Source organism: Streptomyces sp. NBC_00670 (assembly GCF_036226765.1).
Lineage (GTDB): Bacteria > Actinomycetota > Actinomycetes > Streptomycetales > Streptomycetaceae > Streptomyces.
In genome coordinates this window covers 513,570-571,240 of record NZ_CP109017.1, presented here as the reverse complement: position 1 = coordinate 571,240, position 57,671 = coordinate 513,570, and the positions used below count along the sequence as shown (strand labels likewise).

General features: G+C 73.3%; 47 protein-coding genes and 1 pseudogene (2 of these 48 cut by a window edge). 31 read left to right on the top strand and 17 right to left on the bottom strand.

Annotated elements, in window-relative coordinates; translation table 11 throughout:
- Both OIE12_RS02410 and OIE12_RS02405 read left to right on the top strand, forming a co-directional pair.
- On the top strand, positions 1–250 hold the final stretch of the coding sequence (locus OIE12_RS02410; RefSeq protein ID WP_329141704.1) for an alpha/beta hydrolase. The gene continues 554 nt to the left of window position 1, outside the view; 250 of the gene's 804 nt are visible here — the last part of the coding sequence; the start codon falls outside the window, past its left edge; its stop codon occupies positions 248–250.
- 76 nt (positions 251–326) lie between these two features.
- Positions 327–1,211, top strand: a complete 885-nt coding sequence (locus OIE12_RS02405) for a DsbA family protein (protein WP_329131170.1) — start codon at positions 327–329, stop codon at positions 1,209–1,211.
- A gap of 12 nt (positions 1,212–1,223) precedes the next feature.
- On the opposite strand, the gene OIE12_RS02400 is transcribed toward OIE12_RS02405, so the two are convergent.
- Entirely contained in the window at positions 1,224–1,826 is a 603-nt protein-coding gene (locus OIE12_RS02400) for a TetR/AcrR family transcriptional regulator (protein WP_329131168.1), read from the bottom strand.
- Between the two features lie 82 nt (positions 1,827–1,908).
- Between OIE12_RS02400 and OIE12_RS02395 the strand changes: the two genes are divergently transcribed.
- The 5 genes from OIE12_RS02395 to OIE12_RS02375 all read left to right on the top strand — a co-directional run bounded on the left by OIE12_RS02395 (position 1,909) and on the right by OIE12_RS02375 (position 5,532).
- On the top strand, positions 1,909–3,048 hold the full coding sequence (locus OIE12_RS02395) for an acyl-CoA dehydrogenase family protein (protein WP_329131166.1): 1,140 nt from the start codon (positions 1,909–1,911) through the stop codon (positions 3,046–3,048).
- Positions 3,049–3,112: 64 nt separating this feature from the next.
- Positions 3,113–3,874: an SDR family NAD(P)-dependent oxidoreductase gene (locus OIE12_RS02390; protein ID WP_329131164.1), complete on the top strand. Its 762-nt coding sequence runs from the start codon at positions 3,113–3,115 to the stop codon at positions 3,872–3,874.
- A gap of 228 nt (positions 3,875–4,102) precedes the next feature.
- Positions 4,103–4,267 (top strand): 50S ribosomal protein L33, encoded by a 165-nt coding sequence (gene rpmG / locus OIE12_RS02385; protein WP_329131162.1) that lies wholly within the window; start codon positions 4,103–4,105, stop codon positions 4,265–4,267.
- 115 nt (positions 4,268–4,382) lie between these two features.
- Complete coding sequence (locus tag OIE12_RS02380) at positions 4,383–4,634, top strand: type B 50S ribosomal protein L31 (protein WP_329131161.1); 252 nt, start codon at positions 4,383–4,385, stop codon at positions 4,632–4,634.
- A gap of 157 nt (positions 4,635–4,791) precedes the next feature.
- Entirely contained in the window at positions 4,792–5,532 is a 741-nt protein-coding gene (locus tag OIE12_RS02375) for an SOS response-associated peptidase (RefSeq protein ID WP_329131159.1), read from the top strand.
- 13 nt (positions 5,533–5,545) lie between these two features.
- Here the strand turns inward: OIE12_RS02375 and OIE12_RS02370 are convergent, their stop codons facing one another.
- A complete protein-coding gene (locus OIE12_RS02370; RefSeq protein WP_329131156.1) occupies positions 5,546–5,785 on the bottom strand; it encodes a hypothetical protein in 240 nt (79 codons plus the stop codon).
- A 200-nt stretch (positions 5,786–5,985) separates the two neighbouring features.
- On the opposite strand from OIE12_RS02370, the gene OIE12_RS02365 reads away from it, so the two are divergent.
- Entirely contained in the window at positions 5,986–6,279 is a 294-nt protein-coding gene (locus OIE12_RS02365; RefSeq protein WP_329131154.1) for a hypothetical protein, read from the top strand.
- Positions 6,280–6,302: 23 nt separating this feature from the next.
- Here the strand turns inward: OIE12_RS02365 and OIE12_RS02360 are convergent, their stop codons facing one another.
- Positions 6,303–7,175, bottom strand: a complete 873-nt coding sequence (locus tag OIE12_RS02360; RefSeq protein WP_329131152.1) for a helix-turn-helix transcriptional regulator — start codon at positions 7,173–7,175, stop codon at positions 6,303–6,305.
- 78 nt (positions 7,176–7,253) lie between these two features.
- Here OIE12_RS02360 and OIE12_RS02355 point away from each other — a divergent pair, with 78 nt between their 5' ends.
- The gene (locus tag OIE12_RS02355; protein ID WP_329131150.1) at positions 7,254–7,973 is read left to right on the top strand and encodes an SDR family NAD(P)-dependent oxidoreductase; all 720 of its coding nucleotides are present in this window, start codon (positions 7,254–7,256) and stop codon (positions 7,971–7,973) included.
- 118 nt (positions 7,974–8,091) lie between these two features.
- Positions 8,092–8,715: a hypothetical protein gene (locus OIE12_RS02350; protein WP_329131148.1), complete on the top strand. Its 624-nt coding sequence runs from the start codon at positions 8,092–8,094 to the stop codon at positions 8,713–8,715.
- Here OIE12_RS02350 and OIE12_RS02345 read toward each other — a convergent pair.
- The 3 genes from OIE12_RS02345 to OIE12_RS02335 all read right to left on the bottom strand — a co-directional run bounded on the left by OIE12_RS02345 (position 8,709) and on the right by OIE12_RS02335 (position 11,391).
- A complete protein-coding gene (locus OIE12_RS02345) occupies positions 8,709–8,987 on the bottom strand; it encodes a hypothetical protein (protein ID WP_329131146.1) in 279 nt (92 codons plus the stop codon). The two genes, OIE12_RS02350 and OIE12_RS02345, sit on opposite strands and share 7 nt — an antisense overlap.
- A 200-nt stretch (positions 8,988–9,187) precedes the next feature.
- A complete protein-coding gene (locus tag OIE12_RS02340) occupies positions 9,188–10,759 on the bottom strand; it encodes a glycerol-3-phosphate dehydrogenase/oxidase (RefSeq protein ID WP_329131143.1) in 1,572 nt (523 codons plus the stop codon).
- Positions 10,756–11,391 carry a TetR/AcrR family transcriptional regulator gene (locus OIE12_RS02335; protein WP_329131140.1) on the bottom strand — a complete coding sequence of 212 codons (636 nt, stop codon included), beginning with the start codon at positions 11,389–11,391 and terminating at the stop codon, positions 10,756–10,758. Before OIE12_RS02335 ends, OIE12_RS02340 begins: the two co-directional genes overlap by 4 nt.
- A 103-nt stretch (positions 11,392–11,494) precedes the next feature.
- Between OIE12_RS02335 and OIE12_RS02330 the strand changes: the two genes are divergently transcribed.
- Genes OIE12_RS02330 through OIE12_RS02320 form a run of 3 tightly spaced genes read left to right on the top strand, consistent with a single transcriptional unit; the run spans position 11,495 to position 14,557 of the window.
- Positions 11,495–13,129 (top strand): FAD-binding oxidoreductase, encoded by a 1,635-nt coding sequence (locus OIE12_RS02330; RefSeq protein WP_329141703.1) that lies wholly within the window; start codon positions 11,495–11,497, stop codon positions 13,127–13,129.
- A gap of 12 nt (positions 13,130–13,141) precedes the next feature.
- Complete coding sequence (locus OIE12_RS02325; RefSeq protein WP_329131138.1) at positions 13,142–14,035, top strand: diacylglycerol kinase family protein; 894 nt, start codon at positions 13,142–13,144, stop codon at positions 14,033–14,035.
- A gap of 54 nt (positions 14,036–14,089) precedes the next feature.
- Complete coding sequence (locus OIE12_RS02320; protein WP_329131136.1) at positions 14,090–14,557, top strand: hypothetical protein; 468 nt, start codon at positions 14,090–14,092, stop codon at positions 14,555–14,557.
- A 34-nt stretch (positions 14,558–14,591) separates the two neighbouring features.
- Here OIE12_RS02320 and OIE12_RS02315 read toward each other — a convergent pair whose 3' ends face one another.
- Together OIE12_RS02315 and asnB are read right to left on the bottom strand one after the other, a co-directional pair.
- The gene (locus OIE12_RS02315) at positions 14,592–15,740 is read right to left on the bottom strand and encodes a serine hydrolase domain-containing protein (protein WP_329131134.1); all 1,149 of its coding nucleotides are present in this window, start codon (positions 15,738–15,740) and stop codon (positions 14,592–14,594) included.
- 136 nt (positions 15,741–15,876) lie between these two features.
- Complete coding sequence (gene asnB / locus OIE12_RS02310; protein WP_329131132.1) at positions 15,877–17,721, bottom strand: asparagine synthase (glutamine-hydrolyzing); 1,845 nt, start codon at positions 17,719–17,721, stop codon at positions 15,877–15,879.
- Positions 17,722–18,052: 331 nt separating this feature from the next.
- Between asnB and OIE12_RS02305 the strand changes: the two genes are divergently transcribed.
- Positions 18,053–18,514, top strand: a complete 462-nt coding sequence (locus tag OIE12_RS02305) for a hypothetical protein (protein ID WP_329131130.1) — start codon at positions 18,053–18,055, stop codon at positions 18,512–18,514.
- 55 nt (positions 18,515–18,569) lie between these two features.
- On the opposite strand, the gene OIE12_RS02300 is transcribed toward OIE12_RS02305, so the two are convergent.
- The 3 genes from OIE12_RS02300 to OIE12_RS02290 all read right to left on the bottom strand — a co-directional run bounded on the left by OIE12_RS02300 (position 18,570) and on the right by OIE12_RS02290 (position 20,814).
- Positions 18,570–19,493, bottom strand: coding sequence for a LysR family transcriptional regulator (locus tag OIE12_RS02300; protein WP_329131127.1), 924 nt, complete (start codon positions 19,491–19,493; stop codon positions 18,570–18,572).
- Positions 19,494–19,689: 196 nt separating this feature from the next.
- On the bottom strand, positions 19,690–20,061 hold the full coding sequence (locus tag OIE12_RS02295; protein WP_329131125.1) for a transglycosylase family protein: 372 nt from the start codon (positions 20,059–20,061) through the stop codon (positions 19,690–19,692).
- A 72-nt stretch (positions 20,062–20,133) separates the two neighbouring features.
- Positions 20,134–20,814 (bottom strand): hypothetical protein, encoded by a 681-nt coding sequence (locus OIE12_RS02290; RefSeq protein ID WP_329131122.1) that lies wholly within the window; start codon positions 20,812–20,814, stop codon positions 20,134–20,136.
- Positions 20,815–21,381: 567 nt separating this feature from the next.
- Between OIE12_RS02290 and OIE12_RS02285 the strand changes: the two genes are divergently transcribed.
- The 3 genes from OIE12_RS02285 to OIE12_RS02275 all read left to right on the top strand — a co-directional run bounded on the left by OIE12_RS02285 (position 21,382) and on the right by OIE12_RS02275 (position 30,792).
- Positions 21,382–23,991 (top strand): glycoside hydrolase family 127 protein, encoded by a 2,610-nt coding sequence (locus OIE12_RS02285; protein WP_329131120.1) that lies wholly within the window; start codon positions 21,382–21,384, stop codon positions 23,989–23,991.
- Between the two features lie 63 nt (positions 23,992–24,054).
- Positions 24,055–27,492 (top strand): glycosyl hydrolase, encoded by a 3,438-nt coding sequence (locus OIE12_RS02280; protein ID WP_329131118.1) that lies wholly within the window; start codon positions 24,055–24,057, stop codon positions 27,490–27,492.
- Between the two features lie 51 nt (positions 27,493–27,543).
- Positions 27,544–30,792 (top strand): family 78 glycoside hydrolase catalytic domain, encoded by a 3,249-nt coding sequence (locus OIE12_RS02275; protein ID WP_329131116.1) that lies wholly within the window; start codon positions 27,544–27,546, stop codon positions 30,790–30,792.
- 84 nt (positions 30,793–30,876) lie between these two features.
- Here the strand turns inward: OIE12_RS02275 and OIE12_RS02270 are convergent, their stop codons facing one another.
- Both OIE12_RS02270 and OIE12_RS02265 read right to left on the bottom strand, forming a co-directional pair.
- Positions 30,877–31,668: an SAM-dependent methyltransferase gene (locus OIE12_RS02270; protein WP_329131114.1), complete on the bottom strand. Its 792-nt coding sequence runs from the start codon at positions 31,666–31,668 to the stop codon at positions 30,877–30,879.
- 139 nt (positions 31,669–31,807) lie between these two features.
- A complete protein-coding gene (locus OIE12_RS02265) occupies positions 31,808–32,569 on the bottom strand; it encodes an isocitrate lyase/PEP mutase family protein (protein ID WP_329131112.1) in 762 nt (253 codons plus the stop codon).
- Between the two features lie 231 nt (positions 32,570–32,800).
- Here OIE12_RS02265 and OIE12_RS02260 point away from each other — a divergent pair, with 231 nt between their 5' ends.
- The 12 genes and pseudogenes from OIE12_RS02260 (at position 32,801) to OIE12_RS02205 (ending at position 48,908) form a co-directional block, all read left to right on the top strand.
- Entirely contained in the window at positions 32,801–33,790 is a 990-nt protein-coding gene (locus tag OIE12_RS02260) for an SDR family NAD(P)-dependent oxidoreductase (protein WP_329131110.1), read from the top strand.
- Between the two features lie 49 nt (positions 33,791–33,839).
- Complete coding sequence (locus OIE12_RS02255) at positions 33,840–34,892, top strand: terpene synthase family protein (RefSeq protein WP_329131108.1); 1,053 nt, start codon at positions 33,840–33,842, stop codon at positions 34,890–34,892.
- 133 nt (positions 34,893–35,025) lie between these two features.
- Positions 35,026–36,834, top strand: coding sequence for a chitinase (locus OIE12_RS02250; protein ID WP_329131106.1), 1,809 nt, complete (start codon positions 35,026–35,028; stop codon positions 36,832–36,834).
- A 132-nt stretch (positions 36,835–36,966) separates the two neighbouring features.
- Positions 36,967–38,031, top strand: coding sequence for a lipoate--protein ligase family protein (locus OIE12_RS02245; RefSeq protein WP_329141702.1), 1,065 nt, complete (start codon positions 36,967–36,969; stop codon positions 38,029–38,031).
- 801 nt (positions 38,032–38,832) lie between these two features.
- Positions 38,833–41,163 (top strand): heavy metal translocating P-type ATPase, encoded by a 2,331-nt coding sequence (locus tag OIE12_RS02240; protein WP_329131105.1) that lies wholly within the window; start codon positions 38,833–38,835, stop codon positions 41,161–41,163.
- Between the two features lie 255 nt (positions 41,164–41,418).
- The gene (locus tag OIE12_RS02235) at positions 41,419–42,111 is read left to right on the top strand and encodes a response regulator transcription factor (protein ID WP_329131103.1); all 693 of its coding nucleotides are present in this window, start codon (positions 41,419–41,421) and stop codon (positions 42,109–42,111) included.
- Positions 42,112–42,260: 149 nt separating this feature from the next.
- A complete protein-coding gene (gap, locus tag OIE12_RS02230; RefSeq protein ID WP_329131101.1) occupies positions 42,261–43,289 on the top strand; it encodes a type I glyceraldehyde-3-phosphate dehydrogenase in 1,029 nt (342 codons plus the stop codon).
- Between the two features lie 159 nt (positions 43,290–43,448).
- Positions 43,449–44,366, top strand: a complete 918-nt coding sequence (locus tag OIE12_RS02225) for a universal stress protein (RefSeq protein WP_329131099.1) — start codon at positions 43,449–43,451, stop codon at positions 44,364–44,366.
- 831 nt (positions 44,367–45,197) lie between these two features.
- Positions 45,198–45,827 carry a hypothetical protein gene (locus tag OIE12_RS02220; RefSeq protein ID WP_329131097.1) on the top strand — a complete coding sequence of 210 codons (630 nt, stop codon included), beginning with the start codon at positions 45,198–45,200 and terminating at the stop codon, positions 45,825–45,827.
- 213 nt (positions 45,828–46,040) lie between these two features.
- On the top strand, positions 46,041–46,946 hold the full coding sequence (locus OIE12_RS02215; protein ID WP_329131095.1) for a universal stress protein: 906 nt from the start codon (positions 46,041–46,043) through the stop codon (positions 46,944–46,946).
- Positions 46,947–47,015: 69 nt separating this feature from the next.
- Positions 47,016–48,038 (top strand): zinc-dependent alcohol dehydrogenase, encoded by a 1,023-nt coding sequence (locus tag OIE12_RS02210; RefSeq protein WP_329131093.1) that lies wholly within the window; start codon positions 47,016–47,018, stop codon positions 48,036–48,038.
- Positions 48,039–48,043: 5 nt separating this feature from the next.
- A pseudogene (locus OIE12_RS02205) lies at positions 48,044–48,908 on the top strand (universal stress protein).
- A 153-nt stretch (positions 48,909–49,061) separates the two neighbouring features.
- On the opposite strand, the gene adhE reads toward OIE12_RS02205, so the two are convergent.
- The 4 genes from adhE to ppdK form a co-directional block, all read right to left on the bottom strand.
- Positions 49,062–51,719: a bifunctional acetaldehyde-CoA/alcohol dehydrogenase gene (gene adhE / locus OIE12_RS02200; protein ID WP_329131091.1), complete on the bottom strand. Its 2,658-nt coding sequence runs from the start codon at positions 51,717–51,719 to the stop codon at positions 49,062–49,064.
- Between the two features lie 95 nt (positions 51,720–51,814).
- Entirely contained in the window at positions 51,815–52,573 is a 759-nt protein-coding gene (locus OIE12_RS02195) for a CBS domain-containing protein (RefSeq protein WP_329131089.1), read from the bottom strand.
- An 88-nt stretch (positions 52,574–52,661) separates the two neighbouring features.
- Entirely contained in the window at positions 52,662–53,045 is a 384-nt protein-coding gene (locus tag OIE12_RS02190; protein WP_329131087.1) for a hypothetical protein, read from the bottom strand.
- Between the two features lie 105 nt (positions 53,046–53,150).
- Positions 53,151–55,847, bottom strand: coding sequence for a pyruvate, phosphate dikinase (gene ppdK / locus OIE12_RS02185; protein ID WP_329131085.1), 2,697 nt, complete (start codon positions 55,845–55,847; stop codon positions 53,151–53,153).
- Between the two features lie 267 nt (positions 55,848–56,114).
- Between ppdK and OIE12_RS02180 the strand changes: the two genes are divergently transcribed.
- Positions 56,115–57,065 (top strand): universal stress protein, encoded by a 951-nt coding sequence (locus OIE12_RS02180; RefSeq protein ID WP_329131083.1) that lies wholly within the window; start codon positions 56,115–56,117, stop codon positions 57,063–57,065.
- 248 nt (positions 57,066–57,313) lie between these two features.
- Positions 57,314–57,671, top strand: partial view of a formate C-acetyltransferase gene (gene pflB, locus OIE12_RS02175; RefSeq protein ID WP_329131081.1) — the 5' portion only. The gene runs 1,901 nt beyond the window's last position; only the first 358 of its 2,259 coding nucleotides appear in the window; the start codon lies at positions 57,314–57,316; its stop codon lies beyond the right edge, outside the window.

Here is a 57,671-nt window from a genome sequence, read left to right as displayed (position 1 = left end):
GGTCCTGATCCTGCACGGCGACCGCGACCGGGTCACCGACCCGCAGGGCGCGGCCGACCTCGCCCGCCGCGCCGGCGAGGCGGGCGCCCGCGCCCGGCTGGCGCTGATCGACGGCGGCGAGCACGCGATGCTGCGCCGGGCCGCGACCTGGCACCGTCTGGCGGCGACGGCGGTCACCGCGCTCCTCGACCCGGACCCCGGGCACCGGCTGCCCCCGCCCTTCGACAGCGAGCGGCCGACCCGCGTCTGAGCAGGCCCGACGCCCTGTGCGCGGGGGGCCGGAGATCGCATAGGGTCTCCTCCGCACACAGGGGAGGGAAAGATCCATGACTGCGAACGAAAAGCTGTCCGGGCGAAGCGGTGCCGCACGGAGAGACCCCGCACGCGGCGGCGCGGGGCGCGCCGGTGTCCGCCGCCTTCGCGCGCGCGGCGCCGCCGTCTCCGCCGGGGTCCTCGCCGCCGTCCTGCTGGCGGCCGGCTGCGACACGGGCGGTGGTACGGACGGCGGCAGGGACCGGGGGAGCGGCGACGGCAAGGCGCACGCGGAGGCGTCGCCCGGCGGCAAGGCCGTCGCCGACTCCTTCGCCGACTCCGGGCATCTGCCCGAACGCCTCGCCGCGGACGGCACGACCATCGTCGTCGGCTCGCCGAAGGCCCGCACCGCGGTGCGCGTCTACGAGGACCTGCGCTGCCCGGTCTGCGCCGAGTTCGAGAACTCCGGCGCCGACGAGCTGCGGGACATGACGGTGTCCGGCGAGGTCAGGACCGAGTACACGCTCGCCTCGTTCCTGGACGACAACCTCGGCGGCGAGGGCTCGCGGAAGGCGGCCAACGCGCTGCGGGCCGCACTGGAGAAGGGCCTGTTCCTCGAATACCACGACGTCCTGTTCGACCATCAGCCCGAGGAGGCCGTCGACGGCTACACCGACGCCTTCCTGCTGCGCATGGCCGCACGGGTGGACGGCCTGCGCGACGCCGGCTTCGACGCCGCCGTCAAGGGCATGAAGTACCGCTCGTTCGTCACCGCCTCCGAGAAGGCGTTCGACGACGACGGCGTGAACGGCACACCCGGCTTCGCGGTGGACGGCCGGCTGGTCGACGCGACCGTGCGCAACGACTTCTTCGACCCCGGCACCCTGCCCTCGGCGGTCCGCCGGGGCGCCCTGCGGGCCGCGGCCGCCCCGCCGTCCGGGGACAGCGCCGAGAGCTGACCGGAGCCGGGCTCAGCGGGCTAGGCCGTGCAGCAGCAGTTCCGCCAGGTGGGCGTAGGCCTGCGCGTCGGTCAGACCGGTGGTGGCGGCCACCTGGCGGCGCTGGATCCGCACCATCACCGAACTGATCACGTCCGCCGCGAAGGCCACATGCACCTCGCGGAACGCGCCCGAGGCCATGCCCTCGTCGATGAGCTGCTGGATGCGCTGCGCGGCGGCCCGGGTGTTGCGGTCGTAGACCTCCGCGGCCGGCTCGAACGCGGCCACGTCGTCGAAGAACCGCGGCGAGGCCGGTGCCAGCTCCGCCGACACCGCGCCCAGATAGGCGGCGAGCCGCCCGGCGGGCTCGGCCTCGGCGGCGAGCGCCCCCTCCACGTGCGCCGTCGCCCGCCGGAAGAAATGCACCACCGCCGTCCGGACGAGCTGCTCCTTGCTGCCGGCCAGGCCGTACAGGGTGCGCTTGGAGCAGTGCAGCCGGGCGGCGAGGTCGTCCAGGGTCAGATGGGCGAAGCCCTCGGTGACCAGAAGGTCCACCAGCTCGTCGAACAGCTCGGAGCGGCGGGCGGCGCCCCGCCCGGTCGGTTTCGGGCCGTCGGCGGCAGAGGTGTCGATCACCCGGCCCAGTATTCCAATACCTGTGGCGGGCGCTACGTAAAGCGGTACTCTAGTACCACAAGGAGTACCGCTAGGAGTCGCCATGGACGTCGACCGACTGCTTCCCACCCCCGAAGCCGCGGATCTCATCGCCCTCACCAGGGAGATCGCCGACAAGGAACTCGCCCCGCGCGTCGAGGAGCACGAACGGGCCGAGAGCTACCCCGAGGGCCTGTTCGCCACCCTCGGCCGGGCCGGGCTGCTCGGCCTGGTCTATCCCGAGGAGTACGGCGGCGGAGGCCAGCCCTACGAGGTCTACCTCCAGGTGCTGGAGGAGCTCGCCGCCCGCTGGGCGTCCGTCGCGGTGGCCACCAGCGTCCACACCCTGGCCTGCCACCCGCTGCACGCCTTCGGCACCGAGGAGCAGAAGAAGCGCTGGCTGCCCGCCATGCTCGCGGGCGAGTGGATCGGCGGGTACAGCCTCTCCGAGCCGGGCGCCGGCTCGGACGCGGCCGCGCTGACCTGCAAGGCCGAGCCCGTGGTCGACGGCTACCGGATCACCGGCACCAAGGCGTGGGTCACGCACGGCGGCAAGGCGGACTTCTACTCCCTCTTCGCCCGCACCGCGCCAGGCCCGCACGGCGTGTCCTGCTTCCTCGCCCCCGGCGCCGTCGACGGGCTGGGCTTCGACCCGCCCGAGCGCAAGATGGGGCTGCACGCCGTGCCCACCGCCGCCGCCCACTGGGACGGCGCGCTGCTCGACGCCGACCGGCTGATCGGCACGGAGGGCCAGGGGCTCGCGATCGCCTTCAGCGCGCTGGACTGCGGCCGGCTCGGCATCGCCGCCTGCGCCACCGGGCTCGCCCAGGCCGCGCTCGACGTCGCCGTCGACTACGCCAACGAGCGCACCACCTTCGGCCGGCGCCTCGTCGACCACCAGGGGCTCGGCTTCCTCCTCGCCGACATGACCGCCGCCGTCGACTCCGCCCGCGCCACGTACCTCGACGCGGCCCGCCGCCGCGACCTCGGGCACACGTTCGGCCGCCAGGCCAGCGTGGCCAAGCTGGTCGCCACCGACGCGGCCATGAAGGTCACCACCGACGCCGTCCAGGTGCTCGGCGGGTACGGCTACACGCGTGACTTCCCCGTCGAGCGGTACATGCGGGAGGCGAAGATCATGCAGATCTTCGAGGGCACCAACCAGATCCAGCGGCTGGTCATCAGCCGTGGTCTGGCAGCCTGAACGCGCCCGCGCGGCGCGCGTGACCGCCGCTTCGTCCGTACACCTCCAGGAGTGGGAAGACCTCATGAACCTCGCAGGATCCGCCGCCCTCGTCACCGGTGCCGCCTCCGGGCTCGGTGCCGCCACCGCGGCCGCCCTCGCCGCCCGCGGCGCCACCGTCTACGGCCTCGACCTCGACAAGGCGGTGGCGGGCGCCGGCACCCTCCCCCACGGCGTCACCCTCCTCGCCGCCGACGTCACCCAGGAGGCGCCGGTACGCGAGGCCCTGGACCGCGTCGAGGCCGACGGGGCGCCGCTGCGGCTCGCCGTCAACTGCGCCGGCATCGCGCCGTCCGCCCGCGTCTTCGGCCGCCGCGGGCCGCACGACCTGGACCTGTTCCGTACGGTCGTCGACGTCAACCTCGTCGGCACGTTCAACGTGCTGCGCCTGGCCGCGGCCGCGCTCGCCGGACAGGAGCCCGACGCCGAGGGGCAGCGCGGGCTCATCGTCAACACCGCCTCGATCGCCGCGTTCGAGGGCCAGATCGGCCAGATCGCGTACGCCGCGTCCAAGGCCGGCGTCGCCGGCATGACGGTCACCGCGGCGCGGGACCTGGCCCAGTACGGCATCCGCGTCGTCACCATCGCGCCCGGCATCGTGGACACGCCGATGATGGCCGGCTTCAGCGACGAGGTCCGCGCCGGCCTCGGTGCGAGCGTCCCCTTCCCCCCGCGCCTGGCCCACCCCGAGGAATACGCCCGCCTGGTCACCATGATCGCCGACCACGACTACCTCAACGGCGAAACAATCCGCATGGACGGCGCCCTGCGAATGACGGCACGGTAGCCAGTCCCAGGAGCGGACCACCCCGTCCGCCCCGGGGCCCCGCAGGGGCCTCCAGGGGGGCGGGGAACTGCGCGCTCAACCACAACGAACCCGCAGTCGCGACCACACCGCACATCCCGAGCTCTCCCGCGCCACGACGGGAATGCCCGGCCGGGCCCCCGCGTTACAGCCCATGTGACTGACATGCCCGGGACAACCCCGGAATGTGTCGGTGGAAGGAGGACCCTCATGGCACGCACCACCCTGCGCCCCGTCGTCAGGCTCAAGTCGACCGCCGGGACCGGCGTCACCTACGTGACGCGCAAGAACCGCCGCAACGACCCCGACCGGCTCGTCCTGCGGAAGTTCGACCCGGTGGCCGGACAGCACGTCCCGTTCCGCGAGGAGCGCTGACCGCTCCGCGGAAGGCGCCGGACCGCCGCACCACAGGCGCAGCGCCGCGCCCCGCACAGCCACACCGCACCACCGGCCGCCCGCCCCGGCGAACGGCCACGAGGAGGGAAACACCATGAGGCCCGGTATCCATCCCGAGACCAGGCCGGTCGTCTTCCGCGACCGCGCCGCCGACTCCGCGTTCCTGACCCGCTCCGCCGCACGGACGTCGAAGACGATCGAGTGGACGGACGGAAACACCTACCCGCTGGTCGACGTCGAGATCTCGTCGGCGAGCCACCCGTTCTACACCGGCGCCCGGCGCGTGGTGGACACCGCCGGCCGGGTGGAGCGCTTCGAGCGCCGCTACGGCCGCGACGCCCGCTGAGTCGGCGGGCCGCCGGAGCCCGCGCCCCGACGGCCACCCCACGGCCCGGCCCCGCCACGACGGGGCCGGGCCGCCGCGCACCGGCCGCACCGCACGAGAACAGACGGACCGCACCGACCGCGCCCACCGCCCGCCCCGGCCATGGCACAGTGGCCGTATGTGCGGCCGCTACGCCTCCACCAGGAGCCCCGAGGACCTGACCCGACTCTTCGAGGTCACCGACCGGCGCCCCGAGGAGACGCTCGCCCCCAGCTGGAACGTCGCCCCGACGGACCGGGTCTGGGCCGTCCTGGAACGCGCCCCGCGCACGGACGACGCACAGCCCGTACGACGCCAACTGCGCCCCCTGCGCTGGGGACTCGTGCCCTCCTGGGCGAAGGACGTCAAGATCGGCGCCCGAATGATCAACGCCCGCGTCGAGACCGCGCACGAGAAGCCCGCCTTCCGCAGCGCCTTCGTCCGGCGCCGCTGCCTGCTGCCCGCCGACGGCTTCTACGAGTGGCAGCAGATCACCCCCGAAGGCGGCGGCAGGCCCCGCAAGCAGCCGTACTTCATCCACCCCGAGGACGACCAGGTGATGGCGCTCGCCGGACTCTACGAGTACTGGCGCGACCCCGCCGTCACCCACGACGACGACCCCGACGCCTGGCTGACGACCTGCACGATCCTCACCACCGAGGCGACCGACGAGGCCGGCCGGGTCCACCCGCGCATGCCGCTCGCCCTGACCCCCGAGCACTACGACGCCTGGCTCGACCCCGCCCACCAGGACCCCGACGCCCTGCGCGCCCTGCTCTCCCGGCCCGCCGAGGGCCGACTCGACGCCCGCGAGGTCTCCACCGCCGTCAACAACGTCCGCAACAACGGACCGCACCTGCTGGACGCGGTGGGCCGGTGACGAGGGCCCGCCGTCAACGCCCCCGGCGTCGCAGCGCCGCCGCCCGCAGCACCGCGGTCACCGCCAGCAGGACGCACGCCACGGCACAGTAGACCCACGCGGTCGTGCCCCGCATCGCGCCGACCGCGCTCCAGACCGTCCACAGCACCAGCACGGTGAACAGCGCGGTCCAGGCGATGTCGGTGAGACGGTCGCGCAGTTGCGACCGCTGCCGGGTGCCGGGCTCGAGCGTGCCGAGCCGCGTCCCCCGCACCGCCGGCCCCGAATGTGCCGTTGACCTCGAAGACCCCCGGGCTGTCACGGGCGGGCCCCTTCCGTAGGCGGAGTGTCCGGCGGGCGCCGGGTGCGACGCCCCGTTGCCGGACCGGGTTCCCGCCCGCCGGTCGTACATGCGTACGGGACGGCGGGGCGGGGGAGAGGTCACTGTCAGTGGTGGATGCGAAGCTGCCCGGTATGGATGAGCTGGAGTTCATGCGCGGCAGGGTCTACGGCGCCGACCCCGAGGACGGCGGGCCGCGACCGGGGCGGGCCTACGCCCAACTGGTGGGCGGCCCGCTGGACGGCCTGCTCCTCGACGTCACCGACCTCACCGACGTCACGGATGCGACCGGCGGACCGGGGTCCGGACCGGGACGCGGGGTCGCCCTGCCCACGGAGATAGGCCGCTTCGGCCCGGGCGGCCGCGCCCAGTACGCCCCGCGGACCGACGACCCGCGCCGCTTCGACTGGCACGGTGACATTCCATGAGGACCGGGTCCACGGGCCCCGGATCAGCCGGTCCCGTGCGCGCCCGGGCCCGCGCCCGCGGAAGCGGCCGCGTGTCCGGCCGTCTCCGCCGCCGTGAGCGTCGCGAGCCGGTGGAAGGAGCGCGCGGTGGACGAGCCGGCGTCCGCCGTGATCAGTACGACCTCCTGGTCCTCCTCCGGCACCAGCAGCACATCGCAGTTGAGGCGCAGCCGCCCCGCCGTGGGATGGTCGAGGGTCTTCGCGCGGTGCCCGGGGGCATGGACCGGCCGCTCCTCCCACAGCTGCCGGAACTCTGCGCTGCCGGCGTGCAGTTCGGCCAGCAGGGCGGCCAGGGCCGGGTCCCGGGGATACCGGTCCGCCGACCGCCGCAGCCGGGCCACCGCGATCCGCCCGAACTCCTCGGCGCCGGTGCTGGAGTGATTACGCCCCCGGCCGAGGAAGCGGCGCCGGGCCAGGTTGCTCTCCCGGCCGAGGTCGTCCCCGACCAGCGCGCGGGCCAGGGGGTTGCAGGCGACGACGTCGTAGGCGGCGTCGGTGACGACCGCGCCCGTGTCCGGCAGCCGACGCAGCATGCCGGCCACGTGCGGGCTCACCCGCCGCACCGCACGGGTGCCCGGCGGCGCGCTCGCCCCCGCGAGCCGGAAGAGGTGGCTGCGCTCGGCCGGGGCCAGCCGCAGCGCCCCGGCCAGTCCGTCCAGGATGCGCGGTGACGGGCGCGGCCCGCGGGCCTGTTCGAGCCGGACGTAGTAGTCGACGGACATGTGGGCGAGCTCCGCCACCTCCTCCCGGCGCAGCCCGGGGGTGCGGCGGTGGTCGTCGGCGGGCAGCCCCAGCTCCTCGGGGCGCAGTCGTGCGCGGCGGTCCCGCAGAAAGCGGGCCAGTTCCTGCCTCGGCATGCTCTCTCCTGGGGCGTTCGGCCGCCTGGTACAGGTTGTCCCTGGCGGGCCGCACGCGGTCGGGGAATCGTCGATGCCATGAACGATCGCACAGCACTGGTCACCGGTGCCAACAAGGGAATCGGCAAGGAGATCGCACGCCTCCTGGCCGCCGAGGGCTTCACCGTGCACGTGGGCTCGCGGGACGCCGAACGGGGCGAGAAGGCGGTCCGGGAGATCGGCGGTACCGCCCGGCTCCTGGTCCTCGACGTCACCGACGCCGACGGCATCGCCGCCGCGGCGGAGCGGGTCGACCGGCTGGACGTCCTGGTCAACAACGCGGGTGTCGTCGTGGAGGACAGCCGGCCGCCCGAGCTGAGCCTGGAGGGCATGCGCCGCACCTACGAGACCAACCTGTTCGGTGTCCTCGCCGTCACCAACGCCTTCCTGCCCGCGCTGCGCCGCTCCCCGGCGCCCCGGATCGTCAACATCTCCAGCGGCACCGGCTCGCTGGACTGGAGCGCGGACCCGGAGCGGGAGTTCGCCGCCTTCCGGGGGCAGGGCGCGGCCTACCGTTCCGGCAAGGCGGCGCTCAACGCGCTGACCCTGTACTACGGGCAGGCCCTGGCGGACGAGGGCTTCAAGGTCAACGCGATGGCCCCCGGACTGCGGGCGACGGATCTGCACCCCAGGGCCGCCCTGGCGGCGGCCGGGGACCCGGCGGAGGCGGCGGCGGGCGCGGTCCGGCTCGCCCTGCTCCCGGAGGACGGCCCCACCGGCGGCTTCTTCTCCTGGGACGGCACGCGGATGCCGTGGTGAACGGCGGACGCCCCGTTCCTGGTGAGAGGGGGCAACGCATCGAGGGCCTCGCGAGTCGTAGGAGGCGTGCACCGTCATGGGGCCGTGCACGCCTCGTACGACCAACAGGAGGAAGACCATGACCACTCGCAACCGCCGCGTCCGCCGCGTCCACGCGGCCCTGGCCGCACCGGTGGCCGTCGTCGCCGTCGGCCTGGGCACCGTCCCGGCGACGGCCGCGGCGCCGGCCGCCGCGACGCCCCGGTTCCTGGAGCCGGGCGAACTCCCGCCGAACGCGTCCTCGGACTGGTACGCCGGGGACGTGACCGCCGGGCAGCCGGACCCGCTGCCGTTCTGCGTGGGCGAGGCACTGCCGTCGACCACCGTGCACCGCCAGTTCTGGACCGACTTCGACACCAACGCGGTGCAGGCGACGGTCGTCGAGTCCAGCGTGCGGCGGGCGCAGGAGTTCGCCGCGCTGCTGCGCAAGGACCTCGCAGGCTGCGCGCGGAAGGTGATGGCCGAGAACCCCGACGTCACCGCGCAGAGCAGGTACTACGGCCGGCTGAACGTCGAGGAGGGCGCCGAGGTGTTCGGCGTCCACACCGAGTCGTACGGCGCCTCGGACATCCACCTGTTCTCCGTCGGCGTCGACGGCACCACCGTGACCGTCGTGCGGTGGGGGCAGATGGGCACGTTCGCGCAGGCCCAGGTGGCGGACTTCGAGGCCACGACCGTCACGGCGGTGAAGAAGCTCTACTGAGCCGCCGGCGGATGCCGGGCCGTCCGCTTGACGTCCTCCTCGACGGAGTTGCGCGGCTTGTCCTCGTCCTTGGCGTACCGGGTCACCGCGGCCTGTACGTCCCGGGCGAGGTCCCGCCAGGCCCGCCAGGCGGTCTCGTAGGTGTCCGTCTGGACGTCGGTCCACGCGGCGTGCGCGGGCGGCCCGAAGGAGTCGCGCAACTCCTCGACGCGGTTGCGCGCCTGATCGGCGGCGCGCTGCATCGCCACGAGTTCTTCGAGCGTATGTGCCACATTCGGATCGTAAACACCGCAAAGCCGACGCGCGCGCCGAGCATGCAAGGGGCGCGGGGAACTGCGCGAACGGGACGAAGTCCCGTGCCAGGGTCAAAGGGGCAGAGCCCCTTGAGGACGGCAGAGCCCCTTGAGGACGGGAAGGGCAGGGGCGGCGGAGGCGAAAAACCACACCGTCATCCCCGCCCCACCGCCCCCGCTCAGCCCCCACCCACCCCGCTCAACATCTCCCGCGCCACCCCCACCGCAACCTCCCGCTCCCCGGCGACGAGCCCGATCCGGCAACGCCGGTCCAGCAGGTCCCCCACATTCAGCGCCCCCTCGTGCCGCACCGCCCACCACAGCTCCGCCCGCGTCACGGGATACCCGGCAACCACCGCCTCCCGCAGCCCCGCATCCGCCACCCCCAGCGCGTGCACGGCCACCGCCTCCGCCCCGTACCGCCGCACCAGCCGCTCCGGTACCCCCGCCCCCGCGGGCGCCCCCGCACCCGCCCCCACCAACGGCACCCCCACCGTCCGCGAGGGCCCCGCCACGACCCGTCCCCCGGCCACCACCGCGTCGACCGCGTCCTGTGCCATCCGCCGGTACGTCGTCAGCTTGCCGCCGACCACCGTGACCACCCCTTCCGACGACGTGAGCACCGCGTGCCGCCGCGAGAGGTCGGCGGTACCGCTCCCGGGCCCCGCCCCGCCGTCCAGCAACGGCCGCAGCCCCGCGAACGCCCCCACCACGTCCGCCCGCCGCACCGGCACCTCCAGCGCGGTCCCCACCACGTCCAGCAGGAACCCGATGTCGGTCTCCGGCACCTCGGGCACGTCCGGGACCGCGTCCCCCGCCACGGGTTCGTCGGTGAGGCCCACGTAGACCCGCCCGTCGTCCTGCGGCAGGACGAGCACGAACCGGTTGGTCTCGCCGGGGACCGGGATGTGCAGCCCGGCCGGCAGCGGGCCGAGGTGCTCCCCGCGCAGGACGAGATGGGTGCCGCGCGAGGGCCGGATGCGTACGCCGTCGACGAGGCCGCCCGCCCACACCCCGGCGGCGTTGACCACGGCCCTGGCCCGGATCACGCCCTCCTCGCCGGTCAGTTCGTCGCGCACCCGGGCGCCGGAGCCGTCGAGCTCCAGCGCCCGGACACGGGTGAGGACCCGTGCGCCGTGGCCCGCCGCGGTGCGCGCGAGCGCGGTCACCAGGCGGGCGTCGTCGACGAGCCGGCCGTCCCAGGACAGCAGCCCGCCGCGCAGCCCGGCGGTCCGCAGCGCGGGTGCCGCGTGCCGGGTCTCGACGGCGGTCAGCCGGCGCGGGGCCGGCAGGGTGGCGCGGGCGGTGCGCGCGGCGACCCGCAGCGCGTCACCGGCGCGGAACCCCGCCCACGCCAGGGCGGCGCCGCCGCGCGACACCAGCGGGGTCAGCGGCAGTACGAACGGCTGGGCGCGGACCAGATGGGGCGCGGTCCGCTCCATCAGCACCCCGCGCTCCACCGCGCTCTCGTACGCCACGTCGAACTGCCCGGCGGCGAGGTAGCGCAGCCCGCCGTGGACCAGCTTGGAGCTCCAGCGCGAGGTGCCGAACGCGAGGTCGTGGGCGTCGATCGCGGCCACCGAAAGGCCCCGGGAGGCGGCGTCCAGGGCCACCCCGGCGCCGGTGACGCCGAGGCCCACGACCAGGACGTCGACGGCCGGACCGCCGACGGTCGCGGCCAGTTCGCGGGTACGGCGGGCGGCGGACAGGGAGGTGGAGGCGGCCGGTGACGGTGCGGTCGGGGCGGTCACGGGGCGAGGGTCCTCTCCAGCAGGGTGCGCAGCTCGGCGGTGAAGGCCGCGGCGGTCAGCTCCGGGTCGTCCTCGTCGGTCATCGTGCGCAGCGACAGCGTGAACGACTGCACGACCAGCAGCAGCGTCCGCGCCTGCCGTTCGGGGTGCCCGGGGCGTACGGAGCCGTCCGCGTGGCCCTCGCGCACGGCCGTCGCGAGCAGTTCGAGGAGGGCGTCCTGGCTCGCCCCGCGCCGGTCCAGGACGTAGGGCAGCAGCAGTTCCGGATCGACGTCGACGATCTTGCGGAAGAGGGGGTGCGCCCGGAAGGCGCCGACCCCGTCCACCAGCGAGGCGACGATCCGGTCCCGGGCGGAGAGGTCCGCCGCCGGTGCGGGCATCGCCGCGGTGGCCACCGCGATCCACTCCCGGGTCATCAGATCGCCGACCAGGGTGCGCACGTCCGGCCACCGCCGGTACAGCGTCATCCGGGAGACACCCGCACGGCGGGCCACGTCGGTGAGGGTGGTGCGGCGGACCCCGACGGCCAGGACACGGTCGCGCACCGCGTCGAGCACCGGATCGCTGTCCGCGCCCCCGCGACCGTCCGCGCCGGCGGTACCGTCCGAGCCATTGTGACGAATAGGCGTCATGTGTCACAGTGTAACGCCGGGTGGCGGACCCCACACAAGACGGCCCGCCCGACACGGCCCCGCCCGACCGACGACGCACCAACGACCGGTGAGGACACCCACGATGGACATGCTGTGGAGCGGCTGGGGCGACCCCGCACGGGCGACCGCGCTGCCCGAGCCGGTCACCGGCCTGCTGCGCGACCTGCTCGGCGTCACCCCGCGCACCGACCCGCCGCTCGCCCTGGACGACCTCACCGTCCTCGCGTCGCCGCTCACCCCGGCCGCCCGCGCCGCCCTGGCCGCCGCCGTCGGCGACGACCCGGCGCACGTCCGCACCGACACCGAGACCCGCGTCCGGCACACCCGCGGCAAGTCCACCCCCGACCTCCTGCGGCTGCGGCGGGGCGACACCGCCGACGCCCCGGCCGCCGTCGTCCTCCCCGCGAGCCACGACGAGGTGCTCGCCGTCCTGCGGACCTGCGCGGACCACGGCCTGGCCTGCGTCCCGTTCGGCGGCGGCACCTCCGTCGTCGGCGGCCTCGCCCCCGACGGCCGCGGCCCCTTCGTCGCCCTGGACCTGCGCCGCATGGACCGGCTGCTCGACCTCGACCCCGTCTCCCGCACCGCCACCCTCCAGCCCGGCCTGCGCGCCCCGGACGCCGAGGCGCTCCTCGCCGCGCACGGCTTCACCCTCGGGCACTTCCCGCAGTCCTACGAGTGGGCCACCATCGGCGGCTTCGCGGCGGCCCGCTCCAGCGGGCAGGCCTCCGCCGGGTACGGCCGCTTCGACGAGATGGTGCTGGGCCTCACCCTCGCCACCCCCGAGGGCACCCTCGACGCCGGCCGCGCCCCCCGCTCGGCCGCCGGGCCCGACCTGCGCCAGCTCGTCCTCGGCTCCGAGGGCGCGTTCGGCGTGATCACCTCCGTGACGGTGCGGATCCGCCCCGTTCCGCGCACGCGCGTCTACGAGGGCTGGCGGTTCGCGTCCTTCGAGGAAGGCACGGCCGCCCTGCGCCGGCTCGCCCAGGACGGGCCCCGGCCCACCGTGCTGCGGCTCTCCGACGAGACGGAGACCCTCGTCGGCCTCGCCCGGCCCGGGCACCTCGGCTCCCCGGACGCGCTCGAGGGCACCGGCTGCCTCGCCGTCACGGGGTACGAGGGCACCGAGGAGGACACCGCCCACCGCCGCGAGCGCGCCGCCGCCGTCCTGCGCGACTGCGGCGGCACGTACCTGGGCGAGGAACCCGGCACCCACTGGGCCGAGGGCCGCTACGCGGCGCCGTACCTGCGCGACTCGCTGCTCGACGCGGGCGCGTTCGCCGAGACGCTGGAGACCGCCGCGTTCTGGTCCCGGCTGCCCGGCCTGTACGCCGCCGTCCGCGAGGCGCTCACCGCCACGCTCACCGGGGCCGGGACCCCGCCGTTGGTGATGTGCCACATCTCCCACGTGTACGAGAACGGCGCCTCGCTCTACTTCACCGTCGTCTCGGCCCAGGGCGCGGACCCGGTGGCGCACTGGGCGCCGGCCAAGCGGGCCTCGAGCGAGGCGATCCTCGCCGCGGGCGGCACGATCAGCCACCACCACGGGGTCGGCACCGACCACCGGGACGGATACGTGCGCGAGGCGGGCCCCCTCGGCGTCGAGGTGCTGCGCGCCGTCAAACGCCGGCTGGACCCCGACGGGATCCTCAACCCGGGCGTCCTGCTCCCCGACGACCGGCCCGCCGGTTCGCCCGTCCCCCCGTCCGCCGGCTGAGGAGGCGCACCGATGCCCCACCCCACGCGACGGTTCACCGCCGTCGTCAACCCCACCGCGGGCGGCTCCACCGCGGCCGCGGCCCTGCTGAAGGTGGCCCGCCCGCTGCGCGAGGCGGGCGCCGAGCTGGAGACCGCGTACAGCCGCAGCCTGCCGCACGCCCAGGAGCTCGCCCGGCGCGCCGGGGAGGACGGCCGGGTGGTGCTCGCCGTCGGCGGGGACGGCATGGCCGGCGGCATCGGCGGAGCCCTCAGCGGCACCGGCACCGTCCTCGGCCTGGTGCCCGCCGGGCGCGGCAACGACTTCGCCCGCGCCCTGCGCCTGCCCCCCGACCCCGCCGAGCTCGCCCGGGTCCTGCTCCACCACGAGCCGCGCCCCGTGGACGCCGTCGAGGTCGAGTCCGCGGTCCACCACCGCACCGTCGTCCTGGGCAGCGTGTACGCGGGCGTCGACGCGCTGGCCAACCGGCACGCCAACCACGCGGCACTGCTGCGCGGCGCCGCCTCCTACTACGCCGGGGGCCTGCGCGCGGTCACCACCTGGCGGCCCGCCCGCTACCGCGTCACGGTCGACGGCGAGGAGCACACGCACCGCGGTTACACCGTCGTCGCCGCCAACTCCCCGTACTACGGCTCCGGCCGGCTCATCGCACCCGGCGCCCGCGTCGACGACGGCCTGCTGGAAGTGGTGCTGATCAGCCACGCACCGCGGCGGCTCTTCTTCACCCTCATGCGCGAGCTGCGGACCGGCGCCCACGTCCACCGCCGCGAGGTGCGCGTGCTGCGCGGCCGGGAGATCCGCATCGAGGCCGACCGCGCGGTCCCCTACGGGGCGGACGGCGAGGTCGAGGCCGTCCTGCCCGTCACCGCACGGGTGCTGCCGGGCGCGCTCGGCATGCTGTACTGACGCCGACGGGCGCACCGCCGGTTTCGGCGGGGGTGGCGGGGAACCCGTCGGAGCATGTTCCAGACCCTCGCGCGGGGCTGCGCAGCGGGAGCTGCCGGCACGACCGCACTCAACGCCGTCACCTACGCCGACATGGCGCTGCGCGGCAGGCCCACCAGCAGCGCCCCGGAGGACGTGGTGGACAAGGTCACCACCGGCACCGGGCACCCGGTCCCCGGCGCCGGGGACCAGCGGGACAACCGGCTCTCCGGCCTCGGTGCCCTGTCGGGCATCGCCGTCGGCGTCGCGGCCGGGGTCGCCGTCTCGCTCGTCCACCGCGCGGGCGTCCGCCTCCCGGTGTGGCTGGGCGGGCCGGTCACCGGTGCCCTGGCCATGGCCGCGACCGACCTGCCGATGGCCCGCATGGGGGTCAGCGACCCCCGCGAGTGGTCGGCCAAGGACTGGCTCTCCGACGTCGTCCCGCACGTCGCCTACGGGCTCGTCACCTACGGCATCGTCTCCGCCACCGATCACCGGGGCTGAGTACCCCCGCCGCACAGGCCCCCGTACCCGGACCTCACGCCCGGGCCGCGTACCGCCAGAAGTCCCGCATGATCTCCTCCGGGACCGGGCCGCCCATGGCCCGCTGGGTCATCAGGAGGGCGACCGTGCCGGTGGCGGGGTCGAGGTGGGCCGTGGTGCCCGTGCCGCCGACCCAGCCGTAGCGGCCGGGGGAGTTCCACGGGTCGCGCTCCGCGATGTCCACCGAGCCGCCGAAGCCCCAGCCCTGCCCCTGGAGGAACAGCTCGCTCGCGGCACGCCGGTCGGCGCTCGTGTGGTCGGTGCGCATCAGCCGTACCGAGGACGCCGAGAGCACCCGCCGTCCGTCGGGCGTTTCTCCGTCGGCCAGCAGCATCCGGGCGAAGGCCAGATAGTCGTCGACGGTCGAGACGAGGCCGCCGGCGCCGGAGGCGAACGCCGGCTCCTCGCTCCACATGCCGTCGGGACCGTCGGCCGCCGTCAGACCGCCGTCCGGAGTGGGCTGGTAGTACGTGGCGAACCGGTCCCGCCTGCCCGGCGGCACGGAGAAGCCGGTGTCCGCCATGCCGAGCGGTGCCAGGAGCCGCTCGGCCAGGAACTCCGGCAGCGGCCGTCCGGTCACCCGGGCGACGAGCACCCCCTGGACGTCGGAACAGGTGTTGTAGAGCCAGGCGTCGCCCGGGTGGTGCAGCAGCGGGTAGTCCCCGAGCCGGGCCATCCAGGTGTCGGCGGAGGGGAAGCCCGCCGGCTCCCAGCTTCCGCCCTGCAGCCCGAACAGCCCCCGCACGTGCGGCAGCGAGAAGTCGGGGGCCAGGCCGTATCCCGCCTGGGAGGCGAGCAGGTGGAACACGGTGATCGGCCGGGCCGCCGGGACCGTGTCGTCCAGTTCGCTCCGCGGAGTCCTGACGACGCGCGGGTGCGCGAGTTCCGGCAGCCAGGTGGCGACCGGGTCGTCCAGGGAGAGCCGGCCGTCGTCCACCAGGACCATCACCGCCGCGGCCGTGAGGGGCTTCGTGAGCGAGGCGATCCGGAACAACGTGTCCCGGGTCATCGCCTCGGAGCCCCCGAGCGCCCGTGTGCCGACGGCCGCAGCCTCGACCTCCTCGCCCCGGGCCACCAACGCCACCGCCCCGGGCGCCCAGCCCTTGCCGACGTGCTCCGTGAGCACATCCTCCAGCGTCGCCATGCTCCCGCCTCCGCTTCTCTCCGGTCGTCCCGTCCGAACGCCACCGGCCGTGCGGTGGCGTCCTGACAAGTAGACCGGTCCCGCGCCCCGGACTCATCGGTCACGGCGGAGAAGAAACCGGCGCGGAGTTCCCCCCTCACTCGTCCAGGACGAGTTCCGGTCCGTACAGGTCCATCCACACCGCCAGGTCCAGCGTCTTCTCCAGACCGCGGCGGGCCGCCTGCGTGCCCACCGGAGTGTCGCGGCGGGCCAGTTCGCGCAGCCGCTCCCGGTCCACGAGCGCGAAGACCGGGTGCGAGGGGGTGGAGAGCAGATCCTTGGCGTGGTCCTGGAGGGCGAGACCGTACTTGGGGTCCTGCGTGGACGGATACGGGCTCTTGACCCTGTCGTACACCGACTTCGGCAGCACGTCCGCCGTCGCCTCCCGCAGCAGGCTCTTCTCGCGGCCGTCGAACGACTTCAGCGCCCAGGGCGCGTTGTAGACGTACTCGACCAGCCGGTGGTCGCAGAACGGCACCCGGACCTCGAGCCCGACCGCCATGCTCATCCGGTCCTTGCGGTCGAGCAGCACCCGCACGAACCGGGTCAGGTGCAGATGGCAGATCTTCCGCATCCGCCATTCGAAGTCGCTCTCCCCGTCCAGGCGTTGGATGCCCGAGACGGCGGTGCGGTAGCTGTCGGCGACGTACCCCTCCAGATCGAGGGAGCGGGTGAGCTCCGGGCGCAGGACGCCGGTGTCGTCACCGAAGTGACGGCCGAACCGCACGAGCCACGGGAAGGCGTCCGCGCGCCGGGCCTCCTCGTCGAAGAACTGCAGATAGCCGCCGAACACCTCGTCCGCCGACTCCCCGGACAGCGCGACCGTGGACTGCGCGCGGACCGCCTTGAACAGCAGGTACAGCGAGGCGTCCATGTCGCCGAAGCCCGCGGGCAGATCGCGGGCGCGCACGACCTTCGCCCGCACCTCGGGGTCGGCGAGAGCCTGCGCGTCCAGGACGATGTCCTGGTGCTCGGTGCCGGAGGTGCGGGCCACGTCGTGCACGAACGGGGTGTCGGGGGTGCCGCGCAGTTCGTCGGCGACGAAGTTGTCGGCCTGCCCGGCGAAGTCGACGGCGAAGCTGCGCACCTTCTCGCCGTGCTCGCCGAGCTGTTGGGCCGCCAGCGCCGTCATCGCGGAGGAGTCCAGGCCGCCGGAGAGCAGGGTGCAGCGCGGCACGTCGGCGACGAGCTGGCGGCGCACGATGTCGTCGAGCAGCGTGCGCACGGTGGCGATCGTGGTGTCCCGGTCGTCGGTGTGCGGGCGGGTCTGAAGCTCCCAGTAGACGCGGGTGCGCACCCCTTCGCGGTCGACGGTGACCACCGTGCCCGGCTCGACCTCGCGGATGCCGTCCCACACGGCGTGCCCCGGCGTCTTGACGAATGTGAACAGCTCGCGCAGGCCGTCCAGGCGCACCCGGCGGGAGGCCAGCGGGTTGGCGAGGATCGCCTTGGGCTCCGAGCCGAACAGAACGCCGTCGGCGGTGGGGGAGTAGTAGAAGGGCTTGATGCCCATGCGGTCGCGGACCATGACGAGCCGCTGCCGGCGGCTGTCCCAGAGCGCGAAGGCGTACATGCCGTTGAGCCGCTCGGCCAGCGCGTCGCCCCACTCCAGATAGCCGCGCAGGACGACCTCGGTGTCGGAGTCGGTGGTGAACCGGTGCCCGCGGTCGGTGAGTTCGCGGCGCAGTTCGGTGAAGTTGTAGGTCTCCCCGGAGTAGACCAGCGCCACCGTTCCCTGCGGGGTCTCGGCGGTCATGGGCTGCCGGCCGCCGGGCAGGTCGATGATGGCGAGCCTGCGGTGGCCGAGCGCCGCGGGGCCCTCGGCCCAGACGCCGCGGTCGTCGGGGCCGCGGCAGGCCATCGTCTCGGTCATCGCGCGCAGCGTCGCCTCCTCGGCGCGCAGCTCGCGGTCGAAGGAGACCCAGCCGGTGATGCCGCACATGTGTTACCTCCCGCTGGCCGAACCAGTTGTATGAAGCACCTATGTGGTGTGCTCCGAGCCTGTGGCACCTCCCGGACGCGGTCAACGCGACCGGCCCGGCGGGTGGCGGGGCGACCCCGCACTTTCGGCCGCACTTTGCGTACGGGAAAACTCCGGCGGCGCGCGGGAGGGCCCGGCAGCGGCCCGCACCCGACGGCCCCCGACGGGAATCGGCCAACCGCAAAGACTTTCTCAACTCGACCGGACGGCCCCGCCCGTACCACCACCCGAACGGCCCCCCTCGCCCGCCCGCACGCGTGCCCGCGCCGCCCCGGTGGCAGGGATGGAACCCATGGGAGCCACGCATACGCACGACGACGGCCCGGACCGCGCCCACCGGCGCCCCGACGGGGTCACGGACACCACCGTGGAGGCCCTGGGCGCCCTGTCCAAGGCACTGGAGACGACCGAACGGGCCCGCGGCCACCTCTACACGCTGCACCAGCTCACCGGCACCGCCGACTTCGAACTCGACCAGGCGGTGGAACTGCTGCGCGCGGCGGGCCACGACGGATGGGCCGACCGGGTGCAGCGGGAGATCCTCGGCCGCAACGTGATCCCCGGACACTGGACCTTCCAGATCGTCGAGGCCTACAACGCCACCTACTACGAGCCCTTCAGGGCCCTGGAGGCGGCGGCCCGCGAGGACCTGGCGGACGGCCGCGACCACCTCTACGAGGCGGAACTCAAGGAGACCCGCCGCACCGGCGGCCACCCCGACCACACGGCCCGCCCGGACACCCCGCCGCGCTGACCGAGCGCCGCACCGGCATCCTCACGTGCGGGTCCCCGCACGCCCACCCGCCCCCTTACGCGCCGGGTCCCGCGTGCCCACCGGCCGCCGTCGCGGACGCCCGGCCGCGCTCCTCGCGGTACAGGTCCGTGGTGAGGTGCACGAAGGCGCGGATCAGCGGGGTGTCACGGCCGGTGTTCCAGGCGACGACCAGCCGGCTCGGGTCCATGCCGTCCAGCGGCACGGCGGTGAGTCCCCCGGGGAGGGGGTGGCCGAGCAGGGTCAGCCCCACGGCCCCGTCCCACAGCACGGACTGCACGCACTCGTGGACCGTCCGCACGACCGGGCCGTCGTCGTGGGCCGACGGCTCGACGCCCGCGGGGCGGGTCCAGTAGGCCCCCCACACCGGGTCCGTCCCGTCGGGGAACCGGAACCAGCGGCGCCCGGCCAGCTCGGGCGGGCCGAGACGGTCGCGGCCGGCCAGCGGATCGTCCGTGCGCAGGACGACCCCGACCGGGTCGGACCGCAGGACCCGGGTGCTGACACCGGTGTCGTCGAACGGCGTCCGGGTCAGCGCCACGTCGACGCGCCCGGCCCGCAGTCCCGCCGTCGGGTCGGCGAGGTCCGCCTCGCGGATGCGGACGCGCACCTCGGGCCGGCGCCGCCGGTACGCCTCGGCCAGCCGGGGGCCCATCTGTTCGACGCTGTCGGCGAGGATGCCGACCGTCAGCGTGGGGGTGCCCGCGGCCGCCGCGACCCGGGCCCTCATCCCGTCGACCCGCGCGAGCAGCGCGCACGCCTCCTCGTACAGCACGGCACCGGCGGGCGTGAGCGAGACCCCGGCGGGGGAGCGGAGCAGCAGGGCGCACCCGAGGTCCGCCTCCAACTGCCGGATCGCCCGGCTCAACGGCGGCTGGGTCATACGCAACCGTGCGGCCGCCCGCCCGAAGTGCAACTCCTCGGCGACCGCCACGAAGTAGCGCAGCGTACGTACCTCCATGCCGGGCACGATACCGGGACGGTATCGGGACCCGACGAGGGCGCGGACCTGAGGGTCTGCCTCCCCGGGGCCCGCCCCCGGCCGTCACCCGACGGGGAACCAGTGGCCGCGGCCGGTCTCGGCGAACCGGCCGGCCCGAAGCGCGCCTCACGCCCGCCTGCGCCTCTGGCTCAGGCCCAGGCGGGCGGCGTATGGGTCAGGCGCAGGTCCACGCCGACATGCCCTGGAGGGCGGCCAGTTTGCGGGCGACGGCGATTTGTTCCGTGCGGGTGGCCAGGTCGGCGCGGGCGGCGTACTTCAGGCCGCCGGCCGCGACCCAGCTCGACTGCTTGAACTGCAGTCCGCCGTAGTGGCCGTTGCCCGTGTTGGCCTGCCAGTTTCCGCTGGACTCGCACGCGGCGATGGCGTCCCAGTCGGGGCCCCGCAGCCCGGCGGGGGCGGCTGCCGCGGCCGCCGTCGGAACGGTGAGCAGGGCCGCGGCGGTCGTCAGGAGCGTGAGCGCCGTACGGAGTCCGCCGGGGCGCAGGCCACGGCGGAGGACCGAGTCAGAGTTCTGATGACCAATCATGCACAAACTGTTACATGATATGAACAACAGGTGAGGGATTGGATGCCTCCATCCGTGGGGTGGCCGCCCGGCTCACGGCACGTCGTCGAGGCCGCGCAACTCGTTCAGCGGCGTGCCCGCCGCCCAACGCTTCAGCCGGGGCCCGTCGATGAGGTGCACGTCGCCCTGCCGGCGCGCCCACAGCGCGTCCCGTCGGCTGAAGGCGCCCCGGTGCACCACCATCAGCAACGGCTGCCGCGCGCGCGACCCCGCCGCCGCGCACAGTGGGTCCTCGCCCGGCAGCGGTTCGGCGACGGGGCGGAACGCCACCTCCAGCAACCGGCCCCCGGCGTCCCGCGCCACCAGCCGCGGAAGGTCCGGGTGCGACGGCCGCCGCACCCGCCACCCCTCCCGCCGCAGCATCCTCGCCACCGCCTTGACCAGCCCCGCCACGTCCAACTCCGCCAGTTCCTCGGGGGTGTAGTAACCGCGCCGGCGGCGGGCGAGCGGACGGCGGTACAGGAACAGCATGAGGAGCGCCAGGAGCACCACGACCGCGATCGCCGTCGGGGCGAGCGCGCCGCCGGCCCGGTACAGCAGGGCGAATCCGGCCACCAGCGCGCACGCGAGCACCACCAGCGCGGCGAACGCGGGCAGCACGTCCCGCAGTTCGGGACCGTACCGCCCCTGCGCCCGCAGCGTGTCGACCGTGCGTCGGCGACGGGCGCGCCACGGGCCGCCCGTCGTCTCCCACGGTCCCCTCCGTACCTCCACGGCCGGCACCCCCCACCCGCGCTCGCCCGAGCGGACGTTCGTATGGCTACCCGGGCGGGAGGGGCGAACCGCGGGGCAAGAGGACAACCGGCCATCAATCTGGCCGAACCGTTGCGCAGGCCGGTGGGAGGGGGAACTGGCCGAGGGCGTGGGTGGCGTGCCTCGGTGTCACCCTTCCGGCTGGGGAGGCGCGCTGGGGTTGAACGATTCAATTCCTCCGGCGGGGCTCCGTCGTGGCGCTGGCGCGGTGTTCCGGCCGACGGTTCCCCGCACCTCGTTCTCGCGCCGACAGGTCCATCAACAGGCCAGGTCAGGGAATTGACGTCGTGTGAATCGCCCCACCGCGGACTGTGCGGCCCAACATCATCCGCTGTGAGAAGTCTTGACGCTCGCCGTGCGCCCACTTACCGTCTCCGCCGGACGACATAAAACGATTCAACACCTCGCGGCGTCATGCCCCGCCGCCGGCCGCCCCTGTCCTCGACCGCTCGCGCCCCACTCACCCCACCCAGGTCCCCCTCCGGCCCCGCGCACCGCCCGCACCACCCGCGCCCGGGCCCGGAGGCGATGCCGCACGCCCGAAGGGAGCACGGCACCTTGCCGCAACCGTCCCGCAGACAGGTCCTGTTCGCCGCCTCCGCCGCCACGGCCGCCGTCGCCGTGTCGGCACCCACGGCCGCAGCCGCGCCCCCGCCGGCCACCGCGTCGACGGCGACCGGGACCGGCGTCCCGGAGCACACCTCCCCGCGCGCCCCCCTGGCCCCGTTCCCGCTCTCCTCCGTCCGCCTGCTGGAGAGCCCCTTCCTCGCCAACATGCGTCGCACCTGCGCGTATCTGCTCTTCGTCGACACCGACCGGCTGCTGCACACCTTCCGCCTCAACGTGGGGCTGCCCTCGACCGCCGAACCCTGCGGCGGCTGGGAGGCGCCCACCGTCCAGCTCCGCGGCCACACCACCGGCCATCTGCTCAGCGGGCTCGCCCAGGCCCACGCGGGCACCGGCGACGACGCCTACGCGGCCAAGGGGCGCGCCCTGGTTGCCGCGCTCGCCGAGTGCCAGGAGGCCGCCCCGGCCGCCGGGTTCCACCGCGGCTACCTGTCGGCGTTCCCCGAGTCGGTCTTCGACCAGCTGGAGGCCGGCGGCAAGCCCTGGGCCCCGTACTACACCCTGCACAAGATCATGGCCGGGCTGCTCGACCAGTACCAACTCAGCGGCAACAAGCAGGCGTTGGAGGTACTCCGGGCGATGGCGGCCTGGACCGACGCCCGCACCGCCCCGCTCTCCCACGAGCTGATGCAGACGGTGCTCAAGGTCGAGTTCGGCGGCATGAACGACGTCCTCACCCGCCTCTACCAGGTCACCGGTGACACGGCTCATCTGCGCACCGCCCAGCGCTTCGACCACGAGGACCTGTACGCCCCGCTCGCCGCCGGCCGGGACGAGCTCGACGGACGGCACGCCAACACCGAGATCGCCAAGGTGGTCGGCACCGTGCCCAGTTACGAGGCCACCGGCGACGCGCGCTACCTCACCATCGCCGACACCTTCTGGACCACCGTCGTCCGCCACCACTCGTACGCCATCGGCGGCAACTCCAACAAGGAACTCTTCGGCCCGCCCGACGAGATCGTCAGCCGGCTCTCCGAGGTCACCTGCGAGAACTGCAACAGCTACAACATGCTCAAGCTCGGCCGCCATCTCTTCCAACACCGGCCCGAGCGCACCGACTTCATGGACCACTACGAGTGGACCCTGCACAACCAGCTGCTCGGCGAGCAGGACCCCGACTCCGCCCACGGCTTCGTCACCTACTACACCGGACTGTGGGCCGGCTCGCAGCGCGAGGGCAAGGGCGGCCTCGGCGCCGCGTCCGGCAGTTACAGCAGCGACTACGACAACTTCTCCTGCGACCACGGCACTGGCCTGGAGACACACACCAAGTTCGCCGACACCGTCTACTTCCGCTCCCGCGACACCCGCCACCCGGCGCTCTACGTCAACCTGTTCATCCCCTCCCGGCTGCGTTGGGACGAGCAGGACGTGACGATCCGCCAGGACGCGGGCGAACCGAGCAGCGGGCGCACCAGGCTCACCGTCACCGACGGCGACGCCCGCTTCGCGCTGAGGATCCGCATCCCCTCCTGGGTGGCCGACACCGGACGCCGGGCCGTGCTCGAGGTCAACGGCCACCGCGCCCCCGGACCCCGGCCGCGCCCCGGCACGTACGCCACGATCGAACGGCACTGGCGCACCGGCGACACCGTCGAACTGCGCCTGCCGCGCACCCCGGTGTGGCGGGCGGCGCCCGACAACCCGCAGGTGCGGTCGGTGTCGTACGGGCCCCTCGTGCTCGCCGGTGAGTACGGCGGCACCGCCCTCGCCACCGTGCCCGCCATCCGCCCCGACACCCTGCGCGCCACCTCCGGCGGAAGCGGCGTCACGTTCACCGCGCTCGCCGACGGCGACCGTGTCTCGCTGCGCCCGTTCCACGAGGTCCAGCACCAGCGCTACAACGTCTACTGGGCGGTGGCCCCGGAACCCGGCCGCGCACGGGACGTCGCCCGCTACCCGCTCGACGAAGGCACCGGCACCACCGCCACCGACCGCACCCGCACCTTCGGCCCGGCCAATCTGGCGGGCGGTTCCTCATGGACCACGGACGACGGCGCCACCGCCGTGGCCCTCGACGGACAGGACGGCCATGTCGTCCTCCCCGCCGGACTGCCCAGCGGGCTCGCCGAGTTGACCGTGAGCGTCCGGGTCCGCGTCGACGCCCTCGCCAACTCCGCCCGCGTCTTCGACCTCGGCTACCACAAGGAGACCTACCTCTTCCTCGCCGCCACCACCGGCGCCGGACGCGCCCGCGCCGCGCTGAAGATCGCCGGAATGGAGGGCGAGGACGTCGTCGACGCGGCCGGCCCGCTGCCCGTCGGCCGGTGGACCCATGTCGCCCTCACCCTCGGCGGCGGCACCGGTGTGCTGTACGTCGACGGCGAGGAGTCCGGGCGCAACCCCGCCATGGTGGTGTCACCGCTGCTGCTCGGCGCCAGTACCCGCAACTATCTGGGCCGTTCGCAGAACAGCACGCACCCATACCTGCACGGCGCGGTACGGGACTTCCGACTCCACAACCGGACGCTCACCGCCGCCGAGGTGGCCCGGCTCGCCACGGGCTGATCCGCCGCCGTACCCCTTCTCCCCACTCGCAGGAACGCACCCGCACCCCGCAGGAGTACCACCATGCCCGACACCCCCGACAGCACCGTCACCCCCGGGACGCACGACGGAGACGGTCTGTCCAGACGCACCTTCGTCGCCGCGACCGGCGCCACCGGCGCCCTGCTCGCCCTCGGCGTCCCCGCGACGGCCGCGCACGCCGCCCCCGCCGGGGCGGCCACCGCGCACATCCCGGGCACCTTCCGCGCCAAGGACTTCGCCGACCCCCGCAAGGACAGCCGGCCCACCGTCTACTGGTACTGGAACGGCCCCGTCACCCCCGAACTCGTCGACCGGCAACTCGCCGACCTGCGCTCCAAGGGCATGTACGAGGTCATCCTCTTCTCCTTCGACAACGACCAGATGCGGCCGGTGTTCTTCACCGAGGAGTGGTTCGACATCGTCGGCCACACCCTGGAGGAGGCCAGGCGCACCGGTATGCGGGTGTGGCTGTTCAACGACGACCACTTCCCGAGCGGCCGCGCGGGCGAGTACATCGTCAAGGGCGGCACCGTCGGCTCCCGCACCTACGCGCCCCGCCCCGACCTGCGCCTGAAGGCACTGTGGCGCTCCACCACCGTCGTCGAGGGCCCCGCCCGCGTCGACCTGCGCCGCAGCACGGGGGTCGGGGTGGAGGCCGGGCACCTGGTGGCCGACGCGGGCATCCTCGACGGGGCGGCCGTCCTGCGTGGCAGTGACACCTGGACCGACTGCACCATCACCGCGAGCGCCAAGGCCGAGTACACCGGCGCCGGACTCGTCGTGCGCGCCTCGGCCGACGGACGCAACGGCTACGGCGTCACCTTCGACCAGACCGGCGTCGTCACCGTCCAGCGCCTCGCCGCCGGCAAGGACCCCGTCGAGCTCCTCCGCAGCACCCGCACCGACGGCTTCAACAAGACCAAGTACCACACCGTCGTCGTCACCGTGCGTGGTGAGGGCCTGTCCGTCACCCTCGACGGCAGGGACAAGGGCACCGTCACCGACACCGCGTACGCCGCCGGCGGGGTGGGTGTGCGGGCGGTGTCCGCGCAGCGCTCCCTGTGGGACAGCCTCACCGTCACCGCCGCCGACGGCGCCACGCTCCACACCTCCACCTTCGACACCTCCGCCGCCGCGGGCGACTTCCCCGACCGCGCCCCCGTGGACGGCACCCCCGCCCCGGCCGCCGCCGCGGCCCGGCCCGTCGGCTCCACCGACGCGGACGATGTCGTCGACCTCACCGGAAAGCTCGACGGGAGCCACATCTGGCAGGCGCCCGAGGGCCGTTGGCAGATCGACCTGTTCGGCGGCATCCCGCTCGTCGACGACTCCCAGGGCTACAGCCGCAGTTACGTCGACCTGCTCGACGACGAGCCGGTGGAGCTGTTCCTCGACATCGTGCCGGGGGAGTACCACCGCCGCTTCCACCGCTACTTCGGCACCGTCGTCCCCGGGTTCTGGGACGACGAGCCGTTCTTCGCCTCCGCCCAGGCCCACTTCAACCGGCTGCCCTGGTCGCCCACCCTGGAGCGGGCGCTCAGCGACGTCGGCACCACCCCCGGCCTCGCCTACGCGAGCGCCTTCGACGACCTGGGCCGCGACGGCCGGATCGCGCGGGGCCGTTACTGGCAGGCGGTCTCCAACCGCTTCGCGACGTACTTCGAGAAGCAGTCCCGCTGGTACGACAAGCGGGGCGTCGCCCTCATCACCAACCCGCTCTACGACGAGACCTCCCCGGCCAAGCGCATCCCCTCCACCGGCGACCTGCACAAGGTCCACCAGTGGGCGCAGGTGCCCGGCGGTGACATCATCACCGCCGAGTACGTCCTCGGCGAGCAGAACATGATCGCCCGCAGCCCCTCCTCCGTCGCCCACCAGATGGGCCGGGAGCGGGCGTTGCTGGAGATGTTCGGCAACATGGGCTGGCAGGTCACCCCCGCCTTCGTGCACGCGACCGTCGGCGCGCAGGCCACCCGGGGCATCAACCTCACCGTGCTGCACGCACTGTGGACCGACGAGACCCTCGTCTACTTCCCGCCGCCGTTCGGCCCGCGCGCCCCCTGGTGGTGGGCGATGCGCCCGCTCGCCGAGTGGATCGGCCGCGTCATGGAGGTCTCGCGCGGCACCTCCGGGGTGCGCACCGCGCTGCTCCAGCCGCAGCGGGCCGCCGAGCAGACCACCACCGGCACCGACGCCCAGGGCCCCGTCGACTCCGCGCTCACCGACGCCGCGTACGCACTGGAGCGCGCCCAGGTCGACTTCGACCTGCTGCACGAAGGCGCACTCACCGGCGACAAGGCCCTGCTCGCGCACGCCAGGGTGAGCGGCGGCCGGCTCGCCGTGGGCGACGCCCGTTACGACCTGGTGGTGCTGCCGACGACACCCGTCCTGGACGTCGCCGGGGTGTCCCTGCTGCGCGACTTCGTACGGGCCGGCGGCACGGTCGTCGCCGTCGGCTCCCTTCAGGACGAGGAGGCGAACGGCAAGGACCGCTCCCTCACCCACGCCCTGGCCGACCTGTTCGGCGACGGCCTGCCCGGCAGCCGTACCCTCGGCCGCGGGCGCGCGGTCCGCGTCACCGGCACCGACACACTGGGCGCCGCCGCACAGGCCGCCGGTGCCGCCGTCGCCGTACTGGACCCGGCGCGAGAAGCCGTACGGGCGGTGCGCGTGCACCGCGGCAAGGACACCGCGTTCCTGTTCAACAACGAGAGCGGCGAGCGCGTCGAGACCGTCGCCACGCTGCCCGTCACCGGGGCGCCCGAACTGTGGGACCCGGCGACCGGCGAGACCCGCCCGGCGCCGGTGTACCGCGACGGCAAGAGCGGCCTGAAGGTGCCGCTCGCCCTGGAGGCGTACCAGACGGCCGTCGTGGTCGTCCCGCACACCGGGCACACCGTGCCCCACCTCACCGACTCCCCGCTGCCCGTCCTCGGCGTCCAACGGCACGGCACGACGCTGCGGGCGACCGTCGAGGCGACGGCACCGGGGGAGCACCGGCTCACCGGCACCGACGGCCACCGCACCTACCGGGGCACCGTCCGCGTCGACGACGCGCTCGACCCGGTCACCGTCGAGGGCGACTGGACGTTCACCTTCGAGAAGGACGCCGCCACCCCGGTCACCGCGCCGCTCGGCACCTGGACCGACCACGACCGGCTGTTCTCCGGCAGTGGCACCTACGCCAAGGACATCGACCTCACGGCCGCGCAGCTCACCGGACGCCGGGTCCTGCTCGACCTCGGCGACGTGCGCGAGGTCGCCCTCGTCACCGTCAACGGCGAGGAACTGCCCGCGCTGCTGTGGGCGCCGTTCACCGCCGACATCACCGACCAGGTGAAGGCGGGCCGCAACACCGTCACCGTCCGCGTCGCCAACACCCTCTCCAACGAGCGCAACAAGCCGATCCCGTCCGGGCTGCTCGGCCCCGTGGCCGTCCGGTTCGCGCGCCGTGTCACGGCCGAACTACGGCGCGACTGACCGGAGTTCACTCCCCGCCAAGCCATGCACCCACCACTCCCGAGGAGCACCATGCGCAGACCACGCCGCCTGCGAGGACACCACCCCGCGGCCCTGCTCGCCGCCACCACCGCCTTCGCCACCGTGCTGGCCGGCGCGGTCACCGCCGACGCCGCGACCGCCGGCGCCATCAATCCGACCGCGCTCCAGACCCAGCACCTCACCCGGGCGCTCGGCATCGACGACACCACACCCGAGCTGAGCTGGGAGACCACCGCCCGCGCCACCGGCGTCCTCCAGGGCGCCTACCGCGTCCAGGCCGCCACCTCCGAGCGGCTGCTGCGCAGCGGCCGGCCCGATCTGTGGGACTCCGGCAAGGTCCGCTCGGCCACGCCCGAGGCCACGTACGCGGGCAAGAAGCTCGGCTCCCGCACCCGCGTGTACTGGCGGGTCATGCTCTGGTCGGGGCACGGCGGCGTCACCTCCGGCTGGAGCGACCCCGCCGTCTTCGAGACCGGTCTGACCGAGCAGTCGGACTGGGGCGCCGACTGGATCACCCACCCCGACTGGCGCTTGAGCACGAAGACCCTCCAGCCGGTCGTCGTCAAGGTCCCCCGCACCACGGCCCGTTACCTCCGCCTCGACGTCACCAGGCTGGGACTGCCGCTCGCCGAGAACTTCCCCGACCTCACCTGGCGGCTCCAGCTCGGCGAGATCGACGTCCGTGACTCAGAGGCCTCCGCCACCGGGCTGGCGAAGGGCGCCGCGGTCACCGCCTCCGAGACCAACACCCTCCGCAAGACATGGGAGCCCGCGCTCGCCGTCGACGGGCTGCCCAACAGCGCCCTGCAGACCGCCGCCGGCTACTCCAGCGCCGCACACACCTCCGCCGACGTCTCCAAGGCACCGGTCACCCTCACCCTGGACCTGAAGTCGGCGAAGACCTTCGACGAGATCGCGCTCTACCCGCGCGCCGACGTCCTCACCGACGACGGCAAGGTCCCCGACTTCCCCGTCGACTACGCACTGTCCAGCGCCGACGACGCCGCCGGCCCGTTCACGCGCCTCGCCGCCGTCACCGGACAGAAGCCGCCCGAGCCGTACCTGCCGTCCGGACTCCCGCTGCTCACCGACGACTTCGCCCTCCCCAAGCATGTGCGCAGCGCCCGCCTCTACATCGCCGGGCTCGGCGTCTACGACGCCACGATCAACGGCGAGGCGGTCGGCGACGCCGTCCTGGAACCCGCCAACACCACCTACGGCGACCGCGTCCAGTACGCCACCTACGACGTCACCGACCAGCTCCGCACCGGCGCCAACACCATCGGCGTCGCCCTCGGCAACGGCATGTCCAACGTGGTCAGCACCGCCGACCGCTACCGCAAGCTGTACGGCAACCTCAGCGACCCCAAGCTGATCGCCCGCCTGGAGGTCACCCTGGCCGACGGCACCACCCGCACCGTCACCAGCGGCGACGACTGGCGCACCACGCTCGGACCCACCACCTCCTCCAACTGGTACGGCGGCGAGGACTACGACGCCCGCCGCGAGATCCCGCACTGGGACGAACCGAGCGGGGACCACCAAAAGTGGCGGCACGCGGTCTCCGTAGGCGCCCCCGGCAGCACCGCGCAGCCCGCCGAGCTGAGCGCCCGCGAGACCGAGCCGATCCGCGTCGTCGAAACCCTCACCGGCAAGGAGGTCGACGGCGCCGAGGGCAGCCGGGTCTTCGACCTCGGCCGCAACATCGCCGGCTGGCCCGAGATCACCGTGACCGCGCCCAAGGGCACCACCATCCGCGCCTATCCGGCCGAGAGCCTCAAGGACGGCCACGCCTTCCAGTCGATCAGCAACGTCGGCGCACCGCTGTGGGACAGCTACACCAGCGGCGGCGGCCGGAACGAGACCTGGCACCCCACCTTCAGCTACCACGGCTTCCGCTACCTGGAGCTGAAGGGCGTGCCCGAGGGCGCGAAGATCACCGTACGCGGCAAGGTGCTGCGCACGGACAACACCTCCGCCGGCACCTTCGAGAGCTCGGACTCGCTGATCAACGGCATCCACTCGCTCATCCGCGGGGCGATCGAGGGCAACATGATGAGCGTCCTCACCGACTGCCCCAGCCGCGAGAAACTGGGCTGGCTGGAGCAGGACCAGCTGGTGTTCCCCGCCCTGGCCGCCAACTACGACATGCAGTCCCAACTCCGCAAGATCGTCCGGGACATGGCCGACGCGCAGACCGCGGAGGGGCTGGTTCCCTCCACCGTCCCCGAGTACACCAGCCTGCCCGGCGCCTACCGCAACGACTCCAACTGGGGCGGCGCGTTCGTCCTCGTCCCCTGGCAGCTGTACACCACGTACGGCGACAAGGAGACGCTGAAGACGTACTACCCGAAGATGAGGCAGTACGCCGACTTCCTGAAGACCCAGGTCTCCGGCGGCATCCTCGACTACGGCCTCGGCGACTGGTTCACCCCCGACCGCACCTTCCCGCGCGCGGTGGCCGGCACCTTCGGCTACTGGCGGGTGGTCGACGCGCTCAGCCGCATCGCCGGTGTGCTCGGCGACGACGACTCGGCCGCCGCGTACCGGACGCAGGCCGACGAGAGCGCCCGGGCGCTCGCCGCGAAGTACTACGACGACGCCACCGGCACCTTCGGCGGGGGCGGCCAGGGCGCGGAGGCGCTCGCGCTGGACATGGGCGCCTACCCGGCGGGGGAGAAGGACAGGCTGCTCGCCCACTTCACGACGTCCGTCAAGGACGCGGGCTACCACCTGCAACTCGGCGAGATCTCCCTGCCGTCCGCGTTCCGGGTGCTGTCGGGCGCGGGCCGCGACGACATCGTCGAGAAGATCGCCACACAGACGACCAGCCCCAGCTACGGCTACCAGGTGCTGGCCGGCAACACCACGCTCGGCGAGTCCTGGGACGGCGGCGCGGGCCAGTCGCAGAACCACTTCATGCTCGGCGCCATCGACTCCTGGTTCACCACCCGGGTCGCGGGCCTCGACCAGACGGCGGATTCGGTGGGCTACCGGGAGCTGCTGATCGACCCGGCCGTCGAGGGCGACCTGACGTCCGCGTCCGGCTCGTACCGCACCCCGTACGGCCTCGCCCGCACCGACTGGAAGCGTGACGCCGACGAGTTCCGGCTGACGGTGGACGTCCCGGCGGGCAGCACGGCCGAGGTCCACGTCCCGCTCCTCGGCGGCCACGCACACGCCCCCAAGGGCGCGCACCTGGTGCGTACGGGTGACACGGAGGCGGTGTACCGGATCGGCTCCGGGCACTGGACGTTCCGCGCGACGGGGCTCGGGTAGCGGTCACGACCGGGCCGTGCGACACGGTCGGGCCGCCCGGCAGAAGCCGGGCGGCCCGAGTGCCGCTGTCCCTGCGGGGCCGCGTCAGGGAATGCGGGCCACCGCCGCGTAGATGCCGCTGCCCTCCGGGTCGGCCGGGGGAGTGGGGGAGCCCGTCCACTCGGTGGCGGTGACCAGGCCCGGGGGGACCATCTCGAGCCCGTCGAAGAAGCGGGCCACCTCGTCGCGGGTGCGGAAGGCGAGACGGATGCCGCCCTTCGCGTACTGGTCGACCACCTGCTGCGCCAGCTCCGGGAACACGTCGATCCCGGCGTGCGAGAGGACCAGGTAGCTGCCGGAGGGCAGGACGTCCACCAGCCTGCGGACGATGCCGTGGGCGTCCTGCTCGTCGGAGATGAAGTGCATCAGGGCGATCACCGAGAGCGCGATCGGGCGGTCGAAGTCGAGGACGCCGCGCGCGTGCTCGACTATCTCCTCCGGGTTGCGCACATCGGCCTGGATGTAGTCGGTCGCACCCGCGGGGTCGCTGATGAGCAGGGCCTCGGCGTGCCGCAGCACGATCGGGTCGTTGTCGGCGTAGACGATGCGGGCGGACGGCACCGCCCGCTGCACGATCTGGTGCAGGTTGGGCGCGGTGGGGATGCCGGTGCCGATGTCGAGGAACTGGTCGATGCCCTGGGCGGCGAGGTAGGCCGCCGCGCGGTGCATGAACTCACGGTTCTGCCGCGCCCCGTCCCGGGCCTCGGGCGGCAGGGTGTTGCCCACGGCCTCGTCGACGGGGTAGTTGTCCTTGCCGCCCAGCAGCCAGTCGTAGACCCGTGCGGGGTGGGCCTTGCTGGTGTCGATCCGGGGCGGCTGGGGGGTGTCGCTGGTCATGGCAGGCTCCGTCGTCCGCGGGGTGGTTCCCCACCGTACTTTTTCGGTGATCGTACTCTCATCTGCCCTGTTCGAGACGTGAGTTGTCGCCGGCCCCACCCGGGCCGCGGGGCGGCCGGGCGCGAGCCGTACCGACCCTTCAGGGTGCCCAGGACGTGAGCATGTCCTTCATGCTGTCCGTCAGGGCGAACTGCAGCAGCGGGCCGTAGGTGATCCGGCCGACGCCGAGGCGGCGGAAGCGTTCGAGGTCGTGCTTGACGGGGTGGGCCGTGGAGTTCACGGGAACGCCGACGGCGCCGGTCACGGCGGTGAGCAGCTCGTCGTCGTCCTGGATGCCCACCGGGTAGACGCTGTCGGCGCCGGCCTGTTCCAGGGCCCGCAGCCGCTCGATCGCCTCGTCGAGGACACCGGAGGCGTTCTCCGCGTGCAGGAAGAGGTCGGTGCGCCCGTTCACCCAGAGCGGGACCCCCGCGTCGTCGGCCGCCGCGCGCAGTCCGGCGACGTAGGCGGCGTGCTCCTGGGTGCTGCGCACGCGGCCGCCGTCGGAGTGGACGGTGTCCTCGATGTTGAGGCCCGCCCCGCCGGCCTCGACGAGCCCGGCGACGAGGTCGGCGGGCCTCTGTCCGTATCCGGCCTCCAGGTCCACCGACACCGGGACGTCGACCGCCGCGATGATCGGTGCGACGGCGGCGACGACCTCCTCGAAGGTCTGTCCCTCGTGGTCGTCGGCGCCGCGGGAGTCGGCGAGGGGGTGGCTGCCGATGGTCAGCGCGGGGAATCCGGCGGCCACTGCCGTGCGCGCGGACCAGACGTCCCAGACGGTCGGCAGCACGAGCGGCTGGTGCCGGGCGTGCAGTTGCTTGAGGCGTTGAGCGTGGTCAACGGTGGTGTGGAGGGTCATGCGAGCAACGTACCCCGGCATCGCCGGGCGGCGGGCGGACGGTGGAGGTTCACGGCGCGTGCCGGATCGCGCACGGGCGCCGCAGCGCGCGACGGCACCCGGGGTGCGCACGGGTGCGTCCACTCGGTCGGCGTGCTCCCTGCCCGGGCGCGAACGGCAGGGGCAGGATGGGCGGTTGCCCGGGGGAAGCCGCTCCGGCGCGCCGTCTCGGAAAGGGCTGGGTGGGGCTGGGTGGTTCCGGTGGACGAGGGGTGCGACGAGGTCCGTTTCGACGGCCGCGTGATCGTGGTGACCGGCGCGGGCAGGGGACTGGGCCGGGAGTACGCGCTGCTCCTGGCGGCGCGCGGCGCGCAGGTCGTGGTCAACGACGTGGGGACCGCGACCGACGGACACGGCACGTCCCCCGTGCCCGCACAGGACGTGGCGCGGGAGATCCGGGCGGCGGGCGGGCAGGCGCTGGCGGACGGGCACGACGTGGCCACCGCGACCGGCGCGCGGGCCCTCACCGCGGCCGCGCTGGAGCGGTTCGGGCGGCTGGACGCCCTGGTCAACAACGCGGGCATCTCCATCCTGCGCCCGCTGACCGAGCTCACCGACGACGAATGCCGGCGGGTGCTGGACACGCATGCGGGCGGGACACTGCACATGCTGCGGGCGGTGTGGCCGCACATGACCGCCGCCGGGTACGGGCGGATCGTCAACACCTGCTCGGACGCCCTGTTCGGCGACACCGGGCTCAGCGCGTACGCCGCGGGAAAAGGCGCCGTGCTCGGCCTGACCACCGCGGTGGCAGCGGAAGGCGCCGCCCACGGCATCAAGGTCAACGCGGTCGTACCCGTCGCCGCGACCCGCATGTCCCTGGAGGCGGTCCGGGACGACGCAGGCACGAGCGCGCTGCTGACCGACCTGTTCCCCGCCCGGCACGTCGCCCCGGTGGTGGCCCTGCTGGCCCACGAGGGCGCCCCCTGCACCGGACACCTCGTGCACGCGGCCGGCCGCCGCACCGCACGGATCTTCCTGGGCGCCACCGAAGGCGTCGTGTGGACGCACGACCCCACACCGGAGGCGGTCCGGGACGGCTTCGCGCGGATCAGCGACACCGGGACGTTCAGCACCCCGGCGAGCGTCAGCGAGTCCATGGGCTTCTCCCTCGCCCGGCTGGGTGCCGGGGTGGCCGGGACGCCCGTCCTCGACCTCACGACGCCGGCCGACCGCGCATGACGCGCGCCCGCCCGCCCCGTGCCGCCCGCCACGGCTCCGGGAGGGTCCCGTGCCCCAGGACATGACCTTCGACCTCCCCGCCGCGCGGATCAGCCCCGACCTCGACGGTGCCCGCCGGCACCACCTGGACTGGGTGCGCCGCACCGGCCTGGCCGTCGACGACCGGTCGTTGGCCTGGTACGTCTCCTGGGACATGCCGCGCCTGGCCGCGCTCGGCTTCCCGCACGCCCGGGGCCCGGCCCTGGAGCTGCTGGCGGACGCGATGGGCTTCTTCTTCGTCTTCGACGACCAGTTCGACGGTCCCCTCGGCCGCGACCCCGCCGAGACCGCCCGCATCTGCCAGGTGCTGATCGACGTCGCGCACGGTGCCCCGCCGCCGCCCGGCGCCGACCCCTGCACCAGGGCGTTCGCCGACATCCGGGCCCGCGGCACCGACGGCGCCCACCCGGCCTGGACCGCCCGTACCGCCCACGAATGGGAGTACTACTTCGCCGCGCAGGCCCACGAGGCGCGGGGCCGCCTGCGCGGTACCCCGGCGGACCTCGGTACCTACCTCGAGGTCCGGCGCGGCATCGCCGCCACCGACCTGCCCCTCTCCCTCGGGGAACGCGCGGCCGGCCTCACCGTCCCCGCGTCCGCCTTCCACAGTCCCGAGCTGCGCCTCATGCGCCGGGACGCCATCGACGTCACGCTGATGTGCAACGACGTCTACTCCCTGGAGAAGGAGGAGGCCCGCGGTGACATGGACAACCTGGTTTTCGTCCTGGAACGGGCCCGCCGTCTCACCCGCGGCGAAGCCCTCACCGCTGCCCGCGGCGAAGTGGACCGGCGCGTGCGGCGCTTCCACCGCCTCGCCGCACAGATCCCCACCGTCGGCGCGCAACTCGCCCTCACCGAGCGGGAACAGGCCGACGTCGCCGCCTACGTCCGTGTCATGGCCGCCTGGATGAGCGGCTACCAGGCCTGGCAGACCGAGACCCACCGTTACCGTGACGCCCCCCGGGTCGTGCCCCCTTCGGGCCCGGGCCACCTCGACCAGCTCCTGCACACCGCCACCCACCGCCCTCCACCCCCCGAACCGACAACCTTCCCGGTTCGGTGACGGGCCCGCCTCCCGGGGCCCAGGGCCGGGGGCCGGGGCCGTGGGCAGCTCCCGGACGTCTTGACAACGGCATTGGTCTGGACCAAGTTGTGAGCGCTGCGCCCCTCCAACTCTCCCTCCCCCGGAGGCCCTTGTGGACCGCGCCCGACGTACCGGATCCGTCCTCGCCGCGCTCACGGCCGCCCTGCTGGCCGTGCCCGCTCTCACCGCGCTCTCGTCGCCCGCCGGTGCGGCCGACGCGGACGTCGCGGTCAACGGCGGCTTCGAGTCCGGCCTGACCGGATGGACCTGCACGGCCGGCACGACCGTCGACTCACCGGTGCACGGCGGACGTTCCGCGTTGCGGGCCACCCCGGCCGGCAGCGACAACGCCCCGTGCACCCAGACGGTGACCGTCCAGCCCGACGCGCAGTACACCCTGTCCGGGTACGTCCGCGGCTCCTACGTCTACCTCGGCGCGAACGGCACCGGCACCACCGACGTCTCCGCCTGGACCCAGTCCGCCCCCGACTGGCAGAAACTGAGCACCACCTTCCGCACCGGCCCCGCCACCACCGAGGTCACGCTCTACACCCACGGCTGGTACGGCACCGGCGCCTACCAGGCCGACGACATCACCCTCGTCGGCCCCGGCGGCAGCGGAACCGGCCGGCCGCCCGCTCCCCCCACCGGCCTCCGGACCACCTCGGTCACCTCGTCCTCCGTCGGCCTGTCCTGGTCTGCGGTGACCGGCGCGACGAGCTACGCGATCCACCGCGACGGAACCCGGATCCAGACCGTGACCGGCACCTCGGCGACCGTGTCCGGCCTCGCGGCCTCGACCGCGTACAGCTTCCAGGTGACCGCGGTCAACGCCGCCGGCGAGTCCGCGAAGTCCGCGGCCGTCACCGCCACCACCGGCGCCGGCACCGGTGACGGCCCCTCCGACCTGCCCACCCACGCCCTCGTCGGCTACCTGCACGCCGGCTTCGCCAACGGCGCCGGCTACACCCGCCTCGCCGACGTCCCCGACAGCTGGGACGTCATCGACCTGGCCTTCGGCGAGCCCACCTCGGCCACCTCCGGGGACATCCGCTTCAACCGCTGCCCGGTCACCCAGTGCCCCGGCGCGGAGAGCGACGCCGACTTCAAGGCCGCGATCAAGGCCAAACAGGCCGCCGGCAAGAAGGTGCTGATCTCGATCGGCGGCCAGAACGGCCAGGTCCAGCTGACCACGACGGCCGCCCGGGACGCCTTCGTCTCCTCCGTCTCGAAGATCATCGACACCTGGGGCCTGGACGGCCTGGACGTCGACTTCGAGGGCCACTCCCTGTCGCTGGACGCCAACGACACCGACTTCAAGAACCCCACCACGCCCGTGGTCGTGAACCTGATCTCGGCCCTGAAGACCCTGAAGGCGAAGTACGGGACGGAGTTCGTCCTCACGATGGCCCCGGAGACGTTCTTCGTGCAGAACGGCTACCAGTTCTACGGCACCGGCAAGTGGGGCGGCCAGGACCCGCGCTGCGGCGCCTACCTCCCCGTCATCCACGCCCTGCGCGACGACCTGACCCTGCTGCACGTCCAGGACTACAACTCGGGCCCGATCATGGGCCTGGACAACCAGTACCACTCCATGGGCGGAGCCGACTTCCACATCGCCATGACCGACATGCTGCTCACCGGCTTCCCGGTGGCCGGCGACCCGAACAACGTCTTCCCGCCGCTGCGCCCCGACCAGGTCGCGATCGGCATGCCGGCCTCCACGAACGCGGGCAACGGCTACGTCCCCCCGGCCGAGGTCACGAAGACCCTGGACTGCCTGACGAAGAAGACCAACTGCGGCTCGTACGCCACCCACGGGACATGGCCGGCGCTGCGGGGCCTGATGACGTGGTCGATCAACTGGGACCGGTTCGCCGACGGGGAGTTCCAGAAGACCTTCGACGGCTACTTCGGCTGAGCCCGGCAACCCTGCCCTTTGCCGTGTCGGAGTGACGTGCCACGAGGTCCGTTCGCCGCCCACTCCAGCGGAAGGAAAATGCCCTGGTGAGCGTTGGCCTTGGACGAGGCGACAGCGATGGAGGCGGGCACGGTGCACGGCGAGTACAAGATCCCCGGCGGCAAGCTGGTGGTCGTCGACCTGGACGTGATCGACGGCGCACTGCGCAACGTACGGGTGGCGGGCGACTTCTTCCTCGAACCGGACGAGGCGCTGCCCGCCATCGACGCGGCCCTGGAGGGCGCCCCCGCCGAGACCGACGCGGCCGGCCTCGCCGCCCGCGTGAAGGGCGGGCTGCCCGAGGGCACGGTGATGTACGGCATCACGGCGGAGGGGGTGGCGGTCGCCGTCCGCCGGGCCCTGGCGCGGGCGACGGACTGGTCGGACTACGAGTGGCAGCTCATCCGCGACGAGCCGCAGTCGCCGGCACTCCACATGGCCCTGGACGAGGTCCTGACCGCCGAGGTCGCCGCCGGCCGCCGCCCACCCACACTGCGCGTGTGGGAGTGGGCGGCACCGTCGGTCATCATCGGCAGCTTCCAGTCCCTGCGCAACGAGGTCGACCCCGAGGGCGCCGCCCGGCATGGTGTGACGGTCGTCCGACGCATTTCCGGTGGAGGTGCCATGTTCGTGGAGGTGGGCAACACCGTCACGTATTCCCTGTCGGTGCCGGCCCCGTTGGTCTCGGGGCTGTCGTTCGCCGAGTCCTACGCGTACCTCGACGAGTGGGTGATCGCCGCGCTCGGCGACATGGGCATCAAGGCGTGGTACCAGCCGCTGAACGACATCGCCACCGAGGTCGGCAAGATCGGTGGCGCGGCGCAGAAGCGCATGGTGGCCACGGACGGCGGGCCGGGCGCTGTCCTGCATCACGTGACGATGAGCTACGACATCGACGCGGACAAGATGCTGGAGGTGCTGCGCATCGGCAAGGAGAAGATGTCCGACAAGGGCACGACCAGCGCGAAGAAGCGTGTGGACCCGCTGCGCCGCCAGACGGGCCTGCCGCGCGAGACGGTCATCGACCGCATGCTCGCCTCCTTCCGCGCCCGCCACGGCCTGACGTCCGGCCGGGTCACCCCCGAGGAGATGGCCCGTGCGGAGCACCTGGCCGCGACCAAGTTCAGCGACCCGGAGTGGACGGCACGGGTGCCGTAACAAGGTTCCGCACCTCGCTCACAAGTGCAGTGCATCCCAGGGGCAAGGCACTCCTGCCGGCCACCGGAATACGCGTGGCGCTGCTCAACAAGCACAGGCGACGATTGTGGGTAGACGGGAGAGGGGCACCTGGTCATCAGCCACTGCGGCCCGACCAGCTCCCCCTCCGCACTCCGGCGGTCAGGACCTGTTGTGGAAGCGCGACCGACGCAGTGAACTTCCGCCGTGCTCCATGTCGCTGGGTCGGTTCACGTCTCGGCTGTCTCTTCGCTCGCGTCTGGGGTATGTGGTGCGCCCCCGGTGTCCCCGCCCCGGCATGCGGGCGGCCCGGCGGTTCATCGCCACGGCTCTGCGCCACCTGCGTACCCCGGCGGTCGGCCTGACCCTCGTCGACTGCCCGGCACCGGAAAGCCCACGTGGACCGACCCGGCTCACCGTGAAGCGGCACGCCGTACGGCCGAACGCGTCAGCGTCGCTCTCACCGCCCTGCACTGCCATGTTCCCCGGGACGTGGCAGCGGTCGGCCTCGGTACCCGGGCCCCGGGCGCGTCCGATGCCGACATCGGTGTGGCCGACGCCATGGCCGCCAGGGTCCGGGGCCGTCCCGGTCGACACCAGCGGTCCTCCTCGCCCGGAGCCGGACTGAAACGCGACCTCGTGTTCGCCGGCACTCCTCCCGCCGGACCATGGGCAGAGCCGTCCGGCCCGGTGGGTGGGCCGGACGGCTCTGCCCATGGTCCGGCGCACCGTGTTTCGATGGAAACGGCGGCTTCATGCCGCCACGCACGAACCGAGGTGCCCATGAACCGTTCCCTTGTCGTCGCACGACTGCGCCGCTCGGCATCGGCACTCGCGTCTCCCCGGCTCGAGCCTGCCCTCCTCGCCGTGACGGCCACGGCTCTCGTCGTGGGCCTCACGTCCTGGCTTCTGGGCGCCGTCGGCGTCGCCGACGTCCTCTGGGAGCTGGGTACCGCGGCCGCCATCGTCCCCGCAGTGGTGTGGGTCCTGGCCGCGTTGCGACACGGGCGTGCGGGCGTCGACCTGATCGCCGTACTCGCCCTGGGCGGCACCCTGGCCATCGGCGAATTCCTGGCCGGCGCCTTGATCGCGCTCATGCTCGCCACGGGCCGCACCCTGGAGGAGGCCGCCCAACGGCGCGCCTCCCACGATCTGCACGCCCTCCTGACCCACGCCCCGCGCTCGGCACGCCGCCGAACCGCCGGCGAGGTGGCCACGGTGCCGCTGGAAGACGTCGTCGTCGGAGACCTGCTGGTCGTCGGTCCCGGTGAGACCGTGCCGGTCGACGGCCGCGTGGAGAGTGCCGAAGCTGTCCTCGACGAGTCGGTGCTCACGGGTGAATCTCTTCAGATCGCGCGGCGCCGTGGCGACGGGGTCCGCAGCGGCGTGGTCAACGCCGGCGGCGCCTTCGAACTGCGTGCCACCGCCACCGAGCAGGACAGCACCTATGCCGGGATCGTGCGGCTCGCGCAGCAGGCCGGTGCGGAGTCCGCGCCCCTCGTGCGGCTGGCAGACCAGTACGCCGCCTGGTTCCTGCCGCTGACCCTCGTCGTGGCGGCACTGGCATGGCTGGTCAGCGGCTCCGCGGTGCGCGCGGTCGCCGTTCTCGTGGTCGCCACCCCGTGCCCGCTGCTGCTGGCGGCGCCGGTCGCCGTCGTCTCCGGCCTCTCCCGTGCCTCCCGCCGCGGCGTGGTCGTCCGCGACGGCGGCGCCTTGGAGAATCTCGGCCGGGCCCGCACCGTACTGCTGGACAAGACAGGAACCCTGACCCGAGGCCGTCCGAGCGTGCTGGACGTCGCAGCCGCCCCCGGTCAGGTCCCGGCGCAGGTTCTCCGGACGGCGGCTTCACTGGACCAGTATTCCCCCCACGTGCTGGCCCGTGCCCTCGTGGACGCCGCGCGGGAGCGCGAACTGAATCTGTCGGTGCCGGCGGACGTGACCGAGGAGCCCGGTCGGGGAATCAGCGGCACCGTCGACGGTCACCGGGTCTTCGTAGGCCGCGTCATTCCGGCCCGGGCCGGCTCGTCTTGGGCGAGAGCGGTGGACCACCGCGCCCTTCTCGACGGGGCGACCGTCGCATGGCTCGTTGTCGACGAGCATCTGACCGGCGCCGTCCTCCTGCGTGATCCCCTGCGTCATGACGCTCCCCTCGCCCTGCGCCGACTGCGGGCGGCAGGTATTCAGCGACTGCTGATGCTGACGGGCGACCGAGAGGCCCCCGCCCAGGAGGCCGCGGCCGTTCTGGGGCTCGACGGCGTGCGCGCCGAACTCGGTCCCGCCGACAAGGTCGGGGTCGTGCGCTCCGAACGCGAACGCGCGGTCACGGTCATGGTGGGGGACGGCGTCAACGACGCACCCGCCCTGGCTGCCGCGGACGTAGGTGTCGCCATGGGCGCCCGTGGTTCCACGGCCTCCTCCGAGGCCGCGGACGTCGTGCTCACCACCGACCGCGTCGACCGCCTGGCCGACGCCGTCGCCATCGCCCAGCGCTCGCGGCGCATCGCCGTGCAGAGCGCTCTGGGCGGCATGTCGCTGTCGCTGGTCGCCATGGCCGGGGCCGCCTTCGGTCTGATCCCGCCCGCCGCGGGCGCCCTGCTCCAGGAGGGCATCGACGTCGCCGTCATTCTCAATGCCCTGCGGGCCGTACGTGCCGACCGCTCCGAGCGGCCGGCGCTCACACCCGGCACCGAGGCACTCATCCACCGCTTCGCCGCCGAGCACGACGATCTGCAGGACGTCCTGCAATCGGTGCGCGCCGCCGCCGACCGTCTCTCCGACGCACCCGATCCGACGGCCCTCGCCGGCGTAGAGGAGGCGCACCGGCTGCTCACCGAGCGGCTCCTGCCGCACGAGTACGCCGAAGAACACCAGCTCTATCCGGCCCTCGCCTCAACCCTCGGCGGTCCCGAGGCCACCGCCACCATGAGCCGCGCCCATGTAGAGATCGAGCGCTTGTCCCACCGCATCGCCACCCACGTGGAACTCGCCCGCGCCAACGGCGGACTGACTCCGGAACAGCTGGACGACCTGCGCTCCTGCCTCTACGGCCTCAGCACCGTGCTGCGCCTGCATTTCACCCAGGAAGAGGAGAACTACTTCTCCCTGGCTCCGTGAGATGAATACCACGGCGACAGGAGCCGGCCCACGGCAGCGCGGTCGTCGTCCGGTACCGATCCGCGAGGGTGGCCGAAGTGAAGCCCGCAGTAGCCGGCCGCTCCGTCTTCCTCCTGGTAGCCGTCGGCAGCGGGGATGCGCGAGGATGCCAGGGCCGAGGCCCTCGTGCCCGTCGGCCCCTGCGGCGGAGACCGAAGGACAGGCGGGCCGGGCCCGGAACGGACACCGGCGCACACACGGGACAAGGAGCATGCCATGGCGGACAGCGAGCGGCCCGGAACCGGCGATCCCATCCGGGTCTTCCTGCTGGACGACCACGAGGTCGTACGGCGAGGGGTGCACGACCTGCTGAGCGACGAACCGGACATCAGCGTGGTCGGTGAGGCTGCCACGGCCGAGCAGGCACTGGTCAGGGGACCCGCGCTGCGCCCGCACGTCGCGGTGCTCGACGTCCGTCTGCCGGACGGCGACGGCGTCAGCGTGTGCCGCGAACTGCGCTCGAACATGCCCGAACTGGCCTGTCTGATGCTGACCTCGTTCGACGACGAGGAGGCGCTGCTGGACTCGATCATGGCGGGCGCCTCCGGATACGTGCTGAAGCAGATCCAGGGCTCCGACCTCGTCTCGGCCGTGCGTACGGTGGCCGCGGGCCAGTCCCTGCTGGACGCCAACGCCACCACGAGGCTGCTGACGCGGCTGCGCGGAGGCCAGGAGCAGGACGAGGAAGACGAGGGGCTGCCGGGGCTGACCCCGCGGGAGCGGGAGATTCTGGCCCTCATCGGCGAGGGATTGACGAACCGCCAGATCGGGCAGCGGCTCTACCTCGCCGAGAAGACGGTGAAGAACCACATCTCCCGCCTGCTCGCCAAGCTCGGCGTCGAACGAAGGGTCCAGGCCGCCGTCATCGCCACCCAGGCACAGGACCGGCAGCGACAGCGAGGCCACTGACCGCCGGACGCCGTCCGCGCGGTGGCGCGGGCCGGCCGGCAGGGGCGAACGTCCCTCCGGTCAGCACCGTACGACCCAAGCCCCGGCCGCCTCGATGCCCGCAGTCTGGACGCACGGACAACGGCGGACACCCCGGGAGGGCGAGGGACATGAGCGTGCGCGTGGGCATCAACGGCTTCGGCCGGATCGGACGCAACTACCTGCGCTGTGTGCTGGAGCGGGCGGAGGCAGGCACCGGAACTCCCGTGGACCTGGTGGCGGTCAACGACCTCACCTCTGCGCAGACGCTGGCGCACCTGCTGGCCTACGACTCCACGTACGGACGGCTGAACCGTACCGTCGAGCACGACGGGACGTCCCTGACCGTGGACGGCCACCGCGTCACCGTGAGTGCCGAGCGCGACCCCGCCGAACTGGCCTGGGACGACCTCGGGGTGGACATCGTCATCGAGGCGACAGGCCGCTTCCGCACCCGCGAACAGGCCGGCCGGCATCTGACGGCCGGGGCCCGCAAGGTACTGCTGTCGGTGCCGGGGAAGGACGTGGACGCCACCGTGGTCATGGGTGTCAACGAGGGCACCTACGACGCCGGCCGCCACCACGTGGTGTCCAACGCCTCCTGCACCACCAACTGCGTGGCTCCCGTCGTCAAGGTGATCGACGAGAACTTCGGTCTGGTCAGGGGCCTCATGACCACCATTCACGGATACACCAACGACCAAGTGGTCCTGGACGGGCCGCACAAGGACCTGCGCCGGGGCCGCAGCGCCGCCGTCAACATCATCCCCACCAGCACCGGTGCCGCCCGCGCCGTCGGGCTGGTGCTGCCCCGACTGGCCGGAACCCTGGACGGCATCGCCGTACGCGTTCCCGTCGAGGACGGTTCACTGACCGACCTGAGCCTGACCCTGCGGCGCCCCACGAGCGCCCAGGAGATCAACGCGGCCTTCCGCGAGGCGGCGGACGGTCCGCTCAAGGGAATCCTGCGCGTCTCGGACGCCCCGATCGTCTCGCGCGATGTCGTCGGCGACGCCGCCTCGTGCGTACTGGACGCCCCGCTGACGCAGGTGCACGGCGAACTGGTGAAGGTCTTCGCCTGGTACGACAACGAGTGGGGCTACACCAACCGCCTGCTCGACCTCACCGAGTACGTCGCCGACCGGCTCCCGCGCGGCTGAACACCGCGGTACCAGGGCCCCGGCGCCCGCCGGGGCCCGGCCTCCGCGCCGGTGACCGCCCTCGCCGCACAGGACCGTCGGCTGCCGAATCAGGACCAGTGGCCCTGCCGCCGCAGCCGCGCGGAGCGGAAACTCGAAGCATCCCGAAGGAGGTACCTCATGACCCGCACCCTCACCGTCGGACTCGACGGCTCGCCGGAGAGCCTGGCCGCCGCGGACTGGGCCGCCGGGGAGGCGCTCCTGCGTGATCTGCCCCTGCGCCTGGTGAGCGCCTCCGACTGGCAGATGCCCGCCTACGCGCCAACGGGCGCACTCGGCGCACCGACACCGCCCCGGGATCTCCGACGCGCCTACGCGCAACGGCTCCTGGACGAGGCTCGGACGCGGATCACCCGCCGTCACCCCGGTCTGCGCGTCCTCGACGACGAGATCCCCGGACTGCCCGTCCCCGCCCTGCTGCAGGCCGCAGAGGATGCCCAACTACTGGTCCTGGGCTCCCGGGGCCTCGGCAGGGTCACCGGGTTCCTTCTCGGCTCCGTCTCCCTCGCGGTCCTCGCCGGCACCGAGCGGCCCGTGGTCCTCGTGCGGGCCCCCGAACCCGACGAGACGGAACAGCCGGCGGACCAACCCCCTGGTGACCGGCCGACGGCCGACCACCGCGATGTCGTCCTCGGCCTCGACCTGCACCAGCCCTGCGACGCGGTGATCGGCTTCGCGTTCGACGAGGCCTCCCGGCACGCGGCACGGCTGCGGGTCGTCCACGGCTGGGCGCTGCCGCCCTACTACTACGGCGGCACGCTCATGCCCGACCTGAACAAGGGCATGGCCACGCAGGTACGGAGCGAAGTGGCCGACGTGCTGCGGCCGTGGCGGGAGAGGTTCCCCGCCTTGGAGGTGACCACCCAGGTCACCGTCGGCGGCGCGGGCCACCACCTGGTCGACGCCTCCCACGACGCGGCACTGGTGGTCGTCGGCCGGCGGATCCGCCGGGCAGCCGTCGGGACGCACATCGGTCCGGTCACCCAGGCTCTGCTGCACCACGCCGCGTCCCCGGTGGCGGTCGTCCCGCACGACTGACAAGAGCACGATGGGCACGAGCCGGGGCGCGGGCCGTCAGCCGCCGAGGTCGATGATCTCGGCGGCGCCGCGACGTGGTGAGAGGGCCCCTCGGGGCCGTGGCCGAGGCGGATCACCCTCCGCGGGTGCCCCCGGCGGCCCTCGTCCGGAACCCGGTGAAGGTCGCCGCACAGGTCGGTCCACTCCAGCGCCTGGTGCAGCGGCGACGTGCGTACCCCGCGCGGTCGCCACCAGCAGGACCCGCTCCCACGCCTGCCCGGCGCACAGCCGGTCCGCACGCTGGTCGTGCGCGGTGCGCAACAGCGCGAGCGCCGGATGCGTTTCGCAGGGGCGGGCAGGCAGTACCGCCGGCCGCCGTGCACCGCGAAGTCCCGCATCGGCAACCGGTCCAGGGCGTACTGCGGCCCCACCGCAGCCGGGTCGGGGCCGAGACCCGGCGACGACGGACACGGGCCGTCCGCCCTCCAGCGACTCCCGGCCACCCTCCTCGTGTCCGAGCGGTTCCGGGACTCGGCCGCCCACGTCGTGCGCGGCAACCGGTCGGTCGCCCACGGATCCGGCGGGTGCTGCCAGGCCCTTTCGGCCGCTGCCGGCTCCGCGCCCCTCCGAAGTACGCCGCTGGACTCCCTCCCCCCGCATTACGGACGGGCCGTTCCTCGTTCCGTCCTGGGGGCCCTGACGGCCGGAAGCGCCGAACGGCCCGCGCAGAAAGGGACGTTCAGCCCGTCGCCACGGACGGTCGGCACCCTGCGCTGTGCGGCACACGCCGGGAGAGTGAGTGGTGTCAGTAACGAACGGAACGTCACCGAAGCAACCCAAGGAGCCACCACCATGGCCGTCCACCAGCACACGAACCCGAAGGCCGGCTTCCACCTGCCGTCCCTGCGCAGGAACCGGACCACCTCCGCCCCCGAGTCCGCCGCGTCGGCACACACGGACACGCACACCGTCCGGGCCTATGTGTTCGCCTCGACCCGGGTGCTGATGGGGTTCGTCTTCCTGTGGGCCTTCCTCGACAAGACCTTCGGCCTCGGCTACGCCACCCCGTCCGGCAAGGGCTGGATCGACGGTGGCTCGCCCACCAAGGGATTCCTGGGCTCGGTGGCCGTCGGGCCGATGGAGTCCACCTTCCACTCCTGGGCCGGAGCGGCCTGGGCGGACTGGTTGTTCATGCTCGGCCTGCTCGGTATCGGTCTCGCCCTGATCGCCGGGGTGGCGCTGCGTCTGACGGCGCTCGCGGGCACCGTGATGATGGCGCTGATGTGGATGGCCGAGTGGCCACCCGCCCAGCACCTGTCCAACGGCGCGCCGAGCATGTCGACCAACCCGTTCGCCGATTACCACCTCGTCTACGCGGTGGTGCTCATCGCCCTCGCGGCGGTCTCCGCCGGCGACGCCCTGGGCCTGGGACGGTTGTGGGCCAGGCTCCCGTACGTCCGCGACCACGCGTGGCTGCGCTGAACACCCGGATGCGGTGGGCCCTCCTACGGGCCCACCGCATCCGTCCGTCGAGGGGACCCCGGTCCTCCTCCGGGACCGGGTCCACCGGGTCCCCGACGGGGACCATCGGCCCCTGCCCCGGAGAGCCGTCGCCCGAAATGCTTGAAATGCAGTGAAGAGCGACCAAGCGCAGACCGCAGAACCACAGGACACAGCACGCAGGAGGTGGGCTCCATGCCCGGAACGATCGCCGTGGGACTCGACGGATCGCCCGAGAGCCGTGCCGCGGCGCAATGGGCTGCCCGTGAGGCCGCGCTGCGCGGTGCGGCGGTGAAGCTCGTCCACGTGTGGCAGCCGGTGCCGGAGCCGATGGCGCAGGCGCCGCTCCTCGGTGCCGAGACGCATCAGCACTGGACCGAGCGGATTCCCCGTCAGGCCGCCGAGGAACTGGCACTGCTCCACCCCGGTGTCGACGTGAGCACCGAGCAGCGCGGGGGCCATCCGGCCGAGATCCTTGCGGACCTGGCCGGGGAGGCGGAGCTGCTCGTGCTCGGCTCCCGTGCGCTGAGCGGCATCGGCGGCTTCCTCGTCGGATCCGTCGGCCAGGCCGTGGTCGCCCGTACCGACGTGCCCGTGGTGCTGGTCCGGGCAGGTGAGCAGGCGGTCGACGAGCATCTCAAGGACCCGGTCGGCATCCCGTCCGCGGCCACCGCCTTCCGGCCCGTGGTGCTGGGCCTGGACACCAGCAGCCCCGATGAGGAACTGCTCACCTTCGCCTTCGAGGAGGCGCAGCGACGCGTGGCCACGCTGACCGTCGTCCAGGGCTGGAACCTGCCGTCCTCCTACGCCTACACCATGGCCGGCGGCTACGACCCCCGTGAGGACCTCGCCCGCGCGCAGGCAGGCGCACTCACCGAGGCGCTCCTCTCCTGGCGGGAGAAGTACCCGGATGTCGAGGTGACCGAACTGTCCCGCATCGGCAGCCCCGCGAGCCACCTGATCGACGCCTCCCACGACGCCTCGCTCGTCGTGGTCGGCCGCCGGGTCCGCCGCGGCCCGTTCGGCGTGCACATCGGGGCCGTCACCCACGCGGTCATGCACCACGCCACCGCCCCCGTCGCCGTCGTCGCCCACCACTGAACCACTCCGACCACTCCGACCGGTCGGCCCGGTCGACGCGGCAGGCCCGGACAAGAAGGAGAGCAAACCATGAAGGCAGCGGTCGTGAAGGAATTCGGGGCACCTCTGGTCATCGAGGAGCGCCCCGACCCCGAGCCCGGTCCGGGACAGGTCCGCGTCCGCCTCGAGGCCTCCGGGCTGTGCCACACCGACATCCACGCCGCGCACGGAGACTGGCCGGTCAGGCCGACACCGCCGTTCGTCCCCGGCCACGAGGGCGTCGGCCTGGTGGAGGAACTCGGCGAGGGCGTCACCCACCTGTCGGTGGGACAGCGCGTCGCCGTGCCGTGGCTGGGGAGTGCCTGCGGGCGCTGCGAGCACTGCCTCTCCGGCTGGGAGACGCTGTGCGAGAGCCAGGTCAACACCGGCTACGGCTGCGACGGCGGCTACGCCGAGAAAATGCTTGCCCGTGCTGACTTCGCCCAGCCCGTGCCCGAGGGTGTCAGCCCCTTCGACGCCGCCCCGCTGACCTGCGCGGGCGTCACGACGTACAAGGCGCTGAAGGTCGCGGGGGTCGGCCCCGCCCAACTCGTCGCCGTATCCGGGGTGGGCGGACTGGGGCACCTGGCGGTGCAGTACGCGAAGATCGCCGGCGCCACCGTCGCCGCGATCGACGTCACCGACGACAAACTCGAACTCGCCCGGGAACTGGGCGCGGACGTCGTCATCGACGCCCGCTCCCAGGACGTCGGTGCCGAGCTGAAGCGGTACGGCGGCGCGCACGCCGCGCTCGCCCTGGCGGTGAACCCCGCCGCCTTCGCGGCCGTCAACGCCGGTCTCCGACGCGGTGGCAAGCTGGTCATGGTGGCCCTGCCCGCGCACGGAACCCTTGAGATACCGATCTTCGACACGGTGCTGAACGGCACTTCGGTGATCGGTTCCATCGTCGGCACCCGACAGGACCTCGCCGAGGTCTTCCAGCTGCACGCCGCCGGCCGGACGAGGGTCGTCCAGGAGACCCGGCCCCTCGCCGCGGTCAACGAGTCCATCGACGAGGTCCTGCGCGGCGACATCAAGGCCCGCATCGTCTTCGACCTCGGCGCGGGAGGATGAGACGGGTGAACCTGCCCCTGGTCGTGGGCGTCGACGGGTCCGACTCCAGCCTGCGGGCCGTCGACCGGGCGGCCGACGAGGCCGCTGCGCGGGAAGTCCCGCTGCGGATCGTGCATGCCTCCATGCGGGAGCGGTACGAGGGCCCCGCGCTCTCCTCCGCAACCGGCGGCCCGTCCGGGGGTGGGAGCGGCGAGGCCGTTCTGCGCGCCGCCGCGCCGCGGGCCCGCGCCGCCGGAGCGGCCTGTCGGTCACGACCGCGGTCGTGACCGAGGAACCCGAGTACGTGCTGAGCCACGAGAGCCGCGGAGCTGCCGCCGTCGTCGTCGGCAGCCGCGGCCGGGGCGCCCTCGCCGGGGCGCTGCTCGGTGCCGTCGGCCTGGCCGTGGCCGCCCATGCCGACTGCCCGGTCGTCGTGGTGCGCGACGGCCACGACGGCACGGCCGACGACGGCCCACGGCCCACCGGCGCCGTCGTCGGCGCGGCCGACACGCCGACGCCCGCACAGCGCTTCGTCTACGAGGAGGCCCGGCGCCGCGACGCCCCGCTCACCGCGGTACGCGCCTGGCGGTGCCCCTCGCACGACACCGCCGACCACCCGCTGCTCGCGGGGGAGGCCGAGCGGCTGCACCAGGAGCGGGCGACCGGACAGCTGGAGGCCGCCCTCGCCGACGCCCCGGCGGACGTGGAACTGCACCGGCGAACCGTCGAGGGCCCGACCGGCCGGGCCCTGCTCGACGCCTCCAGGGAGGCCGGTCTGCTGGTGATCGACCGCCGTCGGCCGGCACACCTGGGCCCCGCCCGGGAAGGGTGGCGCACCGAGTCCTTCACCATTCCTCCTGCCCCGTCGCGATCGTGCCCGACGAGGCGTGAACGACCGGTCCGAGGACGGTCGCCGGGGGGTGGGCGGTTCGCTGTGCGGACCGTCCACCCCCCTTACGCGGCATCGAACCGTTCGTGCGCGACGTCCGGGGCGGCGTCCTGGGCCCGGGAGACCGCCGCGTCGGACTCCCGGGCACCCACTCTTCAGCCGCCGTAGTAGGCGGCGCGCATCAGCTCCTGCATGTCTTCCAGCATCGGCATGCGCGGGTTGGCCGGTGCGCACTGGTCCTCGTAGGCGTTGAGGGCCTGCTGGGGGAGGGCGTCCAGGTATGTCCGCTCGTTGATGCCGAGGGCCTGGAACGTCGGCTCGATGCCCACGGCCTCCCGCAGGCGCTCCACGGCACGGGCGAGCGACTCCACGCCCTCGGCCGGGGTGGCGGCGGGCAGGCCGAGGGTGCGGGCGATGTCCTGGAAGCGCTCGGGCGCCCGGTACGTCTCGTACTTGGGCCAGCCGGTCAGCTTCGTGGGAACGGTGCCGTTGTAGCGGACGACGTGCGGCAGCAGCACCGCGTTGGTCCGGCCGTGCGCCACGTGGAAGGTCGCGCCGAGGGTGTGGGACATGGCATGGACGATGCCGAGGAAGGCGTTGCCGAAGGCCATGCCCGCGATGGTCCCGGCGTTGTGCATCTTCTCCCGTGCCTCCGCCGCCCCGTCGCGGTCGTTCACCGCTGCCTCGAGATGGCCGAAGACCAACCGGATCGCATGCAGGGCGAGGCCGTCGGTGAAGTCGTTGGCGTAGACGGAGACGTACGCCTCGATGGCATGGGTCAGGGCGTCGAAACCGCTGTCGGCGGCGAGCGACGGTGGCAGGGCGGTGGTGAGCAGCGGGTCGACGATGGCCACGCTCGGGGTGAGGGCGTAGTCGGCCAGCGGGTACTTCTTGCCGGTGGCCGGGTCGGAGATGACGGCGAACGGGGTGACCTCCGCGCCGGTGCCGGAGGTGGTCGGCACGCAGACCAGGCGGGCGAGCGCGCCCGGTGTGGGGAAGCGGAAGGCGCGTTTGCGGATGTCGGAGAACTTCTGCCGCATGTCGGCGAAGTCGATCTCGTGGCCGGCGGCGTGCTGCTCGTACAGCAGCCACATCACCTTGGCGGCGTCCATCGGGGAGCCGCCGCCGAGCGCGATGATCGTGTCGGGCCGGAAGTCCCGCATGAGACGGGCGCCGTCCTGCACGGAGTCGATGCTCGGTTCGGGCCGGACGTTGTCGATGATCTGGAGGGTGACCGGTTCGCGTCGCTGTTGCAGGACGCGGGTGATCCGGTCGACGAAGCCCAGACGGGTCATCGTCGCGTCGGTGACGACGGTGACGCGGTGGACGTCCGGCATGGAGGTCAGGTAGCGGATGGCCTGCGGCTCGAAGTAAATCTTCGGCGGCACCTTGAACCACTGCAGATTGTTGCGGCGGGTGGAGACCCGCTTGACGTTCAGCAGTTGGGCGGCGGAGACGTTGTTGGACACCGAGGTGCTTCCCCAGGAACCACAGCCCAGCGTCAGCGAGGGAAGCAGGCCGTTGTAGATGCCGCCGATGGCGCCTTGCGAGGAGGGAGCGTTGACGATGATCCGCACGGTCTTCATGCGCATGCCGTACGCCTCCGCCAGCGCGGTGTCCTCGGTGTGGATGACGGCGCTGTGCCCCTGTCCGTGGAAGGCGACCATGTCGGTGGCCAGGTCGAAACCGTGGCGCTCGTCCCGAGACCGCAGCACGGCCAGCACCGGGCACAGTTTCTCCCGCGTCAACGGCTCGTCCGGACCGACCCGTTCCGCTTCGACCAGGATGACCGAGGTGCCGGCGGGGACCGCGAAACCGGCCTGCTCGGCGATCCATGCGGGGCTCCGTCCGACGGCGGTGGCGTTGACCTTGGGTTCGCAGCCGGCGCCTGGGCCACCGGCGGCGGGGAACAGGAAAGCCTCCAGCTTCGCCTTCTCCTCGGCGGTGGCGAGGTGGGCGTGCAGGCTGCGGAACTCGGCGAGTGCCGCGTCGTAGATGCCGGTGTCGAGGATGACGGCCTGCTCGGAGGCGCAGATCATGCCGTTGTCGAACGACTTGGACAGGACGAGGTCGTTGACGGCCCGGCGCAGCTTGGCGCTGCGGTGCACGTAGGCGGGGACGTTGCCCGCGCCGACCCCCAGGGCGGGTTTCCCGGCGGAGTAGGCGGCCTTGACCATGGCGTTGCCGCCGGTGGCGAGGATCAGCGAGACACCCGGGTGCCGCATCAGCGCGGTGGTCGCCTCGACCGACGGCTGCTCGATCCACTGCACGCAGTGTTCCGGCGCGCCCGCGGCGACGGCCGCGTCCCGCACGACACGCGCCGCTTCGGCGCTGCACCGCTGGGCGGAAGGGTGGAAGGCGAACACCACGGGGTTACGGGTCTTCAGCGCCATCAGCGCCTTGAAGAGCGTCGTGGAGGTCGGGTTGGTCACGGGGGTGACCGCGGCCACCACGCCCACCGGCTCCGCGATCTCGACCATGTCCTCGATGTCGTCACGGGCTATGACCCCGACGGTCTTCATATGGCCCATGCTGTGCGTGACGTGCTCGCACGCGAACATGTTCTTGGCGGCCTTGTCCTCGAAGACCCCGCGTCCGGTCTCCTCGACGGCCAGGCGGGCCAGCGCGGTGTGCTGGTCGAGGGCGGCGACCGAGGCCTTCTTCACGATGTGGTCGACCTGCTCCTGCGTCAGGCCCTCGTAGTCGGCGAGCGCCTTCAGACCGGCCGTGACCAGCCGGTCCACGGCGACCGCGGTGTCGGACGGGACCTCCGTGCCGGCCGTGGCGTGGGTCCGCGCGTCCTGTCGGATCATGATGGTCCGCCTCCGTCGTCAGGGGCCGTCGTGCGAGTACGACGGCGCCGGGCGGGAGCGGCTCCGCCGGCGGAGACCGCTTCCCTCGTCCACTCTCACGCGGGATCCGGGGCCGCCGCAGGCCCCGAAGGACCCCCGTCCGACCCGTCCGGCCCGGGGCGGACAGGGACCCTCGGCCCTCCGGCCCGGCCGCCGGCACCCGGCGCCGCAGGGTGCGCGGCCCCGGTGCCGGCCTCTGCCGGCGCGCAGTCGTCGACGTCGAACGTCAGCCCGTTCACCACCCCGACGACGCCCTCCAGCTGCCACACCGCGTGGACGGCCTCCGGGACGCGGCTGCGCGATCCCACGCGGCCGTCGAGGGCGACCACTCCGTCGCGGACCGACACGGCGACGTCCTGGGGCCGCAGCCCCAGACGGCCGACGAGGACCTCCTCGGTCACCTGGCGTCCGATGTCGTCGTCCGTCCGCAGGAAGATCCGCAGCAGGTCCCGGCGGGTCACGATGCCGATGAGGCGGTCCTCCTCGTCGGTCACGGGGAGCCGCTCGACACCGCGGCGTTCCATCAGCCGCGCCGCGTCCGGGACGGTCTGCTCCGGGTGCACGGTGACCGCCGGTGTCGACATGAGGTCCCCCGCGGTGACGGCACCGGTCGGGTTCCGGTCCGACCGGTCCGCCTGCGTGCGCACCAGGTCGGTGCCCGAGATCACGCCGGCCACCTTGTCGTCGTCGTCGACCACGGGCAGCCCGCTGATGCGATGGTGGTCGAGCAGCCTGACGAGATCCTTGAAGGACGTCGTGGGCCGGGCCCGGACGACGTCGCGGGTCATCACCCGACCCACGGTGTGAGATGTCATTGCGGGGCGCTCCTTCGCCGGGGACGTCGCCGGAACGGCGGAAAGCGGATCCGGATCGGGCCGCTCCCGCCGGGCCGACGCGATGTCTTCACTGCTCGGGGCCGCCGCGCCACGGGGGAGGGGTGGCCGTCCTGCGGGTCTCCTGTGCGCGGTGTGCGGTGCGTTCCGTCCGGTCGCGCAAGCGGTCGTGAAGACGGTCGGCGAGTTCCCGGGCGCTCGCTTCGCGCGCGTGGACGACCACGAGGTCGCTACCCACCCGGACCTCGATACCTGCCGACCACGGCAGCTCGACGTGGTGCGCCGAGGCCCTGACGACCCGCACCTCACCGCTCACGGGCGGCAGCCCGGGCCGGTCCAGCGCCGTGCCGATCTTCTCGCGGAGGTATGCCAGTGTCTCCTCGTCCACATCCCCGTCGGCCCGCACCCGCACGGTGCCGGCGCCGTTGCGGGTGCCGATGTCCTTGGCAGTCATGTGCTCCACTCCTCGTGATCGTCGTCGCCGGTGCCGCAAGCCTGCTGTTCGGTACCGCTGCGGTCCCGGGGCCGGGCGGCCCAGGACCGGTGCCGAGGGTCCCGTTCACCTGCTGTCGCTGACGTCGGTCCCCTCCAGCGCGGCCCGTCCGGCTTCCAGCCGGGCGACCGGCACCCGGAACGGCGAGCAGGAGACGTAGTCCAGGCCGGCGCTGTGGAAGAAGTGCACGGAGTCGGGGTCGCCGCCGTGCTCGCCGCAGACACCGATCTTCAGACCGGGACGTGCGGCGCGGCCCTCGTCGACCGCGATCCGCACCAGCCGCCCCACACCGTCGCGGTCGAGGGTCTCGAACGGTGAGGTGGCGAAGATCCCCTTGTCGAGGTAGGCGGAGAAGAACGCCGCCTCGACGTCGTCGCGGGAGAAACCCCAGGTGGTCTGGGTGAGGTCGTTGGTACCGAAGGAGAAGAACTCCGCCTCGGCGGCGATCCGGCCGGCCGTCAGTGCCGCCCTCGGCAGTTCGATCATGGTGCCGACCGGACAGCGCACGGGAACGCCGGACTCCCGGGAGACCTCGGCGAGGACGCGCTCCACCTCCTCGCGCTCGATGCGCAGTTCCTCCACGGCGCCGACCAGCGGCACCATGATCTCCGCCTGGGGGCTTCCTCCGGCCTTCGTGCGCTCCACGACGGCTTCGGCGACGGCTCGCACCTGCATGGCGACGAGTCCCGGCACGACCAGACCCAGACGGACGCCGCGCAGACCGAGCATCGGGTTCTCCTCGTGCGTGCGGTTGACCGCGTCCAGGAGATCGGCGTCGTGCGGGCCGGGTACGGCACCCCGGGCCTCGGCGGTGGCGATGCGTACGGCGAGCTCGGTGCGGTCGGGCAGGAACTCGTGCAGCGGCGGGTCGATGAGCCGGATGGTGACCGGCAGACCGTCCATCGCCTCCAGGATGCCGATGAAGTCCTGCCGCTGGAGCGGCAGCAGCGCGCCAAGGGCCTGGTCGCGCTCCGCCTCGTCGCGGGCCAGGATCATCGCCTCGACCAGCTTGCGGCGCTCCCCGAGGAACATGTGCTCGGTACGGCACAGCCCGACGCCCTGCGCGCCGAACCGGCGGGCCCGGGCCGCGTCCTCGGGGGTGTCCGCGTTGGCACGCACCTCCAAGCGCCGCACGGTGTCCGCCCGGTACAGGGCGCGGGCCACCGCGGCGACCAGCCCGTTGGCGTCCTCGTCCGTGGAGCCGTCCTCCAGATACCTGATGACCGCCGAGTCCGTCAGCGGCACCGTACCCGCGTACACGGCCCCGGCCGATCCGTCCACGGAGACGACCGTGCCCTCCTCGACGACCGTGCCGTCCGGGGCGGTGCAGCGCCTGGCACCGGTGTCCACGGTCAGTGCCTCGGCGCCGCACACGCAGACCTTGCCCATGCCGCGGGCGACCACGGCCGCGTGACTGGTCTTGCCACCGCGGCTGGTGAGGACGGCCTGGGCGGCGAGCATGCCGGGCAGGTCGTCGGGGGTGGTCTCCTGGCGCACCAGCACCACCTTCTCGCCGGCCGCCGCCCGGCGCACCGCCGAGGATGAGTCGAAGACCGCGGCACCGACCGCGGCACCGGGCGAGGCCGGGATGCCGCGGGCGAGCGGAGCACCGGTTCCCGAGGTGTCGAACCGGGGGAACATCAGCCGGGCCAACTGCTCCCCGCCGACCCGTGCCAGAGCCTCGTCCGACGTGATGAGTCCCTCGTCCACGAGTGCGGCGGCGATCGCGAAGGCGGCTTCGGCGGTGCGCTTGCCGACCCGGGTCTGGAGCATCCACAGCGTGCCGCGCTCGATGGTGAACTCGATGTCGCACAGGTCGCGGTAGTGCCGTTCCAGGGTCTCCATGTGCGCGCGCAGCCGGGTGTGGGAGGCGGGGTCCAGGCGTTCCAGCTCGGTCAGCGGCACCGTGTTGCGGATGCCCGCCACGACGTCCTCGCCCTGCGCGTCGGGCAGGTAGTCGCCGTACATGCCAGGCCGTCCGGTGGCCGGATCGCGCGTGAAGGCGACCCCGCTGCCCGAGTCGGACCCGAGATTGCCGAACACCATGCGCTGCACGGTGACAGCCGTGCCCAGGTCGTCCGCAATGTGCTCGCGCCGCCGGTAGAGCCGCGCCCGTTCGCCGTTCCATGACTCGAACACGGCCAGTACCGCGCGGCGCAGCTGCTCGGCGGGGGACTGCGGGAAGTGCTCGCCGGTCTCCCGGCGGATCAGCTCCTTGTACGTCTCGACCAGCCCGGCCAGGTCGTCGGCCGTCAGATGCACGTCGTCCGGAACCTCGCGCAGCTCCTTGAGCGCCGTGAGGGCATGCTCGAAGTGCGTGGAGTCGACGCCCATCACCGTACTGCCGAACATCTGCACGAGACGGCGGTAGGAGTCCCAGGCGAAGCGCTCGCTGCCGGACACCTTGGCCAGACCGAGGACGGACTCGTCGGTCAGGCCGATGTCGAGGATCGTCTCCATCATGCCGGGCATCGAGAACCGGGCGCCGGAGCGCACGGACACCAACAACGGGTCCTCCGGCTGTCCCAGCGGCCGGCCCGCGGCGGTCTCGATCGCCGTCAGGTGTGCGGAGACCTCCTGCCACATGCCCGCGGGCTCACCACCGGTGTCCAGGTAGGCCCGGCACGCCTCGGTGGTGACGGTGAATCCCGGGGGCACGGGCAGGCCCAGCCGGGTCATCTCGGCGAGGTTCGATCCCTTGCCGCCGAGCAGGCCGGCCATGTCCCGGCTGCCCTCGGCGAAGTCGTACACGTAACGGACCATGACGCGCGCTCCTCGGCTGGGGGCCTGGTCCCTCCAGCGTCGAACGACGCGGGCACCTGCGCGAGGCGCCGGCCGTCCCTTCGGGAAGGCCGACCGGCCCTGTGTCCGCGCCGGTCGGGCAGAGCCCCGTACCCGGGCCGGCCCACCGGCGCCGCGGACGGGGCCGGAAGAGCCCCGCACCGGGGCCGAACAGCCCTGGAGCCGTCGCTGTCCCGGGAGGAGGCTCGGGCACATCGAGAGATGCACCGACCCGGGAGGGGACACGTCATGCCGCACGACATCGTCGTAGGGGTCGACGGCTCGCCCGCGAGCCTTGCCGCCGCACACTGGGCGGCCCGAGAAGCGCAACGGCGGGGGGCCGGCCTCGGCCTGGTGCACGCCTGGCACCGCCATCCCCGCCCTGCGGCCTCCGTCCCGCTGGACCACACCGAGCACGGCTGGGCCGAGGAGATCCTCCAAGAAGCCGTACGGAGCATCCGGGCGGCACACCCCGCGCTGCACGTCACCGAGCGGCTGGTGTGCGACTCGGCGGTCTCCGCGCTGGTCGCCGCGGCCGCCGACAGCGACATGCTGGTGCTCGGCTCCCTCGGCCTGGGTCCCCTCTCCGGGTTCATGACGGGGTCGGTGTCCCGGCGCGTCGTGGCCCGCTGCACTCGCCCCGTGGTGCTGGTGCGGGCCGGGCGGGGCGCGACAGAGGACCATCTGCCCGCCGTGGACGGCGTCGCCCCGGACGAGATCGCGGCGACCCCCTACCGCGAGGTCGTCCTCGGGCTGGACACCGATCGCCCCTGCGACGAGGCCATCGCGTTCGCCTTCGAAGCCGCCCGGTGCCGTGGCACCGGTCTGCGGGTGGTCCACGCCTTCCGCGTGCCCGTCCGGCCCGCGTCGGACGCCTCGCTGGTCACCGCTCCTCCCGCCTCCCCGGGCCCGGTACCGGCCCCGCGGGCGCCGGTGACGGCGCAGGCGCGGGCTGACGCGGAACGCGCGGTGACCGCGGCGCTCCGCGCCTGGCGGGAAAGGTACCCCAGCGTTCCGGTGACCGAGTCGGTCACTGAGGAACGGGCGGCGGTCGCCGTGGTGCGCGCGGCACACGGCGCCGGCCTCCTCGTGGTGGGCCGCCGCGCGACCGGGCACCGCATCGGAGCCCACACGGGCACGGTCACGCATGTCGCGCTGCACCACGCCGACTGCCCCGTGGCCGTGGTACCGCACGACTGAGCGTGCCGCCCGGACACCGTCGCGGGCCCCCGGTCGGCGGTGGGAAGCCGCACAGCACCCCGGGGAGAGCCGGCCATGATCCCACCGACCACGGCCGGCTCTCGTCCGCTGCCCCCGCACGGGGAGAGGGCCCAACGTCCCGGCCGGCCGGGACCACAGGGGCAGGCCGGTGCCCTGTCCGGCACTCCCCGCCTTCCGTGCGCGCGACGAGTATCGACAGGGAAGGAAGACCGACGAGAGGATCCGTGATGACCGCGACGGTGACAGCCGGCCCCCGGACCGCCGACGCCTGGCGGCACTTCGCCGGAGAGGGATGGCGTCGGCGCATCGACGTGCGCGACTTCATCCAGACCAACTACACGCCCTACGAAGGCGACGCATCCTTCCTGGCCGGACCCACGGACCGCACCCGCGAGGTGTGGGAGAAGGTCAGCGCGCTGTTCCCCGAGGAGCGCAGCCGGGGCGTCCTCGACGTGGACGCCGCGACGCCCTCCACGATCACCTCGCACGCCCCCGGGTACATCGACCGGGACCGCGAACTGATCGTCGGCCTGCAGACCGACGCCCCGCTCAAGCGGGCGATCATGCCCAACGGCGGCATGCGCA

What these genes read in the sequence shown, in the direction of transcription:
- OIE12_RS02320 (WP_329131136.1), top strand. Translation starts at nt 14,090, where the DNA reads ATGTTCCAGACCCTCGCGCGGGGCTGCGCAGCGGGAGCTGCCGGCACG.
- asnB (WP_329131132.1), bottom strand. Translation starts at nt 17,721, where the DNA reads ATGTGCGGCATCACCGGCTGGGTCTCCTTCGACCGCGAGCTGCGCGCC.
- OIE12_RS02390 (WP_329131164.1), top strand. Translation starts at nt 3,113, where the DNA reads ATGAACCTCGCAGGATCCGCCGCCCTCGTCACCGGTGCCGCCTCCGGG.
- OIE12_RS02300 (WP_329131127.1), bottom strand. Translation starts at nt 19,493, where the DNA reads ATGGAGGTACGTACGCTGCGCTACTTCGTGGCGGTCGCCGAGGAGTTG.
- OIE12_RS02375 (WP_329131159.1), top strand. Translation starts at nt 4,792, where the DNA reads ATGTGCGGCCGCTACGCCTCCACCAGGAGCCCCGAGGACCTGACCCGA.
- OIE12_RS02240 (WP_329131105.1), top strand. Translation starts at nt 38,833, where the DNA reads ATGAACCGTTCCCTTGTCGTCGCACGACTGCGCCGCTCGGCATCGGCA.
- OIE12_RS02180 (WP_329131083.1), top strand. Translation starts at nt 56,115, where the DNA reads ATGCCGCACGACATCGTCGTAGGGGTCGACGGCTCGCCCGCGAGCCTT.
- OIE12_RS02380 (WP_329131161.1), top strand. Translation starts at nt 4,383, where the DNA reads ATGAGGCCCGGTATCCATCCCGAGACCAGGCCGGTCGTCTTCCGCGAC.
- OIE12_RS02335 (WP_329131140.1), bottom strand. Translation starts at nt 11,391, where the DNA reads ATGACGCCTATTCGTCACAATGGCTCGGACGGTACCGCCGGCGCGGAC.
- OIE12_RS02355 (WP_329131150.1), top strand. Translation starts at nt 7,254, where the DNA reads ATGAACGATCGCACAGCACTGGTCACCGGTGCCAACAAGGGAATCGGC.
- OIE12_RS02220 (WP_329131097.1), top strand. Translation starts at nt 45,198, where the DNA reads ATGGCCGTCCACCAGCACACGAACCCGAAGGCCGGCTTCCACCTGCCG.
- OIE12_RS02225 (WP_329131099.1), top strand. Translation starts at nt 43,449, where the DNA reads ATGACCCGCACCCTCACCGTCGGACTCGACGGCTCGCCGGAGAGCCTG.
- OIE12_RS02395 (WP_329131166.1), top strand. Translation starts at nt 1,909, where the DNA reads ATGGACGTCGACCGACTGCTTCCCACCCCCGAAGCCGCGGATCTCATC.
- OIE12_RS02195 (WP_329131089.1), bottom strand. Translation starts at nt 52,573, where the DNA reads ATGACATCTCACACCGTGGGTCGGGTGATGACCCGCGACGTCGTCCGG.
- adhE (WP_329131091.1), bottom strand. Translation starts at nt 51,719, where the DNA reads ATGATCCGACAGGACGCGCGGACCCACGCCACGGCCGGCACGGAGGTC.
- OIE12_RS02235 (WP_329131103.1), top strand. Translation starts at nt 41,419, where the DNA reads ATGGCGGACAGCGAGCGGCCCGGAACCGGCGATCCCATCCGGGTCTTC.
- OIE12_RS02360 (WP_329131152.1), bottom strand. Translation starts at nt 7,175, where the DNA reads ATGCCGAGGCAGGAACTGGCCCGCTTTCTGCGGGACCGCCGCGCACGA.
- OIE12_RS02215 (WP_329131095.1), top strand. Translation starts at nt 46,041, where the DNA reads ATGCCCGGAACGATCGCCGTGGGACTCGACGGATCGCCCGAGAGCCGT.
- OIE12_RS02295 (WP_329131125.1), bottom strand. Translation starts at nt 20,061, where the DNA reads ATGATTGGTCATCAGAACTCTGACTCGGTCCTCCGCCGTGGCCTGCGC.
- OIE12_RS02305 (WP_329131130.1), top strand. Translation starts at nt 18,053, where the DNA reads ATGGGAGCCACGCATACGCACGACGACGGCCCGGACCGCGCCCACCGG.
- OIE12_RS02270 (WP_329131114.1), bottom strand. Translation starts at nt 31,668, where the DNA reads ATGACCAGCGACACCCCCCAGCCGCCCCGGATCGACACCAGCAAGGCC.
- OIE12_RS02190 (WP_329131087.1), bottom strand. Translation starts at nt 53,045, where the DNA reads ATGACTGCCAAGGACATCGGCACCCGCAACGGCGCCGGCACCGTGCGG.
- gap (WP_329131101.1), top strand. Translation starts at nt 42,261, where the DNA reads ATGAGCGTGCGCGTGGGCATCAACGGCTTCGGCCGGATCGGACGCAAC.
- OIE12_RS02330 (WP_329141703.1), top strand. Translation starts at nt 11,495, where the DNA reads ATGGACATGCTGTGGAGCGGCTGGGGCGACCCCGCACGGGCGACCGCG.
- OIE12_RS02280 (WP_329131118.1), top strand. Translation starts at nt 24,055, where the DNA reads ATGCCCGACACCCCCGACAGCACCGTCACCCCCGGGACGCACGACGGA.
- OIE12_RS02275 (WP_329131116.1), top strand. Translation starts at nt 27,544, where the DNA reads ATGCGCAGACCACGCCGCCTGCGAGGACACCACCCCGCGGCCCTGCTC.
- OIE12_RS02265 (WP_329131112.1), bottom strand. Translation starts at nt 32,569, where the DNA reads ATGACCCTCCACACCACCGTTGACCACGCTCAACGCCTCAAGCAACTG.
- rpmG (WP_329131162.1), top strand. Translation starts at nt 4,103, where the DNA reads ATGGCACGCACCACCCTGCGCCCCGTCGTCAGGCTCAAGTCGACCGCC.
- OIE12_RS02405 (WP_329131170.1), top strand. Translation starts at nt 327, where the DNA reads ATGACTGCGAACGAAAAGCTGTCCGGGCGAAGCGGTGCCGCACGGAGA.
- OIE12_RS02210 (WP_329131093.1), top strand. Translation starts at nt 47,016, where the DNA reads ATGAAGGCAGCGGTCGTGAAGGAATTCGGGGCACCTCTGGTCATCGAG.
- OIE12_RS02325 (WP_329131138.1), top strand. Translation starts at nt 13,142, where the DNA reads ATGCCCCACCCCACGCGACGGTTCACCGCCGTCGTCAACCCCACCGCG.
- OIE12_RS02365 (WP_329131154.1), top strand. Translation starts at nt 5,986, where the DNA reads ATGGATGAGCTGGAGTTCATGCGCGGCAGGGTCTACGGCGCCGACCCC.
- OIE12_RS02285 (WP_329131120.1), top strand. Translation starts at nt 21,382, where the DNA reads ATGCCGCACGCCCGAAGGGAGCACGGCACCTTGCCGCAACCGTCCCGC.
- OIE12_RS02315 (WP_329131134.1), bottom strand. Translation starts at nt 15,740, where the DNA reads ATGGCGACGCTGGAGGATGTGCTCACGGAGCACGTCGGCAAGGGCTGG.
- ppdK (WP_329131085.1), bottom strand. Translation starts at nt 55,847, where the DNA reads ATGGTCCGTTACGTGTACGACTTCGCCGAGGGCAGCCGGGACATGGCC.
- OIE12_RS02350 (WP_329131148.1), top strand. Translation starts at nt 8,092, where the DNA reads ATGACCACTCGCAACCGCCGCGTCCGCCGCGTCCACGCGGCCCTGGCC.